Here is a 55874-nt window from a genome sequence, read left to right as displayed (position 1 = left end):
CCGAGGGTGCGGGCGACCATGCCGAAGCCGGCGGAGCTTTTGCCCTTGCCGTTGCCGGTGTTCACGAGGAGGACGCCCTGGTCTTTCTGGGCGTTGGCCATGCGTTCTTCCATGACCTTTTTCTTGCGGGCCATCCGTTGGGCGTGGCGTTCCGGGTCTTTTGCGTTCTCTCGCATCGTTATCGCTCCTGACCTTTGAAAAGTTCCGCAACCAGTTTCGGGGCGGTGGGGAAGTAGCCGTGGAAGTAGCTCGCCGTGAGTGAGCCCTGCTTGAACACGCGCTCCCCTTCGCTGCCGTTTTTCTTGGTCGTTCTCATGGCCGGTTCCCGTCCCGTTTCGAGTTCGGAGTGGTGGAAGGTGTGGCCGCGGAGTTCGCCATTGTCGGTGTTCAGGGACTGGATACCCAGTGCCTTGAGCTTGGGGGCCATGGAGACTTTGCCGGGCATCAGGGCGTAGAGGCTGTGTTCGGTGCCGTCTTCCGGGTCGGTCATGGCTTCGGTGCAGGCCATCAGGCCGCCGCATTCGGCGTAGATGGGTTTTCCGGCCTGGTGATGGGCCTGGATGGCGGCTTTCATGTCGGTGTTTTCGGCCAATGCTCGGCCGTGGAGTTCGGGGTAGCCGCCGGGGAGCCAGAGGGCGTCGGCGTCCGGGAGTTCTTTGTCCGCGAGCGGGGAGAAGAACTTGAGTTGGGCGCCCATGGCTTCGAGGAGTTCGGTGTTGGCCCGGTAGATGAAGGCGAAGGCGGCGTCTTTGGCGATGGCGATGGTGGTGCCTTCGAGGAGCCTTGGCGGTTGTTCGGGTGTTTTTGCTTCCAGGGTGACCTGGGCCGGGAGTTGGTCGAGGCCGGCTTCTTTGAGGACTTCGGCGGCGGCGTCGAGTTGTTGGTCGAGGTCGGTAATTTCGTCGGCCTGGACGATGCCCAGGTGGCGGTCCGGGATGTCGAAAGACTCATTGCGTGGGATGGCGCCGAGGAGGCTGATGTCCTCGGGGAGGCTCTCCTTGCACAGGTGGGCGTGGTAGCCGCTGCCGGTGCGGTTGGCGATGACTTCTTTGACTTCGAGGTCGTCGCGGTATCTTGCGAGGCCGAGGGCGATGGCGCCGAAGGTTTGGCCCATGGCGTTAGCGCCGATGACCGGGAGTGCGGGGATGCCGCAGGCGACGGCCATGTCGGCGGTGCTGGGGTCGCCGTCGAAGAGGCCCATGGAGCCTTCGACCAGGATGAGATCGGCGGTCTGGGCGGCTTCGGCGAGGCGCCAGCGGACTTCGTCCATGCCGGTCATCCAGCCGTGGACCTGGTAGACGGGGTTGCCGGAGGCTCTTTCGAGGACCATGGGGTCGAGGTAGTCCGGGCCGTGCTTGAAAACGCGGACGTTGCGGCCTTCGTTCCTGTGGAGGCGTGCCAGGGCTGCGGTGACCATGGATTTGCCGTGGCCGCTGCCCGGGGCCGTGATCATGGCGGCAGCCGTTGTGCCTGTAATGGTTCGCGAATCTGTCATTTCAGTTCCTGAGCAAAGTGTTTGAATGCATGTTGCCCGAATCCACGTAAGAGGCTTTCTTCATTATCGCTGACGGATATCATCGGCGATTGCCTCAAGATGGTTCGCGTCTTCGGGAAGATTTTCGAAAATGAACGGGTTAAGGAATTGGCGGCCCATGAATTGCGATCGTTCAGCGGGAGACAGGGCCGCCTGGTCGCAGGTGTAGTCCCATTGCTCGCCGATCAAGCGGATCTGGCGTTCCATGATGCTCATCGCTTCATCCCGTGACAGCAGGTATTGGTGGGCCACTTCCAGGCATAAGCCCAGTTGGCTTGCGCGCTCACTGTCGCGGATAAGCATGGCCTGGGAGGCTTCGTTACCAGTACGCGATTGAGGACAGATGTCGTAGGCCGGGGTCAGCTCAAAGGTTTTGCCGTTCCAGAACGCCGCGTGGTTCCGGGCATGATCATCCGTGTTCCCCGTGAGGATATTGAACACCAGCCGTGCGAAGAGCTCACGCAGCATCTGTTCAGGATAGCGGAAACGCAGGCGGATTCGTTCTGCCAGGTCCTCATAACTGGCATAACGGGCCATGAGTTCATCCAGTTCGAGCAGCGTCAGCGCCGAGATAACAGCGTGGCGTTGCCAGCCTCCATTCCCAGAAGGGGTTCGGTCGAACCGCTCGACCAGGAGCACATCCTTACCAGCGGCCTGAGTCAGTGAGACCGGTGCGACGTTCAGCCCGGCATGGGAAGCGAGGCGCATGGCAATGAATTCCGCCTTCACAAGGCTGTACAGATCCGTGGAGGATGAGAACTTGGCAACGAACTTGCGATCACCATCCTCGATCAACGCCTTGGGCCGAGCGCCGCCGATGGACGTGCCGTGAAACAGCGCCCGGTCCAGCTCGGAGTTGAGGGGAAGCCCCTGCTCAACCCGTTCCGCCGAGGCCGCCAATTCCTCAATGGGCGCGTTGTGGGGGCCTCGAGGAATGTACTCAGTGGCCGAGGACTGGAAATCCAGGGCGCCAATCCGGTCAGAACCGGATGCCAGAAGGTAGCCGAGCTCGTTGGGTTCACGCGACAAGCGGTTGATAATGATGCGGCGGCCCCAGGCATCCGGCGCGGCGTCCCGGATGCAGCCCGGCATCATTAACCCTGGCAGTGGTGGCTGGGGGCCACGCTTCAGGGGCAGTTCCGCCGGGAACAGCGCCACGGCATCGCTGCGTTCCAGATAGCTCCGGGCATATGTGAAGACAAGCTGTTCGCCTTCCTGGTCCAGACGACCGGCGACCACCGGTTCTGTTTGGCCTGGAAGCCAGAACCAGACAAACGCAGTCGTTGCCTGCGGGGTCTCAGAAGTCATCGTCAATCGATCTCCTGGGTGGTCTGACCCGTGCCGGGAGCAGGGCCAGCTTGTCTTCGATCTGTTTCAGGGAGCGTTGCCGCTCGTGCGGGTCCTCGCTGAAAAGCGGAACTCCGACGATGTGGGCGACTTCAAGGACGGCACCGATACGACAACCGGGATCCCCTTTTTCGATGCGCTGAACAAGGCCCCTGGAAACGCCGGCACGAGTGGCCACTTCGCCGGCGGTCATGCCCTTCTCCGTTCGATGCAGACGGATCTGGCTGGCGAGGAGTGCCATGGTTTCGCGGGTGGCACGTGAATAGGGGTGTTGTTCAGTCATGTCCTATCTTTATGTGATTTATATATAGATCATTAAACCAGATAAAGGTCTATTTGTGAACCAAAAATCCCACTCACCCGCTGTATGACGGGACAAAGACCGGCGCCCCATCCACCTCCGCCCATGTGAGGGGCTGGCCGTAGAGCTGTTCGAGGGCTTTGGGTTTGAGCATGCTTTCGGCCTCGCCCCAGCAGGCTTCGCCGTCCGGGTACAGGAGCAGGAGGTGGTCGCACCAGCGGGCGGCGAGGTTGAGGTCGTGGAGGCACATCACAACGGTGTGCCCTGCCCTAGCCTGCTCTGAGAGCAGTTCCATTACGGCCACCTGGTGGCGGAGGTCCAGGTGGTTGGTGGGTTCGTCGGCGAGCCAGATGCTGGGGCTCTGGGTCAGGGCTGTGGCCAGGGCGACGCGTTGGCGTTCGCCGCCGGAGAGAGTGCTGACGGAGCGGTCGGCCAGATCGCTGAGTTCCAGGCGTTCCAGGGCTTTTTCGGCCATTTCGAGGTCGTCGCCGCCTTCGAGCTGCCATGGTGAGAGGAACGGGTGGCGGCCGATGAGGGCGGTTTCGAGGACGGTGGCGGGGAAGCCGTCCTGGCGTTCCTGGAAGACGACGCCGAGCTGCCGGGCGATGGTGCTGCGTCGCATCTGGCGCAAGGGGGTGTCGTCGATCCGCACTTCGCCGCTCCTCGGGCGGTTAAGGCCGCCGAGGGTGTGCAGCAGGGTGCTCTTGCCGGCGCCGTTGGGGCCGAGTATGCCCCAGGTCTGGCCGGGTTCCATCCGCAGGCTGAGGGGGCGGCCGTCGGCGCGCTCGGGGATGTCGATGATGAGGTCGCGGGTCTCGAGCACGGCCATCAGCGACTCCGGTAGAGCAGCACGAGGAAGGTCGGCACGCCCAGCAGCGCGGTGATCACACCCACGGGGAGCTGTTCGGGGGCGATGACGATGCGCGCGAGCGTGTCCGCCAGCGTCAGCAGCGCGCCGCCGGCCAGCGCGCAAGCCGGCAGGATGAGGCGCTGGTCGTTACCCAGAACGAGCCGGAGCATGTGCGGCACGACCAGGCCCACGAAGCCGATGCTGCCGGCGGTGGTGACGGCCAGTGCGGTGAGCAGGCTGGCGAGGATGTAGATGGTCCATTCCAGCGGGCGCACGGCCACGCCAAGCGCTGCGGCCTGCAACGGGCCCCGGGCGAGGACGTTAAGGCTGCGGCCCAATGGGATGACCAGCAGGCAGACGAGTGCCAGAAGCACCAGCGCTGGCCATGGGGTCTGCGCGTAGGTGAGATCGCCCATAAGCCAGTAGAGCATGCCGGGGAGTTTGTCCGTGGGGCCGATGGCCAGCATCAGGGTGATGACGGCGCCCCAGCCAGAGGCGACCACGATGCCGGTGAGCAGCAGCCGCGCCGGGGTCCAGCTGCCGGTGCCGTGGGCAAGGCCGAAGACCAGGAAGGTGGACAGCAGCGCACCGCCAAAGGCGGAGCCCGAGAGGACGAAGGTGCCGGCGCCGGTGAGCATGGCGGCCAGAGCGCCCACGGAGGCACCGCCGGAGACGCCCAGCACGTAGGGATCGGCCAGCGGGTTACGGAGCAGGATCTGCATCAGGGCGCCGGCCACGGCGAGCAGGCCGCCGGTGGCAAAACCGGCCAGTGCGCGTGGAGCACGGAGTTCCCAGACCAGGGTCTGGTGGAGGCTGCTGCCCTCCCCTGTTATGACGGCCCAAAGGTCAGCCGGGGGAATCGCGACGCTGCCGATGGCCACGGCCATGAGCAGCGCCAGCAGGCCGGCAACCCCCAACCAGACCAGTGGCAGGAAGGGGCGCCAGGCGGAAACGGCCATGGTGGCGTTGGCCCGGTGCGCGACGGCTTCAGCGGCGTCCACGGGCCGTCTCCAGTTTCTCGCACAGGGTGGCGCCGCCTTCGAGCAGGCGCGGGGTCGGGCGCTGCAACGTGGACGGGTTCACGAAGAAGAGGTTCTCCCGCTCGGTGGCGGTCAGCGAGTCGTACTGTTTCCACTCTTCCAGCCAGTCCCGGTTTTCCTCGCCCATGCCGCCGGCAACCACGGCCTCGGGGTTCCGCTTCAACACGGACTCCCGGTCGATGCGCGGCACCAGCCGGTCGAGCTCCGCATAGACGTTCTTGCCACCGCACAGTTCGATCACTTCATGGATGAAGTGCTCGCCGTTGACGGTCATCAGGGGCTGGTCCCAGACCTGGTAAAACACCGGCACCGGGTCGGCATCGCCGTATTCCTCACGCAGGGACTCGATCCCGGAGCGGAACCGGTCGGCTTCCCTGTGGCCGGTCTTTTCGGTATCCGCCAGGGTCGAGAGGCGTTCGATGGCGCTGGCGATGCTCTCGAAATCCCGGGGCTCGAGGTAGTACAGGGTCAGGTCCAGTTCCTTCAGCCGCTCCGTCTGTTCCTTCGGGTTACCGGTGACCCAGACAATCACCAGGTCCGGCGACAGGCTCAGGATCCGCTCGACATCGAGCCGCTTGAGGCTGCCGATGATGGGCAGTTCCTTCGCGGCTTCGGGGTAGTCGCTGTAGTTGACCACGCCCACCACGTCGTCACCGGCACCGGCGGCGAAGAGCAGCTCGGTGGCACCGGGGGAGAGGCTGATGATGCGTTCGGCGGGCTCGTCCAGGCAGACCTCCCGGCCCTTGTCATCCCTGGCACAGACTTCCGCATGGGCTGCCGGGATGGCAGCCAGCAGGAGAATCGCGCTGGCGATCAGTCGGTGCAGCGTCCGGATCACTGGCTTTTCCCTTTGTCGATCATGATCATGCGGCCGGTTTCCGGGTCCTGGTAGACCTGGCCCATGGGCTGGAAGCCTTCGCCGGACTCACCGGCGCCCTCGGGCAGCTCCGGCATCTCGCGGCCGGCTTCCACGTCCACGCCGCTTTCCTGGGGGTCGTTGGCCCTTTCGGACGCGGCCAGCGCGACCATCAGGCCGACGGCGAATACAAGCATGATATCAGCCAGGTTGGCGAGAGGGCCCATGGGGTCCTCGTCGGTCACGTCGAAGCGGCTGCTGCGGTACTCGGGCACACTCATGCGCCGGCCTCCTCCAGCTTCGCCATGGCGCCGTCGTACCAGCGGCGGCGCATGCGGCCAAGCAGGAAGCCAATGATGCCGGCGAGCAGGCCGAGGACGGTGGTGTTGAAGGCGACGGTCACGGCCTCGGCCAGCACGTCCAGATCACCCCGGCCGAGGGCGGCGAGGCCCGGGCCGAGGGGGATGAGGGTACCCATCAGGCCCATCATGGGGCCGACGCGGGCGATGAGGTCCGCGCGGTCAATGCGGCGCTGGGCGCGGGCGGCGAGGGAACGGGTGTCGCCGCGTTCGATCATGCGGCGCAGGCCGCCGGTGCGTTCGCCGATGGCAAGGCCGGCTTCCCAGAGGGCCAGGGCGATCAGGCCCAGGAGGGCGATGATGACCGGCTCCAGGAGGAAGCTGACCATGGAATCCATGATGTCCAGGGTTGCGGATGTGAACATTGTTGCCTCACTTACCTATTCCGAATAGAGAGCTTTGTCTCCAGATTTCAATCTCGTACCGGAGGGGGCGGGGTGTTCTCCGGGAATCGCTATAAATCCATCCATGGACGCTGCGCGATCGCCATCCCTGGCGATCGAGCTTCCCTACGAACACCCCGCCCCCTCCTCCGGGTATTTACGAGATCCGTCTACCGGCTACTACGCCGCCTCCAAGAAGGACCAGAGCGCCGGCGCCGATAAACCATGGCAGCAGGACCGGGCCGCCTTCGGCGGAAGCCTGTTGCTCGTCGGATTCTTCGGACTTCTTACCCTTTTCCTTTTCCGATTGCTTTTGAGCTTTCTCAGCGGCTTCCTGCTGATTGGCTTTCTGTTTCATTTTGACTTCGCGCATGCTCACCGGTTGGGCCTTGCCGCTTTCCGGGGCTTCCATTCGGGCGGCGTTGAGGACGGCTTTGAAGTTCTTCTTCAGTTCGGCGTCACTCAGCTGTTCGGCCACCCATTGCATGGTGGGATGGTCCGGCCTGGTATGGCCGCTACCAGGGAGGCCGTTCTCGACGACGAGCTGGGCGAATTCCTTGCGCAGCTTTTTGAGGGTCTCCTCATCGGGCTTCCAGAAGCCGCGGTGGGCGGCGACCAGGGTGATGGCCTGCATGTGGGTTTTGACGTGGACGTTGTGGTCTTTCTCAAGGAACTTGTCGAGACCCAGGTTGTGGCGGTCTTCGAAGTAGACCTCGTTTATGTCGTCCCAGACCGCGGATTTGACCACATCCGGGCTTGTGACCTGCCATCCCCAGAGGTTGTCCAGGAAGTCGGCGGACATGGTCCTTGCGCCGGCGTAGCCCTGTTCCATCAGCGGCTTGATCCACTGCGGGTTCAGGTTCTGGCCGCGGAGTTCGCTGAGCAGGGCCTGTTGCAGGGATTCGACCCTGGGGTTCTCCGGGTCGGCGTGCATGAGCACGCGGTTGGTCGGCGCCTCACCGGTTTCGTGTTCCACGGCCATGGAGAGGCCGCCCTGGAAGTCGAAGCCGTCGTCGTTGTCGAGCAGGCCGTAGACGTGACTGGCGCGGCCGAGGTAGGTGCGCCCGACGTTGTCCAGGCGGTCCTTGAAGGCGTCATGCGCCGGGCGGCCGCCCTGCTTGTCGCCACCGAAGGCGTAGCCCATGCGGCGGGTGTAGGCGTCGGCAACCTTGCCGCGATCATCCCAGGCGCCAGAACGGTCGGCCAAACGGTTCACGCCGGCGCCGTAGGAGCCTGGAGCGGTGCCGAAGACGCGCAGCGCCGCATCGGAGCCGGCTTTCTCGGCATCGGCGCCGTTGGCCATCATGGCCTTGGTGTCGGCGACCCAGCGGGCGGCCACGTCGTTCTCGGCCAGGCTTTCACTGCCGGGATCGCGCATGTCCTCGGGCAGCGGTTCCATGGCCGTTTCCAGGGCGCGGTCCAGCTGCGGGTGCTTTTCCATGATAGTTTTGTAGGCCCCGTCCAGCGCCAGGCGCGAGGCCTGGTCGAGCAGTACCAGCTGGTCCTCGTAGAGGTCCCGGAACAGGCCGGAGGTGGTGAAGAGTGCGTCGCGGCGCCGGCTCCGGTCCTCCAGCGGCATGCGCTCAAGGCCTTCCACGATGCCCCGGGAGTTCCACTTGGGCTTGATGCCGAGCATGTCCAGGCCGAAGGCGATCATCACGCCTTCATCACGGACGGTGTCGGACGCCCAGAGAACGATGGCCTCGCTGCCCTCGGCCTTGGGGTCGCCCTTGTTACGGGCGTCCTCGGCCATTTCCGCGCCCAGGGACCAGGCGACGCGGGTCGGGACCAGGTCGCTGGAGAGGGCATGGAAGTTGCGGCCGGTGGGCAGTACCGCCGGGGTACGCACAGGGTCGTTACCCTCGCCCGGTGGGACGAAGCGGCCATCGAGGCCGGCCATGAGGTGGTCCATCTCTTCGCCGGGGGAGGCCTTGAGCTTCTCACGCCACTCGGGCTCGGGTTCCTCGTCGTCGCCGGCCATGGAGCTGAGCATGGTCTCGATGCCTTCCTGCTTCCAGTCACGCCCGAAGACGTGCAGACCCAGGGGCATGAAGCTTTCCTGCATGGTGGTCAGGTAGTGGCCGACCTCGTGGACGAGGAGTTCGTCGTCCACGTCTTCCAGGTGGACTTCTTCCTCGTGCTCGTCGTGGTGGTGTTCGTGAGCGTGTTCTTCGCCCTCGTCGTGGTTATGCTCGTGGGCGTGCTCACCCTCTTCCTGATGTTTCGCCTCATCATGCTCGTGATGGTGCTCCTGCTCCTTGTGAGCCACCTCGTCACCAGCCTCGTGATGATGCTCATGGTCGTGGTGCTCGCCACCCTCGTGGTTATGGTCATGGGCATGCTCACCCCCGCCTTCGGGTTTCTCGGCGCTCTCATGCTCGTGATGGTGTTCTTCGCCTTTCTCGTGCTCACCTTTCTCGTGCTCACCTTCCTCGTGATCACCCTCATCGCCATGCTCACCTTCGTGACCATGATGATGGCCGTGGGCCAGTTCCTTCTCGATGTCCTGGACCATGTCCAGTTCCTTGAGGCGCTTGCGCAGTTCCTTCACGGCACGGTCGCGCGAGGAGGAATCCGGGTCGTTGGAGGATTCCCAGGTTTCGACGAGCTGGCGCAGTTCCAGCAGGTTGTCGTAGAGCTTGGTGGTCTCCAGCGGCGGCGTGAGGTGGCTGATCATCACGCCCATGGCGCGGCGCTTGGCCTGGATGCCCTCGCCTACCCCATCGACGATGTAGGGGTAGAGGAGCGGGAGGTCCTTACCAAGCAGCTCCGGGTAATCGTCCTCGGCCAGGCCGGCGCGGCGCCGGGGCAGGAACTCGCGGGTGGAGTGACGGCCGAGGTAGACGAGCGCGTCCGCGTTGAAGTCCTTGCGCAGCCACTGGTAGAAGCCTACGTACTGGTGCGTGGGCGGGAAGGTGGTATTGGCGTGCAGCAGTTCCTCGCTCACTTCCCAGCCACGCGGCGGCTGCGGGCCGATGAAGACGTTGCCGAAGTGGATGCCGGGGAACAGCATCTCACCCTCGTGGACCATGGAACGGCCCGGCGCCTCACCCCAGCCAGAGAGGCCCGGGATGCCTGTGCGGATCAGGGCATCGCGGATGCTGGTGACCTTCTCGGTCGAGTCCACCTCGTTGCGGAGCACGGCACGCCAGCCGGTCTGGTACTGGTCAAGCAGGTCCAGGGCACGCTGGGTGGCGTCGTGCTCATAGTTGCGCAGCATGTGGCGCAGGTCCTTCACGCCGTTCTTGAGCAAGTCATTGCCGAGCTTGGTGTGGCCGTTGTTGGCGGCGTTTTTCAACTGGGCATGCATGTAGCCCACGGGGCCATGCTGCATCTCCGCCTGGACGGCTTCCGGCAGTTCCTTGAACCGCTCCAGGTAGGTCTCCTTGCTTACGGAGGGAACCTTTCCGGCCAGATCTTCCAGTCCGGACTGCTGGTCCGGCAGGTTTACGCCGCGATCCTGGATTTCATCCAGCAGGGCTTCTGGGGACTCGGGCAGCTTGCCCGTCTTGTAGCCTTCCGCTTTAAGGCGTTGCAGGATCTCGAACAGGGATTCCGGGACGTTGAGCTTGTCCGCGCCGATGTTCTGCCGGCCCGGCGGGTGGTTGTAGTAGACCACGGCGACGCGCTTGTCCGAGTTGTCCTTCTCCTGAAGCGTCACCCAGCGCTCCATGCGGTTCGCGAGGGCGTTGACGCGCTCCTCCACCGGCGTACTCAGCATGAGCTGCACGCCCGTCAGCTCGTCGATGCGCGGCGGCTCCGCCACGGCCAGCACCATGGGCTGGCTGATGCCCTGGAGTTCGGGCATGGCGAGCTGGTAGTGCACGGAATCCCAGGGCAGCCCCTCATCGGAGAGCAGCCACTCGGGCCTGGTCAGCTTGGAGATGCGGATGCCCTTGATGACGGGCACGTCGAGCTCTTCGAACGCCTTGGTGACGGCTTTACGACCATCGCCGCCGCCTACGGTGAAGTACTGGAGACTGACCATGCCGGACAGGGTTGCCGGCTTGATGCGTTCCTCCAGCGTCTTAACGGCCTCGACACTGGCCCCTCCCCAGCGCGCCAGGATGGTGAAGCACTGGATGCCGCGCTGCTCCATCTGTTCGCAGGCGTCGTCGAGCAGGGCCTTGTCGCCCGGGCGATCGCCGGAATCCAGATCTATCAGGGCCACGGCCGGGCCCTCCTTGAGGTTCAGTGCATCCGCGTCGGAATGGGCTTCGCCGTCACGGTAATAGCGGATGGCCTCGCGGGGTTCGGGTTCCGGCACCTTGATGTCATACCCGGCCTGCGACAGCAGCCAGCGGAAAAGCCCATCCATGTGCTCGGGGCTGCGGCCCTGGTAGAAGGCTCGCCCTTTCAGCCACTCGGACTGCTCGGGATAGGCCTCGCGCTGGTCCGCCAGGTGGGCGGAGGGATCCTCGCCGGGCTCGGGGTTGGAGACCATTTCGTTGATGGTCTTGTCCGAGAGCTCATCCATGACCGGCTCACCATCCAGCCGCGAGAGGCGCGTAATCCCGCGCTTGCTGTTCATGGCCATGATGGGCACGTCGGCGCCCGGTCCCTGGTTGCGGACCAGGCGACGAATGCGGCCGTGCTCCTCGCCAAAGACGGCGGCAAGAACCAGCGCATCGGCATCGTCCCAGAGCCTGACTACTTCCTCGTCCGGGAGCTTTTTCAGCTGCTCCGGCGTCCGGAGGACGATCTCGTTCTCCGGAAAGGCTTCAAGATGCCGTTCCGCCCCGGCCGCCATCTCGGCGGAGGAGCGGTCGGAGACGATGCCGACGATGGTAGCGGCGTGCAGTGCGGGTGCCGCCAGCAGCATCAGGGCGGCGAAGCAAAGTCCATATCGCATTATTGCGCTCCGTAACGGATGGTGGCATAGACGGCGCGACCGGCAGTCAGGTAGTCAAACGTCGGCGCAAAGTCCCGACTGGTGGTGCTGTAACGCCGATCAAAGACGTTCTCAACATTCACACTGAGCGAGAGAAGGCGGGTCACATCCATGCCCGCTCGAAGATCGAGTCGCCCAAAGCCCGCAAGGACTTTGTTGTTCTGCGGCTTGTTGTAACGATCGCCCTCGGCGATGAACGATGCACCAAAGTGATAGTTGGCGGGCGTGTAATCGGCATCAACCCGAACGCTTCGCTTCGAGCGCCGTGCCAGGCGGTTACCAGTGGAGCGGTCTTCGGGATCCTGAAAGGTAACAGCGGAGGTCATCTCAAAGTTTGACACCGAAAGACCACCGGAAAGCTCTATACCGTCGATGCGTGCACGTTCGATGTTGTCCGGCTGGGCACTGATCAGGTTATCAACATCCGTCCTGAATAATGCGACGTCCCAGAAGACCGATTCCCGATCCGACCGAAAACCAACTTCAACGGTTCCAGAGGTCTCAGGCTCCAGATCCGGGTTGCCAAAACCCGGGTAGTAGAGGTCATTGAAGGTCGGCGCTCGAAATGCAGTCCCGTAACTGGCTCGCGCGCTGTATACAGGGCTCAGATCGTACCCAAGTGCCACTGCCCCTGTCGCCTCTTCACCAAAGGCCTCGTTGTCGTCCCAGCGGCCACTGAGCTGCAGACTGGCAGCTCCAAATTCGCTCAACAGCTGAGCGAATGCAGCCCTGTTGCTGCGACTGTCTTCCTCATAAGGCTCACTGCTGTCGACATCATCCACGCGATATTCAGTGCCGGCAATCAGTTCATGGTTCCCGAAACTGAACGTATTCTCCCACCGCGCTGTTCGACTCACCGTATCGAAAAAACTGGGACCACTGTTCCTCTCGTTGTCCTGTTCGTCCCGTGCCTCACTGAGTTGTATGGACGTCGTCCAGTTTCGAACGATAGGCGTGCTTGCTTTCACACCCAACGTCCTCACATCAAAATCGGTTTCCCCGCGGAAAAATTCAGTGTTTCCGCTGCTCTGAAGACCTACTACTCCGATGGACGCGCCATTATCAAAACCATGGCTCACGCTGAAGGTTCCCGCTCTATTCCGAAAACCTTTATCTTCACCACCGGTACGCAGGTTGGTGCCGTCCGTGTCGAGGTAGTGGCCCTGTAGACTGTATCGGGTGTCACCGTTCTGGCCGCTAATGCCACCGCTGACCTGCTGGGTGGAAAAGCTACCGCCACCCATCTCGACCCACTGTTGGTCCTGATCGCCACGCGGCATGGTGAACCCCTGTACAACCCCGCCGACGGCATCGGATCCATAAAGGGCTCCCTTGGGACCACGGACAACCTCGATTCGTTGAAGTAACTGGGGTGGTATATATTGCCAGGGCGCACTTCCCGCAGTTGCCGAGCGGATCCGGATGCCATCCAGCAGCAGTATCGTTGACTCACTGCTGGTTCCCCGAGTGAAAACGCTGGTGTTCTTACCAAAACTTCCACTGGAGGTAACATTAATCCCTGGCTGCCCCTGAAGGACATCGCTGAATTCCCGGGGGTTACGCTGCTGGAGATCCTTGGAGTCAATTACCGTCACAGAAGAAAGACTCTCACTGACGGTCTCAACGCCAAGCGTTGAGGTAACAACCAGAGGATTCATGTTAAACGCAGCGACCTGAGTGGTCCGGTCTGTCTCCTGCGCCGTAGCTAAGGACGTAGAAAGGCTGACCGCAGCTGCCAGAGGCAGAAGGGCGTGTCGTTTGTTCACGGTGTAACTCCCTGTAGCCTGCTGCGCTTCCCCGCACAGCATTGCTGGACGCATCGCGGGGGCAGACTCAGGGTGACAGGCGGCGGAAGGTTGAAGAGTGCGCGGCTTGAGCCGCGGGGGAAGATCCGGCCGGCCTGTCGTTGCCCTCCGCAACGCATGGCGTTCCCTTCAGGCCGGTCTACGGGCTGATGAGCGAATGCCCATGGCATCCTCAGCGACCGCCTTCCCATGCTTCTCCGGCACAGTGGCGTGATGGCCGCCTTTGACTCAATCACCGTTGCGGGGGCAGCGCCGGATTCGCTGCTTCACGCAGCTCACCGGCTTCCCGTTTCATCCCTGCCGTGCAGGGACACCTGAAAGCGAAACGAACCGTAGCAAGGCCCCATCAGCAGGTCAACTCGGGCAGAGACAGTAATGATCGGGGTAAGCGCAGGGAAACTACGGATACAGCGGCAATTGGGCGGAACAGCAACTGCCGCTATCATGAAGAGTCCTTCGATAAACCCAACGTATTGCGAGAGGGCATTTGCAGAACACTCAACTCAAAGGTCTCGGCCAGAGACTGAACTGGACCGGCTGGTTCCTGCTCATCAATGGTGCGCTTGCTCTTCTGGTAGGACTGCGCTACCTGCCATGGATCAACATCCCGGATGGGACTACTGGCACCTATGTAACCCTTCTCTACCTGGCACAGTTCCCGCTGCTGGCCCTGGTGGCAGGCCTTCCCCTGCTGGTGATCGGCCTGATTCCCAGCCGGAAGCTGCTGATTACCCTGGGGGCACTCTACGCCACCAGTGCGCTGGGGCTGCTGCTGATCGACACCGTGACCTACGCCCAGTTCCGCTTCCATCTTTCCGGCTTTGTGCTGGATATGGCCCTCAAGGGCGGCACCCAGGTCTTCTCCTTCCCGTGGCAGATGTGGGCCATGGCCGGTGGCACAGCGCTCGGCCTGCTCCTGCTGGAGCTTGTCATCGGGACCCTACTGGCAAGGCGCCGCCCCCGTGGCCGCTGGCTCGCTCTTGGCATTGCCGCCGTCTTCGCCGGTCAGCTGACGGTCCACAGCTGGCATGCCTGGGCCGATGCCAACCACGACAGCCGGATCACCTCCACAAGCCGGGCTGTACCGCTCTATTACGGCGCCACCGCCAAGCGCTTTATGGAAAAGAACGGGCTTGTGGATCCGGAAGCGGTGCAGAAGAGCAGTGCCACAGGCGCGCTTTCAACCAACAATGGCGGTGGGCAGTTGGACTACCCGACACAGCCCCTATCCTGTGAGTCGCCGGCCCAGCGGCCCAATATACTGATCATTGCAATCGACGGAGCCCGTGGTGACATGGTCGATTCACGCTGGATGCCCAATATCGAGGCCTTTGCCGGCAACAGCATCCAGTTCACTAACCATTACGCCAACGGCAATGCCACGAAACCCGGCATCTTCACGCTCTTCTATTCCCTGCCGGGAGGCTACTGGGATGCCTTCACCAGCGAGAAACGCCCGCCTGTCATGATCACCCGCATGCAGGAGCTGGATTACGAGCTGAAGATCCTGGGCTCCGCCCCGCTGATCAGCCCGGCCTTCAACAAGAACGTCTTTGCCTCTGTCGCGGATCTGAGGCTCGAAACCCCTGGCGACAAGCCGTGGGACCGGGATATCCGCATTACCGAGGATTGGCTGGCGTTTACCGAACAGCGCAGCAATTCCGGGAACAGCGACCCCTTCTTCGGATTCCTGTTCTACGACACCCCGCACAACCACCGGGTTCCGGAGGATTACCCGGTAAAATTCAAGCCCTATTGGGACCCCGTGAACAAGCTCGCCCTGGGGCCGGATTTCAACCCGGAGCTGATGCGCAACAACTACAAGTCCACCCTGCACTTCGTGGACAACCAGATTGGGCGTGTACTCTCGGACCTCAGGGAGCGGGAGCTGCTCGCGTCCACCATTGTCATGATCACTGGAGACCATGGCCAGGAGTTCAATGAGTACGGGAAGAACTACTGGGGCCACGGCAGCAACTTCGGCCAGTACCAGCTGCATGTGCCGATGATTGTCCACTGGCCCGGGCGCGGCGACGGAACCATCGATTACCGCACGGAGAACTTCGATGTGGCCCCCACTTTCATGGGGCAGGCCCTGGGATGCGGGGCTACCGATCCGGAGCAATACGCCACCGGCAACGGCCTCTTTCAGCGCCGGCAGCGGGACTGGAGCATCGCACACAGCTACATGGATTACGCCGTACTGCTGGACGACCATCACATCGTCCAGCACGCCTCAGGCCACGTCGAGACCCTGAATAACGACCTTGAGCCGGCACCGGCGTTTACTCCTGAGCCCGCCATCGTGCAGTCCGTGCTCAGGGAAATGTCCCGGTTCTACCGGTAGTCGCCCCGCCCCCCGGAAATTCCGGCCAGGGCCTGCTCAAGGTGCTGCCACTCGGCTTCGGGGCCGGGCAGACCAAAGCGCAGTGCCGGGGGGGAGTCGAACACGCGCACCAGTACCGCCTGTTCCGCCAGGGCATCCGCCACACGGCGGGCATCGTCGTGGGGGCAATACATGAACAAAGGGGTGCCCCCCCGGGGCGCAAGGCCGGCCTCAAGGAGCATTCCGGAAAGACGCTGGCTGTCGGCCCTGAGGCGCTCGGCCGCCGCCTGCTGCCACTCAGTATCCGCCAGCGCCCGCTGCATCAGGTACCGGGCCGGATGACTGACAGCCCAGGGGCCAAGCGTCTCGCCAAGCTGGTCGCAGAGTCCGTTGGGACCAAACACGAGCCCCGCCCTCAGGCCCGCCAGCCCGAAGAACTTGCCCAGTGACCGGTAGACCACCAGCCCGGGTCGCCCTGTCTCCGGAACCAGGCTCTGCTCCGGCTCCGCATCAATAAAGGCTTCATCCACCACGAGCCAGCCACCGTGCCCCGCCAGGCGCTCGTGGCCTGCCAGCAGACGGTTCGCCGTGACCGTTTCGCCCGTGGGGTTGTTGGGATTGATCCAGACCAGGGCGTCCAGTCCGGAAAGGGCTTCATCCGAAGGGAAAGCGCTGAAGGGCACCACCTCATGCCCGGCGGCCCGCCAACCCTCGGCATGTTCCACGTAGGCCGGCTCCGGCACCCCGATGCGCCCGGGGGCGCGTAAACGGGGAAGCGCCTGTATCGCCGCCTGGGTCCCCGCCACGGGAAGGCAGCCCGCGCGCTCCGGTGCGCCGGCCCAGCGCCGGGCAAGTGCCGGCAGGCCGTCGTCGTCTTCCGGGAGGCGCTGCCAGACCTCAACCGGCAGCTCGGGAACAGGCCAGGGACGGGGATTGATGCCAGTGGAGAGATCCAGCCACTGCTCGAGCGGAATTCCCCAATCCCGCGCCGCCTGGTTCAGGCGACCACCGTGTGTTGCCACCACTTACAGCACCCCCCAATCCGGGACGTTCATCAGTACCGTTATGACGGCCGCGGCAAGCATCCAGAGCACGATACTTCGCTGAATCAGCGTGATCGCCGCAGGAATCGTCAGGGCATCGGGGTCTTCTCCATGGCCCAGCAGCGGCCGTTCACGCCAGCCGTCGTGATACGGCGCGCGCCCGCCAAGCTGCACACCCAGCGCGCCCGCGCCGGCTGCCATCACAGGGCCGGCGTTGGGACTTTCCCACGCCCGCGCCTGGGTTTTCCAGCATCTCAGCGCCATCCGCGTCCGGCCCGCGAGCGCGTACCCCAGCGCGGTCAGCCGGGCGGGAATCCAGTTCAGGACATCATCCAGCCGGGCCGCTACACGCCCGAATCGATTGAACCGCTCCGACCGATAGCCCCACATGGCATCCAGTGTATTCACGGCCCGATGCAGCAGCAGCCCTGGAAGGCCGGCCACCAGAAACCAGAAAAGGCTCGCGAAGATCGCGTCCGCACCATTTTCCAGAAGGGATTCCGTCGCGGCGGTAGCGGTACCGGTTTCATCCAGCGCGCGGGTGTCCCGGCTGACCATCATCCCTACCCGCTCACGGGCGGTCTCCGGGTCATAATTCATCAGTGGCTGGTAAACCGCCATGCCATGTTCCGCCAGACTGCTGTAGCCGATACAGAGCCAGAGAAGGATCACGGCCGCGATCAGCCCATAGGGCGACGGCAGCGCCACCGCCACCAGGGCAACGCCGATCACCGGCAGCACCAGCAGGGCCACGGCCAGCCCGCCGGCCAGGATGCCGCCCCGACCGCGGGGATTCAGCGCGGCCTCCACGCGGTCCGCGCACCAGCCCAAGCCGACCAGTGGGTGCCAACGGCGGGGTTCCCCCACCAGAAAATCCAGAACAAGGGCAAGCAGGCAGGTCAGAAGCGCCCACGCCATCACAGGAACTGCCGCACCAGCGCCGCCGCCATGAAACCTGCCCCGATGGCCGGCAGGGAGCGCCCCGTGGCGACCATGATGACCGCCGTGGTCAGCAGCGCCGCCTTGGCACCCAGATCCCCGGCAAAGGCCATGGGCACAACGATGGCGATCAACACGGAGCTTGCCATGGCGTTGATGAAGCTCTCCACCCGGCGGTTGAGCGGCACCCTTTCCATGAGGAAGGCGCCCCCGAAACGGGTGCCCAGAGTTACCAGCGCCATGACAAGGATGATGGCCAGGATGCCAAGGGTCGTAGTTTCAATACCGATCATGCGAGGGCTCCAGCCAGAAGAGACCCACCACACCGCCAGCCAGGGCCCCTACAATCACGTGGGTATGCGGCGGCAGCCACTGCCAGGCGAGGACGGCCGAGACGCCCGCCACTGTCCATGCCAGCAGGATCCGGCGCGATTTCGGGCCGCCCAACGCCATGGTCAGCAGGAAGCACCCCAGCACCATGTCCAGCCCGAAGGCTTCCGGGTTCTGCACGAAACCACCGAAATAGCTTCCGAACAGCGTACCGGCCACCCAGGCCATCCAGAGCACCAGGCCACCGCCAAGAATGGCCTCGAGGTTCTCGCGACCGGCCTGGTACTGCTGGAAGGAGCGGGCCCAGTTGGCATCGGTGAGCACAAGCAGTATGCCGTAACGCCGCGCTGGCGGCAGCTTGCGCAGCACCGGGTAAAGGGCTGCGCCCATCAGGATATGGCGGGAGTTGATGGCTAGCACAATGGCGATCAACGGGATCAGCGAAACCTCCTGCCCCCAGAGCCCCAGCGAGGCGAACTGAGCGGCGCCGGCAAAGACGGTGACGCTCATCAGGCCCGCCTGCCAGGGCGTCAGCCCGGCCTGCCCCGCCGCCAGGCCAAAGGCGATGCCGAAGATCACCACGAACACCGCAATGGGCAGCAGCTGAAGGAACTCGGCTCTGACCTGGTCGGGCTTCAGCCGATAGATGTCGGTAGTCACATCAGAAGCCATGGAGGGGCCCGGGAATTGGATCAAAGGGAAAGGAATTCTATAGCCCAGCCCGCCGCCGGTAAAGGCGGCCACCCTGGCACTTGCGGTTCCTTCGGAGTAAGGTGCACCCATTTCACCAATGCGGTACCAAGCCATGACTGATCCCTTCTGGCAGCAGCCCCTTCCGCACCCTTCCCGCGCCCACCACGACAGGGCCGTGGCGCGCCAGCAGCAGTTGACCAAGCCCCCCGGGTCCCTGGGGCAGCTGGAGGCGCTGGCCTGCCACCTCTGTGCGCAGCAGAACCGCGACCGGCCCGCCGTGGACCGGGTGCACATTGCCGTCTTTGCCGGGGATCACGGCATTGCGGCGGATGGGGTCTCCGCCTTCCCCCAGGAGGTCACGGCGCAGATGGTGGCGAACTTTGCCGCCGGCGGAGCTGCCATCAGCGTACTGGCGCGCCAGCTCGGGGCCACCCTGGAGGTCATCAACATGGGCGTGGCCCACCCACTGCCGGACGACCGGGGGGTCATCAACGAATGGATAGCCCCGGGCACCCGCAATCTCATGCAGGAAACGGCGATGAGCGTGGAGCAGCTGGAGCAGGCCCTGGAGGCCGGTGACCGTGCGGCGGGACGCGCCTCGGAGGCCGGAGCGGAACTGTTCATTGGCGGTGACATGGGCATTGGCAACACCACCAGCGCCTCGGCACTGGCCAGTCTGTTGCTCGGGACCCGGGTGGAGGAACTGGTGGGCCCGGGCACCGGGCTGGATGAGCTGGGCGTGGCCCGCAAGGCCCGCCGCATCCGCGCTGCCCTGCAACGCCACGGCAGCGACACGGATCCCTTCAACGCCCTCGCCTCCCTCGGCGGTTTTGAGATTGCCGCGCTTGCCGGCGCCATGATCGGCTCGGCCCACCGTGGCATCCCGGTCCTGGTGGATGGCTTCATCGTCACCGCCGCCGCCCTGGTGGCCACGCACCTGAGCCCGAACCTGATGCAGTGGCTGCATTTCTCCCACCAGTCCCGGGAGCCGGGCCACCGCACCATGCTCGAGGCCATGGGTGCAACGGCGGTGCTGGACCTGGACATGCGACTGGGTGAAGGCAGCGGTGCCGCCGTGGCCGTTCCAGTGCTACGCTCTGCCTGTGCGCTGCACAATGAAATGGCAACCTTCACGGAGGCGGGAGTAACCGATGGCTGACAGCCCCGAGCGACCGGGCACCTTTTTCGACCTGATCCGGCACGGTGAACCTGAGGGTGGCCGCAAGTACCGGGGCCTGATTGATGACCCCCTGAGTGACCAGGGCTGGCAGCAGATGCAGGCCCAGGTCTTCGAATCGGACCAATGGGATGCGGTGCTGACCTCACCCCTGAAGCGCTGCGCCGATTTCGCCGCGTCCGTGGTTGAAGCCAGGGAGCTCCCCCTCTACGAGGAGCGCGACCTTCAGGAGATGAGCTTTGGCGACTGGGACGGCCACACGCCGGAAGCGATTGCCCGGGAAACTCCGGATGCCCTCAAGGCGTTCTGGCGGGATCCGGTCAACTGCCCGCCCCCTGGCGGCGAAAACATCGCGGCTTTCTACCAGCGGGTGGAAGGCGCCATGTTGCACTGGCGGGAACAGCTTGAAGGCCAGCGCACCCTGCTGGTCTGCCATGGTGGGGTGATCCGCATGATCCTGGCTATGGCCATGGCCACGCCGCTGGAACATGCCATGGGTGCTGTCTCCGTACCCTTTGCCTGCCGCAGCCGGATCCGGATGGACCGGATCACGGAAACCAGCGAATGGCTCAGCTGCCTGATTGCCCACCACCCCGGGAACCCTTGAGCACCTGCGGCAGCCCGGCCACCGACAGCACCACCTGATTGCAACGCTGCGCCAGCGCCTGGTTGAGCCAGCCCAGTTCGTCGCAGAAGCGGCGGGTCAGCGCGTCCATGCCGATCACACCCAGCCCCACCTCATTGCTGACGATCACCAGTGGGCCGGGGTAGCGTTCCAGCTGGTCCAGGAAGGCCTCGCGCTCGCGTTCCAGTGCGCCTTCCTCTTCACCCAGAAGATTGCCAAGCCACAGGCTCATGCAGTCAATCAGCAGGCAGGGCGCCTCTTCCCGGTGTCTTGCCAGGACGCCGCCCAGCGCCACCGGCTCCTCATCCAGCCCCCAGTCATCAGGGCGCCGCTGCTGGTGGCGGGCGATGCGATCGACCATTTCGCCGTCGCCGGCGGTGGCCGTGGCCACGTACACCACAGGCGGGCCGCTGGTGGCCGCCTCGGCTTCGGCCAGGGCGCTCTTGCCTGAGCGGATGCCGCCCAGAATCAGTGTCTGGTTGCTCATCGTCGATTCCGTTTGCGGTGGCCCAGGGGCACCCAGAAGGGCGTCTCTTCCGAGCCGACTTCTTTTAGAGGGACCCCGTAGAGGTGTTCCAGCCGGTCCTCGGTCAGCAGTTCCGCCGTCTTCCCGGCCTCCCAGGTGCCATCAGCGTACAGCATCAGCAGCCGATCCGCGTACTGGCTGGCAAGGTTCACATCGTGCAGCGAGACCATGATCAGCCGCCCGTCGTCCGCATACTCCCGGAAGCGGTCCATCAGGGCCACTTCGTGGCGCACGTCCAGGTGGTTGACCGGCTCATCCAGCAGCAGGGCACCCGGCTCCTGGGCCAGCAGGGTGGCGATCGCCACACGGCGCTGTTCGCCTCCGGAGACCTGGTCCGCCCGCAGCTCGGCGAACGCCAGCAGGCCGGTCTCCTCCAGGGCACGCTCAACCGCCGCGTGATCTTCCCGGCGCAGCGGCCGCCATGGCGGGCGGTGGGCGTAGCGCCCAGCGCTGACCGTCTCGCGCACGGAATAGGGAAAAGCCACATCCTGGTGCTGGAGCAGCAGACCCAGCCGGCGAGCCAGGACCTTGCGCGGCATGCGCCCCAGGTTCACACCATCCACCGCCACCTGCCCGGCGAGCGGCGGTAACAGCCCGGCCAGTGTCGCCATGAGCGTGCTCTTGCCGGAGCCGTTCTCGCCAAGGACTGCCCAGAACTCCCCGGAGCGGGCCTCCAGGGTCACCGCTTCGGTGAGCGCCCGGCCGCGATGCCCGAATGCAAGCTGGTCCAGCTGCAGTGATGCCATCAGCCACCGATCCTTGTTCGCTGCAGCATATAGAGGAACACAGGAATGCCCACAATGGCCGAGAGGATGCCCACCGGGATCGAGGCCGGAAGCAGTGGCAGGCCGGCGATGACATTGAGACCGGTCAGATAGATGCCGCCCACCAGAACCGAGAACGGCAGCAGTATGCGGTGGCGCGCGCCCACGCGGAGCCTGACCAGGTGCGGGACCACCAGACCAACGAAACCGATGGGCCCGGCGAGGGTCACCGCCAGCGCCGTCAGCACCGCCGCCAGCACGTAGCACACCAGGCGCACCCGGTGCACTTCCACGCCCAGCACAGCGGCCTGTTCATCGCCACGCACCAACAGGTCAAGCGCCGGGGCCATGACCCAGCCGGCCACCAGTGCCAGCCCCAGGGCGATCAGTCCCCACCAGGGGGAGATGGAGCGGTTCAGGTCGCCCATCAGCCAGTAGAGCATGTCGTGCACGGAGGCGCTGGATTCCAGTGCCAGCAGGAAGCTGATGACGGTGCTCCAGCCGGCGGCCATCACCACCCCGGTCAGCAGCAGCCGTTCCCGGGGCACCCGGGCATCACCGCCGCCCACCAGAAAGACCACCGCCAGGGAGAAGAGACTCGTCACCAGCGCGAAACCGGAGATCCACCACCCGCCCAGCCCGAGCAGCATGCAGACCAGGCCGGCACTGGCGGCGCCGCCGGATACACCCAGCACATAGGGCTCCGCCAGGGGTGTGCGCAGCAGCACCTGCATGAGCACGCCGGCCATGGCCAGCATGCCCCCAACGGCAAACCCGGTGAGCAGCTCCGCCAGCAGGGCGTTACCCATCGTCCTGGATGGAGAGCTTGTCCACCGAGCTGGACAGTTCGTCAGCGGTGGCGGCGTCGGCCCCGAGCTTGATCATCAGGCGCAGGTCGTTGGCGGAGTCCGCGTGCGCCAGAGCATCCTTGTAGGTGATCCGGCCGTCGGCATAGTGGTGGTACAGCGCCTGGTCGAAGGTCTGCATGCCTGACTCGCCGGATTTGGTCATCAGGTCCTTGAGCTTGTCCACCTCGCCCTTGCGAATCATGTCCTGGGCCAGCGGTGTATTGATCAGCACCTCGATCGCCGCGACCCGGCCGTTGCCGTCGGGCGTGGGGATGAGTTGCTGGGCCACGATGGCCTTGAGATTGAGCGACAGGTCCATCCAGATCTGGTTGTGCACTTCCGGCGAGAAGAAGTTGATGATCCGGTCCAGCGCCTGGTTGGCATTGTTGGCGTGCAGGGTGGCCAGGCAGAGGTGGCCGGTTTCGGCGAAGGTGACGGCGTACTCCATGGTCTTGGCGGTGCGCACCTCACCGATCAGGATCACATCCGGCGCCTGGCGCAGGGTGTTCTTGAGCGCGGTCTCGAACGAGTCGGTATCCACCCCCACCTCGCGCTGGGTCACGATGCACCCGCGGTGCTGGTGGATGAACTCGATCGGGTCCTCCACCGAGACGATGTGCCCCCGGCTGTTCTGGTTGCGGTGCCCGAGCATCGCCGCCAGCGAGGTGGACTTACCGGTGCCGGTGGCGCCCACGAAGATGATCAGGCCTCGCTTGGTCATTGCCAGCTCGCTGATGGTATCGGGCAGACCGAGGTCATCGAGCTGGGGAATCTCGGTCTCGATCCGGCGCAGCACCATGCCGCAGAGGTTGCGCTGGAAGAAGGCACTGACACGGAAGCGCCCGATCCCCCGGGCGCTGAGCGCGTAGTTGCATTCGTTGTTCTCGTCGAATTCCCGCGCCTGTTTGTCCGTCATTGAGCCGTACACCAGCTCACGGGTTTTCTCCGGCGTCAGCGGTTCCTTGGTGACCGGCACGATGCGCCCATTGATCTTGACGCTGGGTGGCACACCGGTGGTGATGAACAGGTCCGAGCCGTTTTTATCGACCACAACCTTGAGCAGTTTCTCGAGTTCCATGACCGTATTCCCCGCCCCTTATCAGAAATTGTCCGGCATCTTGGCCTTGGCCTGGGCCTCCTCGCGGGAGATAGTACCCTTCTGCAGCAGGTTCTTCAGATGCTGGTCCAGGGTCTGCATGCCCAGTTGACCGCCTGTCTGGATGGCGGAGTACATCTGCGCCACCTTGTCTTCGCGGATCAGGTTCCGGATCGCCGAGTTGCCGATCATGATCTCGTGCGCGGCAACCCGGCCGCCACCGTTTTTCTTCAGCAGTGCCTGGGAGACCACCGCCTGCAGGGACTCCGACAGCATCGAGCGTACCATGGCCTTTTCCTCCGCCGGGAAGACGTCCACGACCCGGTCGATGGTCTTGGCGGCGGAGGTGGTGTGCAGGGTGCCGAACACCAGGTGGCCGGTTTCGGCGGCGGTCAGGGCCAGGCGGATGGTCTCGAGGTCCCGCAGCTCGCCAACCAGGATGATGTCGGGGTCTTCCCGCAGCGCGGAGCGCAGTGATTCGTTGAAACCCAGTGTATCCCGGTGCACTTCCCGCTGGTTCATCAGGCATTTCTTGGAGTCGTGCACGAATTCGATGGGGTCCTCGATGGTGAGGATGTGGTCGTACCGGGTCTCGTTGATGTAGTCGATCATCGCGGCCAACGTGGTGGACTTACCGGAGCCGGTGGGGCCGGTCACCAGCACCAGGCCGCGCGGGTTGGAGGAGATGTCCTTGAACACTTGGCCCATGCCGAGGTCTTCCATGGTCAGGACCTTGGAGGGGATGGTCCGGAAGACGGCGCCGGAGCCGCGGTTCTGGTTGAAGACGTTGACACGGAAGCGCGCGACGCCGGGCACCTCGAAGGAGAAGTCGGTCTCGAGGAACTCTTCGTAGTCCTTGCGCTGCTTGTCGTTCATGATGTCGTAGATGAGCCGGTGCACTTCCTTGTGCTCCATGGGCGGCAGGTTGATCCTGCGCACGTCGCCGTCCACCCGGATCATGGGGGGCAGGCCGGCGGAGAGGTGGAGGTCGGATGCGCCCTGTTTGGCGGAGAACGCAAGCAGTTCGGTTATATCCATGTACAGCCTCGGTCGTTCTGGAAGCCTCTGACTCCGTGCCTGCTGGGAGGAGGGGAGTGCTTTGCGGGAATCGCTGTAAATACTTTTCAGCTGCGCTATCGTGCTCCGCTGAAAAGTCCAGGGTTTACATCCGTGTAAACCCGTTTGCGCTCAATCGCGCAAACCCCTCTACGCTGCTCTTCCGCCATCTTTGGCTCCAGAGCTTCCCGGAAAGCACTCCCCTCCTCCCAGCTTCAGACCTTATACACGGCGGTCAGGGCAATCTGAATCTGGTCGTAGCTTGGTTTTTACAGGGGCAGACGTTACTTTATGAGCCGTCACATTCCCCCGGGCAGAGCCAATGATCAGCATAGCAGAGAACCTCGAAAAGGCAGCCACGCGCATCCGTTCCGCGGCCGAGGAGGCTGAAAGGGATCCGGCAGGCGTGCAGCTGCTGGCCGTTTCCAAGACCAAGCCGGCGGAACTGCTCCGGGAGGCCGCCGAGGCGGGGCAGAAGGCATTTGGGGAGAACTACATCCAGGAGGCGCTGGACAAGATTGAGGCGCTTTCGGATCTGCCGGATCTGGAGTGGCATTTCATCGGGCCGCTGCAGTCGAACAAGACGCGCCCGGTGGCGGAGCATTTCAGCTGGGTGCACAGCATTGACCGCGCCAAGGTGGCGCGGCGGCTGAGTGAGCAGCGGCCGGCGGGCATGGCGCCGCTGAATCTTTGTATTCAGGTCAATATCGATGATGAACCGACCAAATCCGGCGTGCGTCCGGAGGAGGTTCCGGGGCTGGCGCAGGAGCTGAGTGGGCTTGAAGGGTGCCGGCTGCGGGGGCTGATGGCGATTCCGGATCCGGCCAATCCGGCGGCGGTGCAGCGTGAGCGGTTCCGCGAGCTGGCTGGTTTGCTGGCTGAGGTAAGGCGCGGCGTGGATAATGGGGCTCTGGACACTCTGTCCATGGGCATGTCCGGCGACCTGGAAGCCGCCATCGCCGAGGGCGCCACCATCGTGCGCCTGGGCACCGCCCTTTTCGGACCCCGCGACTACGAGGCTCAGTAATGCAACAGGACCCGCAGCAACCCGCCATTTCGTTCATAGGCGCCGGCAATATGGCCCGCGCCATCCTGGGTGGCCTGGTCGCCAATGGCTATGATCCCTCGCGCATCTGGGCCAGCGCGCCGGAGGACAAACACCTCCAGAGCCTGCGCAACGACTTCGGCATCTACACCACCACGGATAACCGCCACTGCGCCAGCCAGGCGGACATCCTGATCCTGGCGGTCAAACCCCAGATCATGGCCGAGGCCTGCCAGGATATTGCCAGCGTGGTCCAGAACACCCGCCCGCTCGCCGTCTCCATCGCCGCCGGCCTGGATTCAGAAACCATCAGCAACTGGCTCGGCGGTGATGTGCCCATGGTCCGCTGCATGCCCAACACGCCGTCCCTGGTCGGCAAGGGCGCGACCGCGCTCTATGCGACGGACGGCGTGTCCAAGGAACAGCGCGACACCGTGACGGATATCTTCAGCAGCATCGGGCTGGCCGTCTGGCTCGAGCAGGAAGAAGAGATGCATGCTGTCACCGCTCTCTCCGGCAGCGGCCCGGCCTACTGCTACCTGCTGGTGGAGTCCATGGAAGCGGCGGCCATCGACGCCGGCGTACATCCTGAGACCGCCCGCCAGCTCGCCATCCAGACCATGGCGGGGGCAGCGGAGATGTGCTCCCGGGGCGACGAAGCGCCGGACCAGCTGCGGCGCAACGTCATGTCCCCCGGCGGCACCACGGAACAGGCGGTGGATGCCCTCGAGAAAGGCGGCCTGAGGGACATCGTGAAAAAGGCGTTCAATGCGGCGAAGACGCGTTCGGCGGAGCTGTCGGAGCAGTTGAAAAAAGCTTTATAATCCAAGCCACTTAACACGTTGCCAACGGGGTGGCCGGGAGTTCTGTCCGGGAAACGCTGTAAATACATCCCTGTACGCTGCTCTTCCGCCATCCATGGCTCCAGAGCTTCCCGGACAGAACTCCCGGCCACCCCTTTTCAGACCACGCGAAAGCCTCCGGGCCAGAATTCGCTTTAAGGAGCAGAGATACCCATGGGCACCGAAATCCTGGTTTCATCCCTCCAGATGCTCACCACTTTCTACCTGACGCTGCTGATCCTCCGGTTCCTCTTCCAGCTCTGCCAGGTGGATTTCTTCAACCCCATCAGCCAATTCATCGCCAAAGCCACCAACCCGGTTACCGATCCCGTGCGGAAGATGGTGCCGCCGTTCAAGCGCTTTGACGGCGCGTCGCTGATCGTCGCCATCCTGTTCCAGGCCATCATGTACCTGGTCATCCTCAGCCTTGCCGGCTACGCCTTCCAGCCGCTGGCACTGCTGGTCTGGGGGCTGCTCAAGGTAATCAGTCTTGTACTGACCATCTACTTCTTCGCCATCATCGGCATGATCGTGATCAGCTGGCTGGCGCCCGGCAATCCGCACCCCGGCATCCAGATCATCCACCAGATCACCGAGCCCATCATGGCCCCGTTCCGCAACCTGCTGCCGCCCATGGGCGGGCTGGATCTGTCGCCGATTCTGGTCTTCCTGGTGCTGAACATGGTCCAGGTGGTGATGAGCAACCTGCAGCAGGCCGCGGGCATGCCGTTCTGACGGCCACGTATATTCAAACCGAAACATAAAGGCACAGGGGCATTACATGCCCCTCTTCCAGGGACGTTCTATACTTCCGCAAAATCCCGTGAAACGGATTCCGGAAGCTCAGGGGCCTACGATGGCAGATGCAGTTACCCTCACCGATCAGGTTGAGTCCTACCACAGCTGGAAAAAGGAACTGGTCCGGAACATCACACGCTACCGGCGCTGGCTCCAGTTCAACGAGCTGCTCGAGGAGGACATCGAGCGCCACCTCCAGCGCAGCATCCGCCTGCTGGTGGAGGATGAGCTGACCATCGCCTTCGTGGGTGAGTATTCCCGGGGTAAGACCGAGCTGATCAATGCCCTTTTCCTGACCGGTCACGGTCAGCGGCTGCTGCCCTCGGAAGCCGGGCGCACCACGATGTGTCCCACCGAGCTGTTCTTTGACCGCCACGCGCGCACCAGCTACCTGATGCTGCTGCCCATCGGGACCCGGAACGGGCCCATGTCACTGCAGCAGCTGCGTCATGAACCGGGCGCCTGGGAGACCGTGGCACTTGACCCGAACGACACCGCTGCCATGGCGAACACCCTTGCCCGGGTGGCCGAGACGCGCAGTGTCCCGCGCGCCGAAGCGGCGGATCTGGGCTTCAACGATGCCATGCTGGACGCCTCCTCGGATGACCCCCACCAGGTACTCATTCCCGCCTGGCGCCATGCCATGATCAGCCTGCAGCATCCGGTCCTGGAGCGTGGACTGCGGATTCTGGACACCCCGGGCCTCAACGCCCTGGGTTCGGAGCCGGAGCTGACCGTCTCCATGCTGCCCTCGGCCCAGGCGGTGGTCTTCCTGCTGGCAGCGGATGCCGGCGTCACCGCCAGCGACATGACGATCTGGCGTGAACACATCGACACCCGGGATGCCGACCACCGTGCCGGGCGTTTCGCGATCCTCAACAAGATCGATGTCCTCTGGGATGACCCGTCCGGCAATGACCACACCGGCACTGCCATCAAGCGTGTGCGCGAGACCACTGCCCGTCAGCTCGGGCTCGGCATGGAGGACGTGCTGCCTGTCTCCGCCAAACAGGGCCTTCTGGGGCGAATCCGTGACGACGATGCTCTGCGCCGCAAGAGCGGCCTGGCGCAGCTGGAGGAACTGGTCAGTGAACGCATTCTCGGCCGCCGGGAACAGCTGATCAGCGGCGAGCTGGTCAGCGACCTGCGCTCCATGATCCGCGACAACCAGGCGGATCTGGAAAACCAGCAGGCATCACTGGATGCGGAACTCGAGCTTCTGGAGGCCCAGGGCACCGACCGGCAGGAAATCTCCGAGCTGGCGGAGAAAACCCGGCACGACTATGACTTCTTCAACCGTCGGCTGATCACCCTGAAATCCAGCCGGCGCCTCATGGCGTCCCAGGGCGATATACTGCGACGGATCCTCAACCCCGAGCGGTTTGAGCAGCACGTCGAACGCACCCGCCAGCGCCTTGAGGGCAGCTGGACCACCCCGGGGCTGGCCAGTGCCATGAACGCCCTTTTCGAAGTTCTCGAGAACGACTTCAATAACCTGATGGCGGAAGGCCGCCGCGCCGAAAAGATGGTGGAGTCCATTTACCGTCGTCATACGAACAGCGGGAATGAGCGGCCCCTGGAACCGGTACCGCTGCGCCTGGGCCGGCACCTGATTGCCCTGCGTGACCTGCGCAGCCGAGCGGACCGCTTCCGCCGGGACCCGCGCTCACTGCTGACCCAGCAGAACCGGCTGATCCAGCAGTTCCTGGCCACCATTGTCACTGAGGCCCGCCAGATCATCCACCGCACCATGCAGGACATTGACCGCTGGCCAGGCGAGGCCCTCATGCCCTTGCTGCAGCACACCCAACAGCAGAAACAGCGTCTTGAGACCCAGTTCCGGCGGCTTCGCCATATCGTGGACGACGAGAAGGAACTGAAGGCCGAAGCGGACAAACTGCGACAGCAGCGCGGCACCCTGGAGCAGCAGCTGCGCGTGGCGCGCAAACTGGAGGCAGGTATTGCGCCACCGCCCGGGGCACAGTTGCCTTAGGGCTGACCCCTCGATACACTGCCCGACCTGACCGGAACCGTCCATCACCGAAGGATCCTTTCGCATTCATGGCTGCTGAATCCCAGGCCGCCGACTCGGTGGGCATTGTCGAACCACAGAGGCTGCACTTCCCGGAGCCCATCCGGCTGGAGTCCGGCCATACCCTGCCGGAATTCAATCTGGTATTCGAGACCTATGGCACCCTGAACGCGGATGCCAGCAACGCGGTGCTCATCTGTCACGCCCTGAGCGGCCACCATCACGCCGCCGGCTATCATTCCCGTGAAGACCGCAAACCCGGCTGGTGGGATGCCTGCATCGGCCCCGGCAAACCCATCGACACCAACAAATTCTTCGTGGTGTGCCCCAACAACCTCGGTGGCTGCCACGGCAGCACCGGCCCAGCGTCCGAGAACCCCGACACAGGCCGTCCCTACGGGCCCGATTTCCCGGTGATCACGGTCCGGGACTGGGTCAAGAGCCAGGCCCGGCTGGCCGACCGTCTCGGCATTGACCAATGGGCCGCGGTCATTGGTGGCTCACTTGGCGGCATGCAGGCACTGGACTGGGCCATCCACTACCCGGAGCGGATCCGCCACGCCGTGGTGATCGCCGCCACGCCCAGGCTCACCGCCCAGAACATCGCCTTCAACGAGGTGGCAAGGCGCGCCATCACCTCGGACCCCGAGTTCCATGAGGGGCGCTACCTGGAAAACGACGCCATTCCCCAGCGTGGACTGATGCTCGCGCGCATGGTCGGTCACATCACCTACCTGTCGGACGTTTCCATGGGCGAGAAGTTCGGCCGGGAGCTGCGCGACCACGCCTATCACTTCGGCTTCGACGTTGAATTCCAGGTGGAGAGCTACCTCCAATACCAGGGGGTGCGCTTTTCCGAGACCTTTGATGCCAACACCTACCTGCTGATGACCCGAGCACTGGACTATTTCGACCCGGCCAGGGAGTTCGGCAACGACCTTACCCGTGCCATGGCCGAAGCCCGCTGCCGCTTCCTGGTGCTCTCGTTCAGTTCCGACTGGCGCTTTGCCCCGGAGCACTCCCAGAAACTGGTCAATGCCATGGTCGATGCCCGGCGTGACGTCAGCTACGCGGAGATCGATTCCGACTGGGGCCATGATGCCTTCCTGGTGCCCAATGAGCGCTACGAGAGCCTGTTCCGGGCCTACATGAACCGGGTGGCAAAGGAGCACGGTGATGCGGGCTGACCTCAAGCTGATCGAACCCTGGGTGGCCCCCGGCTCCCGCGTACTCGACCTGGGCTGTGGTGACGGCACCCTGATGGACTACCTGCAGCGCGAAAAGGGTGTTGTCGGTTACGGGCTGGAGATCAACCCGGAGTACATCGAGGAATGCGTGCGCAAGGGCGTGAACGTGATCGAACAGGACCTGGATGAGGACCGGCTGCACAGCTTCCGGGACCAGACCTTCGACACCGTGATCATGACCCAGGCCCTTCAGGCCGTGCGCCGCCCCGACCGCGCCCTGACGGAAATGCTGCGCCTCGGGCGCGAGGGTGTCGTGACCTTCCCCAACTTCGGCTACTGGCGCCTGCGGCTGCACCAGCTCTGGAACGGGCGCATGCCCATGTCCAGCACGCTGCCGCATACATGGTACAATACGCCCAATATTCACCTGTGCACGGTGCGCGATTTCGAGGCCCTGTGCCAGGAGCACCGGATCCGTATCAAGGATCGGACGGTGGTCGACAACGCCCACCGCTCCCGCTGGTACAACCGGCTCTGGCCCAACCTGCTGGGGCAGATTGCGGTCTATCGCGTCACCCGCTGACGGAGGTCATCCATGGTAAAACGTCTCCTGGCCCTTGCCCTGCTGCTTGCCAGCCCGCTCGCTAATGCGCTACCCGACGAGAACCAGGGCATCACCGAGTTCGACAACTACCGGGTTCACTACTCCGTCATCCCGTCGACATTCCTGGAAAAGAAAGTCGCCCGGGAATATGACCTGACCCGCAGCCGTTCCGTTGGCCTTCTCAATGTCGCGGTCCATAAGACCTCCGGGGACGACGCCCCCAAGCCCATCACGGCCCAGGTCAAGGGCACCTTCACCAATGAGGCCCGCCAGACCAAGGAGCTGTCCTTCCGGCGCGTGCAGGAGGGTGATGCCGTCTATTACCTCGCCCAGTTCCAGTACCGCCAGGGCGAACTCCTGATTTTTGAGCTGGAACCCGCGCCCTACGGAGATGCCAAGACACTGCCGGTGCGTTTCTCCCGGGAGCTCTATGATGACGAGTGATCGGCACTGGGTGCTGGCCAGCAACAACGCCGGCAAGATCGCCGAGTTCAACCGGCTGCTCCAGCCCTGGGGCATCGAGGTCAGCGCCCAGAAGGACCTGGGCGTGGACTCGCCCGAGGAGACCGCCACCACCTTCGTGGAGAATGCGCTGATCAAGGCCCGCCATGCGGCGCGCATCAGCGGCCTTCCGGCACTTGCCGATGACTCCGGGCTGGCGGTGGATGCCCTTGGCGGCGCCCCGGGGGTATATTCCGCCCGCTATGCCGGCGAGCCGGCGGATGATGACGCCAACAACCACAAGCTCCTGGACGCCCTGGCGAACGTGCCGGATGCCGAGCGCGGCGCCCACTTCCATTGCGTACTGGTGCTGATGCGTTCCGCCGAGGATCCGATTCCGGTGATCTGCCACGGCCAGTGGCCCGGCCGGATCGCCCGCGAGACGGCCGGGGGTGACGGCTTCGGCTATGACCCGCTGTTCCTCGTGCCTGAAGAGGGCTGCACTGCCGCCGAACTCCCGGCCGAGCACAAGGCCCGGGTCAGTCACCGCGGCCGAGCCATGGCCGAGCTCAGGGAGCGCCTTGGTGACAGCGTCGCCTGAGGCTTTCACCGCACCGCCACTGACGCTCTATGTGCACACGCCCTGGTGCGTGCGCAAGTGCCCGTACTGCGACTTCAACTCCCACACGGCACCGCAAGTGATCCCGGAGGACGACTACCTCGCCGCCCTGCTAGCGGATCTGGATGCGGACCTGACAACGCCGGAGACACGCCCCGTTGAAGCCATCTTCATCGGCGGCGGCACGCCCTCGCTCATGTCACCGTCCTTCTACGAACGGCTATTCGAGGCCCTGGCACAGCGCCTGGACCTGTCCCGGCTGGACGAGATCACGCTGGAGGCCAACCCCGGCACCGTGGAGGAAGCGCGTTTCACCGGCTTTCGCAACGCGGGCATCAACCGCCTCTCGCTCGGGGTCCAGAGCTTCGACCCGGATCACCTGGAGCGCCTGGGCCGGATCCACGGCGGCGACGATGCCTCGCGTGCGGTGAAAGCGGCCCAGGCCGCGGGCTTCGAGCGCATCAACATCGACCTGATGCACGGCCTCCCGGACCAGACACCGGAACAGGCGGTGACCGACCTGGAGACCGCCCTGGCCTTCGACACCGGCCACATTTCCTGGTACCAGCTCACCATCGAGCCCAACACGGTATTCCACTCGCATCCGCCCACCCTGCCGGACGAGGATACGCTGGCCAGCATTCAGGAAGCGGGCGAGGCCTGCCTGACCGGATACGGGCTGCAGCGCTACGAGGTCTCGGCCTGGTCACGCCCCGGCGAGGCGTGCCGGCACAACCTGAACTACTGGCGCTTCGGAGACTACCTGGCCATCGGCGCCGGCGGCCACGGCAAGCTGACCCACCCGGCTTCGGACCGGATACTGCGCTACTGGAAGACCCGCCGCCCGGAGGACTACCTCAACCGCATCGGCAGCCGCACCGCTGGCCGCCAGGAGCTGGAGCACGAGGACCGCCCACTGGAATTCCTCCTGAACACCTTGCGGCTGAGCGCCGGTGTGCCAATCTCTTCCTTCCCGGAACGAACCGGCCTACCCTTGGAACGCATCCATGATCAACTCGCACAGCTCCGCAGGCGTGGGCTGCTCGTGGCGGATGAACAGCGCCTGGCCGTGACCGACCAGGGCCAGCGCTTTCTGAACGACGTGCTGGAGGCCTTCGTGCCATGAAACTCTTCGGCGTGGAACCCCGACCCTGGTCCCACAGGTTGCGCTGGCTGGCCCTGCTCACCGGCGCGGCCCTGGTGGCGGTGATGCTCACCAACCAGTACCTGGCCACCCCCGAGATCCCCCAGCATGTCATGAGCTATGAGCTGGCGGATGAGCCTGATCGCGCCGAGCAGCTGCACCGCCAGTGGCAGCGCAATCACACCCCCCTGCCGGAGCTCACGCTCTGGGTGGATTTCCTGTTCATCGGGCTCTACGCGGTTTTCCTCGTGGCCCTGGCCAACCACTTCCTGTACGACAGGCCGGGGATCCGGGAGCGCAAGGCGGGGCGCCTGGCCAAGACCCTGCTGGTGATTGGTGCCCTTGGGGATGCGGCGGAGAACGCCTTCCTGATCACCGCCATCCACCAGCCCGAAACCGAACTCTGGCCGCCGCTGGCCACCATCGCCACCCTGGTCAAGTTCACCGGGCTGTTGGTGGGCGGTGCCTGCCTGCTGGTGGTCCGGGCGGCGCGGCGCCAGCCGCTGCAGCCCGGGGACTGGCATCACTGACGCTCGAACAGCATGTCGGCCACGCCGTGGCCGCGCGCCTCGCCACGTTTCTCGAACTTGGTCAACGGCCGGTCCGCCGGTCGTGGCACTGTGGTGCCATCCTGTGACAGGTTGCAGTACCCCGGCGCCTCGTTTATCACCTCCAGGATGTGCTCGGCGTAGGGCTCCCAGTCCGTGGCGATGTGCAGGAGACCGCCGGGGCGGATGTAGCGGTGCAGTGTGGCCACGAAATCCGGTTGGATCAGGCGGCGCTTGTGGTGCTTCTTCTTCGGCCAGGGGTCCGGGAACAGAATCAATGCCCGGTCGAGGGCTGCTTCCGGGATGGCTTCAGTGAGCACGTCCAGCGCATCCGCGCGGTAGAGGCGGATATTATCGAGCCCGCGCGCCTCCATTTCCATCAGCAGCGCGCCACAGCCGGGCTTGTGCACCTCCACGCCGATGAAATCCTGCTCCGGAGCCGCCTCGGCCATTTCAGCCAGAGACTGCCCCATGCCAAAGCCGATTTCCAGGTTCAGCGGTGCATGCCGGCCAAACACCCGCTCCCGGTCAACGGGCCCATCCGCCAGACTGAGCCCGTAGTGTGGCCAGAGTCGATCCCAGGCATTCTGCTGCCCGCGGGTCATACGCCCTGCGCGCAGTACAAAGCTGCGCACGGAGCGTTCCTTGCTGCGGGCCAGGTCGTCGCTGGAATCGGTCATGGGGCCTCCGGCTCTGGGATTTGGGCCACGGATTATCCGGATTCGGCGCCGGACTGCAATCGGTAACCCAGGGCCTCCACCAGCTGCGCCTTTTCCACCCGGTCCGCGCCGGCGAGGTCCGCGATGGTCCGGCTCACCCTCAGCACCCGGTGCAACGCCCGGGCAGACAGCCCCAGCCGGCCCATGGCCTGCTCCAGAAGGGTCTCGCCGTCGCTGTCCAGGGCGCAGGCTTGGTGCAGTGCGTCTCCCGCCAGTTCCGCATTCAGTGCACCACGCTGGTGCTGGACCGTACGCAGCCGGCTGACCCGCTCGCGGACCTCGGCACTGCTGGTCTCCCCTTTCTCGGGGCGGAGCAGTGTGCGCCCGTCCTGGACCGGCACCCCCACGTGCATGTCGAAGCGGTCCATCAGAGGCCCTGACAGGCGGCTCTGGTAACGCAGAATCTGCTGTGCCGAGCACCGGCAGGCGATATCCGGGTGCCCTTCATAGCCACAGGGGCACGGGTTCATGGCCGCGACCACCTGGAACCGGGCCGGAAAGGTAACCCGGGTATTCGCCCTGGAGATGACGATCTCGCCGGATTCCATGGGCTCGCGCAGCACCTCCAGTACCTTGCGGTCGAACTCCGGCAGCTCGTCCAGGAAGAGCACCCCCCGGTGGGCCAGCGAGATCTCGCCGGGGCGGGGGCTACTACCGCCACCTACCAGGGCCACAGCCGAGGCGGTGTGGTGGGGCGCCCGGTAGGGCGGCGTACGCCAGCCCCGCGCCTGGCTGAATGACCCCGCCACCGAGTGCACGGAAGCGACCTCCAGAGCCACCTCCCTCGCCAGCGGTGGCAGCAGCCCCGGCAAGCGGCTCGCGAGCATGCTCTTGCCAGTGCCGGGCGGACCGTGGAAAAGCAGATTGTGGCTACCGGCAGCGGCGATCTCCAGGGCCCGTTTTGGAATATGCTGGCCCTGAACGTCTGACAGGTCCGGCGCGGCGCCCTGCCCCAGATCATCCGCATCACGCGGCGCAATGGCTGGCAAACGCTGTTCGCCTTTAAGGTGGGCACAGACGCTGAGCAGATGATCCGCGGCGAAGGTATCTTCCTGACTGGCAAGGGCCGCTTCGTCGGCATTGCCCGCTGGCACCATAATGGTGCGCTCCAGTCCACGGGCGCCCATCACGGCAGGCAGTATGCCCTCCAATGGACGCAGGCTCCCGTCCAGTGCCAGCTCCCCAAGGAACTCCATCCCGGCTACAGCTTCCGGCTCAACCTGTCCGGACGCGGCCAGGATACCCAGGGCGATGGGCAGATCGAAGCGGCTGCCTTCCTTGGGCAGATCGGCGGGGGCCAGGTTGATGGTGATGCGGCGGGCAGGGAAATCGAACCCGCTGTTGAGCAGGGCACTGCGTACCCGGTCCTTGCTCTCGCGCACGCCGGCCTCGGGCATGCCCACGATGGACAGTGACGGCAGGCCGCCGGACAGGTGGGTTTCAACGGTCACGGCTGGGGCATCCACGCCCACCCTTGCCCGTGTGTGGATCACGGCAAAGCTCATGGCAACATCCCTGTTATTGGTGGTGTTGTGCGGTTACTGCTGGTGGTGGCCCACTTGTTCCTCCAGTTCCGCAACACGCTTCTCAAGCGCCTCGACCTTCTCCCGCGTACGGGTCAGGACGGCAGACTGGGCATCAAACTCCTCCCGGGTCACCAGGTCCAGCCGGTCAATCACCGAGGTCACTGCCATGCGCACGTGCTGCTCCACGTCGTCCCGGGCCACCCGGGCCATATCCGGCATGAACTGGTCCAGCTGACCACGCAGTTCGCTGAATAGATCCTGGGGGCTACGGGGCATGGCTCCACTCCTCGATTCATTGATGGGTGGTATGCTAGCACAGCGGCCAGGGCGCTCCCACAGGCCACCATGCGCCCAATATTGGGTCACGCTGGGGACGAATGCGCTACAATGGGGCAATGCAGCCGGGCCGCACCCCGGCGGCATCAGGTAACTTCCTGTTTTACAGTTCGTTTCTGCGTTGGCACAGGGCGTGCAATGGTCCGCACAGAGTCCGCACAACCTGGTGCGGGCCGATTACGCATCCCGATTAAGGCCGCCATACCCAGTTCGGCTGGGCCGGCAACGAAAGGAGAAACCCATGAAACTTGTGACAGCGATTATTAAGCCGTTCAAGCTTGATGACGTGCGCGAAGCCCTGTCCGAGATCGGTGTCCAGGGTGTCACCGTCACGGAAGTCAAAGGCTTCGGCCGGCAGAAAGGCCACACCGAACTCTATCGCGGCGCGGAATACGTCGTGGATTTCCTGCCCAAGGTGAAAGTCGAGATCGCCATCAGCGAAAAGCTGCTGGATCAGGTCATCGAGTCCATCTCGAAGGCCGCCAACACCGGCAAGATCGGTGACGGCAAGATCTTCGTCAGCGAGATGGAACAGGCGATCCGGATCCGGACCGGCGAAACCGGCGATGAAGCCGTCTGACGCCTGACCACCCCAGACGCCATCGCAACATTCCCGAAGTTGAAAAGCCTTGTGCGGAGGGCTTATTCCAATGGAAAACACAGTTAACGAACTGCAGTTTGCACTTGATACCTTTTACTTTCTGATCTGTGGTGCCTTCGTCATGTGGATGGCGGCAGGCTTCACCATGCTTGAATCCGGACTGGTCCGGGCCAAGAACACCACTGAAATCCTGGCCAAGAACGTCGGCCTCTACGCCATCGCCTGCATCATGTACATGGTCTGCGGCTACGCGATCATGTACGGCGGCGGCACCTTCCTGTCCGGCATCATGGATCCCGGCGTCTCCGAAGGCTTCACCTATGAAGCGGTTTCAACCTACGCGCCGGCCTCTGACTTCTTCTTCCAGGTTGTGTTCGTGGCAACCGCCATGTCCATCGTCTCCGGTGCTGTTGCCGAGCGGATGAAGCTCTGGGCGTTCTTCGCCTTTGCTGTTGTCCTGACCGGCTTCATCTATCCGATGGAAGGCGCCTGGACCTGGGGCGGTGCTGAGGTGTTCGGTATGTACAACCTCGCGGACCTTGGATTCAGTGACTTCGCCGGTTCCGGCATCGTGCACATGGCCGGTGCGGCTGCGGCGCTGGCAGGTGTCCTGCTGCTCGGCCCGCGTAAGGGCAAGTACGGCGCCAACGGGGAAATCCGGGCCATTCCGGGTGCCAACCTGCCGCTGGCAACCCTGGGCACCTTCATCCTCTGGATGGGCTGGTTCGGCTTCAACGGTGGTTCCGTGCTGGCAGCAGCCAGTGTTGAATCCGCCAACTCGATCGCCATTGTGTTCCTGAACACCAACACGGCGGCCGCTGGCGGCGCTATAGCAGCCCTGATCGTGGCCCGGCTGATGTTCGGCAAGGCTGACCTGACCATGCTGCTCAACGGGGCACTGGCCGGCCTGGTTGCGATCACCGCCGAGCCCTCCACTCCAACCCCGCTCGCGGCCACCATCTTCGGTGCCCTTGGCGGTGTGCTGGTGGTGTTCTCGATTGTAGCGCTGGACAAGCTGCGTATCGACGATCCGGTGGGTGCCATCTCCGTCCACGGTACCGTGGGTCTTCTGGGCCTGCTGCTGGTGCCGATCACCAATAGCGGTGCCAGCTTCAGCGGCCAGATCATCGGCGCCCTCACCATCTTCGTCTGGGTCTTTGTGGCCAGCCTGGTTGTCTGGGGCATCCTCAAGGCCGTGATGGGCATCCGTGTGAGCGAGGAGCAGGAGTACGAAGGCCTCGACATCGCCGAGTGCGGCATGGAAGCGTACCCCGAGTTCGAAGGCAACGGCTGATCAAACCAGCCGGTCTACAGGGAAGTAACGTGAACGAAAAGGGGCGCCCCGCGGGCGCCCCTTTTTTCATGGTTCCCGCGGCTCAGCCCGAGCGCGGCGATTCGCGCCCAGAACGGAAGCATATCCTCAAGTGTGAAATAGCTGGTCAGCCCCTCGGTGATCACCACAATGGGTTCACCGGGCCGGAAGCACTGCTCAACCACGCTTTCCATGGATTCCGACCCTTCCCGGATCCAGCGTTCCAGCAGGTGGTCCATGATGCGGTGGCGCTGCAGCAGTATGGTGCGCAGGTTGCTGCCACCCAGGGACCGGCTGAGCCATTCCACGGGCAACAGCCCACGGTACAGCCAGGGCCCGCCCCCGGAACCCAGAAATGCCGGTGCCAGGCTGTTGCGCCGCCAGACCTCGCCGGTGTAAAGACCGGTGAAGTTGATGGAGGCGGTGTCGTCGGACTGTCGTCTCATGATTCAGGTGCCTCCCCTTTCCGGATCCCTGAGGCGGCGGTGGCACGCTGCCAGTAGACCAGCATCGCCAGGCCGACACCGGCAACCGGCAGTGACAGCACCAAGCTTCCGGACCAGCCCAGAAGGTGGTAGAGCGCGCCCGCTCCCAGTGCGCCTACAGCGGCCAGACCGGAGACGACGGTATCATTGACGCCCTGAACCCGGTGCGCCCGCTCGGGCGCATGGCACAGGGTCAGGAAGGCGCTGCCGCCCACGTACAGGAAGTTCCAGGCCACACCCAGAAGGATCAGTGACGGCACCACGAAAAACGGCGCCTCCCCCGGCATGCCCGTAAGCGCTGAAAGCACCAGCAGCAGGAACCCCACGCCCAGCACCCGGGTATGGCCAAAACGCTCCAGCAGCCGCCCGGTAAAGAACGACGGCAGGAACATAGCCACCACATGGAGCTGGATGGCCACACCCACCAGCGCATGGCTCCCCGGGCCAGTGTTGAGCGCCAGCGTCGACTGGACCATCAACAGATTCATGACCAGATAGCCGGCCCCCGCACAGTACATAGCCAGGAACGCGCCTACCCCGGCCATGGAGGAAGGCACTGCCGGTGATTCCGCCCGTTCAGCAGTCGGCTTCGCCGATGAAGTGGCAGGCGCATTCAGCCCGGGCACACCCAGCATGACCAGAAAAGTAATGACACCGGCGAGCGAGAAGATCAGGTAGCTGTGGGCAAAAGACTGCCCCTCAAACAGGGCACCCGCCTCCAGGGTCAGCAGCGGCGCCAGGATGCCGGCCAGCACACCCCCTGCCGTAACCAGGGCCACTGCCCGGGCCCGTAACGCCGCCTCAACCCCGTCAGTGGCGGCAAACCGGTAATAATTAGCGTGGGTAATGAAGATACCCAGTAGCACATGACTGAGGATCAGCCCGGCAAAGGAGCCACCGCGGATGGCCAGGTACCCGGTCACCCCGGCCGCCATGGCAAAACAGGCGCCGAGCAGGAACGCGGGCCGCCGGCCCACGGCGCCCATGAGCCGTGAGACCGGATACGCGCACAGGATCACGACCGCGAACTGCAGCCCGTAGGGCAGGGTCGTCATCCAGGGTGTGGGTGCCAGTTCGGCACCCACGATCGCGGCCACGGAGACCGAGGCCACGGCGCAGGTCAGGAACAGTGCCTGACAGATTGCCAGCAAATAAACCCGGAGTCGTTGTCGTGCCAGATCGTCCATGCATCTCTCCCCAGTCGTTCAGCCCACGTGATCCCTGATGGTAATGCGCCGGTTGTGTTTGCTCTTCTTCTCGATCTTTGCCACATGAAGCCCCTTGAGTTCGCCGGTATGACGGACATGGGTGCCGCCGCAGGGCTGCACATCCAGCCCTTCAATCTCCACCAAACGCAGCCGCTGCTCCGTGGTGGGTGGCAGCTTGACCGTGCGCACCTGCTTCAGGGCCTCTGCGATTTCTTCCCCGGTTCGCCAGAAATGGGTAACGCGGCGCTGGTTGGCGATTTCCTCCTGCAGCGTGTGATCGAGTTCTTCCCTATTGAAGACACTCTCGGGCAGGTCAAAGTCCAGCCGGCCGCGCTCCGCATGAATTGAGCAGCCTGTCACCGGCGCGTTGATCAGGCCGCAAAGCACGTGAAGACAGGTATGCATGCGCATGTGGCGATATCGCCGGCTCCAGTCAATCTCAAAGCGGATGGTCTGCCCTTCCCGGGGCATGATTGAGGCGTCCACCTGGTGCACGATCCGGACCTTCCCGGGCATATACTGCGCATCCGAAATACGAAGGCCTTCCCCGGCACCATCTCCCCACCTGAGCCACCCGGTATCCCCGGGTTGTCCGCCGCTCTCGGCATAGAAGAGGGTTCGATCCAGGACGATGCCCCGGGAGGTTACGTCGACCACCTCGGCCTCCCCTTCCGTTGCGTAAGCATCCTCCTCAAACAAACGCTCTGTGGATCTGATGGCACATTCCTGCATGACTTCTCCCTGATCAGTCCTCTGAATTCCTTCGGGCGTTACCATTTAAGCAGGGAGAGATGGAGAGAGTATCTCTCCCTGCGACGGATTTTCATGTTTTCGCTCAGTACGACCACCGGCGTATCAAGAGGTTGTATGGCATTATTTGTATCGATACAATAAATGCAAAATTTTCAATAGATCTTACAATTATAGAGACTATTGACCACAACAATGATGTCAACAACAATATTGTTATCATGACAAAATGGTTTGAACGCTTCGACAGATCCGAGCGCCCCCACCACAAACACATTGCCTCACTTATTGCACAGGGGCTGGCATCGGGCGAACTGCAACCGGGCGACAAGCTGCCCACACACCGCGCCCTGGCAGACGTGCTGGAGGTAACCGTAGGCACGGTCACCCGTGGCTATGCGGAAGCCGAGAAGCGGGGGCTGATCGTGGCGCGCACGGGCAGTGGCACCTTCGTCCGCTCCAGCGAGACGGAGCACGACGCCGAATTCGGCATTCCTCCGGAAAGTGAGGCGCCGGGAGCCATAAACTTCGCGTTGAGCTACTGCATTCCCGCCTACCGGGAACAGGCCCTCGCCGAGTCCCTGCAGTCTCTGGCCCAGGACCCGAAGGCTCTGCACGATGCGGTCTCCTACCAGCCGGAGTTCGGGCTGGAGCGTCACCGGCGCATTCTCACGGAGTGGTTTGAACACTGGGGCCAGAAGCTTGACCCGGAGGAAACCCTGATCACTCTGGGTGGCCTGCACAGCGTGCACATTGCGCTGCAGGCACTGGCACGCCCAGGGGGTACGGTTGCCTCAGCCAGCCTCACCTACCCCGGCATCATTGCCGCAACCCGCCAGCAGGGGCTGCGGCACTGCGCTCTGGAGATGGACGCAGAAGGCATACGGCCGGATTCGTTCGAGGCCCTCTGCCACCAGCAGTGCCCACAGGTTCTCTATTGCACACCCAACCAGAACAACCCCACGACCGCCTGTATGGGGTATGAGCGCCGGCAGGCGCTGCTGCGTATTGCGGCTCGCCATGGCGTCTGGATCCTGGAGGATGACATCCACCTGGTCAGCGCGGACGAGCGGCCACCAAACCTGGTTGAAATGGACCCGGAACGGGTCCTGTACATCAGCGGCTGCTCCAAGGTCATGGCCGGCGGCCTGCGGGTGGGCGTGCTCCGTGGCCCCGCCAGCCTGGTGGGGCGGCTTGGTGACAGTCTTCGCAGCCACTGCTGGATGGCGCCACCGCTGAATGCGGAGATTGCCTGTCGCTGGATCAGCTCGGGCCGTGCCAACGAACTGATGCGCTGGCAGCGTGGGGAGATCGGCCACCGCCAGGCACTGGCCGCCAATATCCTCGCAAATTACACCTACCAGGCACAGCCCTACGGGTTCAATCTGTGGCTCTACCTGCCCGAACCCTGGCGGCCCAACGAGTTCGTTGCCGCCTGCGAGCGGGAAAGCGTGTTGATCCGAAGCGGTGAGCCTTTTGCTGTGGGCCGTTCTCCCGTACCTCCCGCCGTTCGGCTCTGCCTTTCCGCAGAAGCCCACCGGGAGACAGTTGAAAAGGGTCTCAGGACCGTAGAGGCCCTGCTTAAGGAGCAGCCTCCTGCGGCTCCAAACACAATTTGAGCATCACCCTTCACCGCCGACGGGGTGATCCTCGCCGATGATGTCCTGCAGGAAGGGCGGCGTGGCCAGCGCCCCGCGGTGCACATCGGCACTGTAGTAGCGGGTCGGGAACGGCCGCGTGCCGGCATCCGCCTCCCGGAAGTGCTCCAGCGGCGTCACCTTGCCGGCGATGGTGCAGCTCCACCAGCCCGTGGGGTAGACCGGCTGCGGAAAAACCAGCGTCTTGCTGTGATGATAGCCGGCGGCCTTCATGTCCTCATGCGCCTTACGGATGATCGACTTCGGCCGCTCCATCAGGGGCGACTCGGTCTGCTGCACCATCAGGCCGTTCTCGCCCAGCGCCATGTAGCAGTCGCGGTAGAAATCCTTCGTGAACAGACCCTCGGCCGGCCCAACCGGATCCGTACTGTCGATGATGATGACATCGAAATAGCCCGGATCCGTGTCCTGGATCCACTTGATGCCGTCACCGAAGAAGAAGTTGGCACGCGGGTCCTCGTTCGCCTCGCACAGCTCCGGGAACCATTTTTCGGAAAGTTCCGTCACACGCTGATCGATCTCCGCCTGCCAGACTTCCTCCACGCCGTCATGGCGCAGCACCTCGCGCAGCGTGCCGCAGTCGCCACCGCCAATGATGGCCACCCGTTTCGGGTTGCGGTGCGTGAACAAAACCGGGTGCGCCATCATCTCGTGGTACAGGAAGTTATCCCGGGTGGAGAGCATGACGCAGCCATCGATCGCCATGAGATAGCCGAAGGTCTCGGTCTCGTAGATGCTGATGGTCTGGTAGGGCGACTGCTCCTCGTGCACCTTCCCCTTGATCCGGAATGAGAAGGCGATGGACTCCTCCGCGTAGACCTCGGTGAACCAGTTGTCGTCGAGTCCGCTCATGGTTCTCTCCTGCGCCTGGGTAAAGGGATCATTGTACGACCCGCCGGCACTGGACAGAAGTCTGTTCCATAGACGCCCGCGGCCTTACAATCCCCGGAAAGCCATCTGCCCGGAGCCTGCATGCACAGCGACCCCCCTGGCCGCACCTGGAACATCGACCGCTGGAGCGAGGGCTATGTGTCAGTCGGCGCCGGGGGTGAGCTGCGCATCAACCCCGACACCCAAAGCCCAGGGCTATCGCTGGCCGGGGTGGTGGCACAGGTGCAGCGCCAGGGCGCCCGCCTGCCGGTTCTGATCCGCTTCAGTGACATTCTCCATCACCGCGTGAACCGCCTTTGCCGGGCCTTCAACGATCCCATCCGGCATCTTGGCTACGAGGGGGGCTACACCGCCGTCTACCCCATCAAGGTCAACCAGCAGCGCCGCGTGGTGGAGGAGATCATCCGCAGCGAACCGGCCGGCGGGCAGGGCCAGATCGGCCTGGAGGCCGGCAGCAAGCCGGAGCTTTTCGCAGTGCTGGCACTGGCGCCGCCCAATGCCCGCATTATCTGCAACGGCTACAAGGACCGCGAGACCATCCGCCTGGCGCTGATGGGGCAACGCCTCGGCCACCGTGTTTACATCGTGGTGGAGAAGGCCTCCGAGCTCCCCCTGATCCTGGACGAGTCCCGCCGCCTGGGCGTCCGGCCCCTCATCGGGATTCGCGCCCGGCTGGCCACAATCGGTGAAGGTAACTGGCAGAACACCGGCGGCGAGAAATCCAAGTTCGGGCTCTCCGCGCAGCAGGTCCTGACGGTGGTGGAGCAGCTGCATGAGGCCGATGCCCTGGACTGCCTGCAACTGCTGCACTTCCACCTGGGCTCCCAGATCGCCAACATCCGGGACATCCAGACCGGCCTGCGCGAGGCGGCGCGCTTCCACCATACCCTGCGCGAGGCCGGCGCGCCCCTGAATACCGTGGATGTGGGCGGCGGCCTGGGCGTGGACTACGAGGGCACCCGTTCGCGCAGCGCCTGCTCCATGAACTACAGCATGGAAGAGTACGCCCGTCAGGTGGTGCAGACCTTCCACGAATCCTGTACCCGCAACAATCTGCCCCACCCGCACCTGATCACCGAATCCGGCCGGGCCATGACCGCCCACCACGCGGTACTGGTGACCAACATCATCGACCGGGAGGCGCCCGAAACGGCCAGCCCGGAACCGGTCCCCGGGACCGCCCCGGCACCACTGCGCAGCCTCTGGGCGGACTACCAGGCGCTCAGCGGCGACGGCCCCGAACGCTCCGCCGTCGAGATCCATCATGATGCGGCGCAGGCCATGGCGGACGTGCAGACCGAATTCGCCCACGGCCTGATGTCACTGCAACAGCGCGCCCAGGCGGAACAGCTCCAGCGGCAGGTGGCCATGCGGCTTCGCACCCGGCTCAACCCCGGCAACCGCGTACACCGCGACCTGCTTGATGAACTCAACGAACAGTGCGCGGAACGGCTGTTCATGAACCTCTCGATCTTCCAGTCGCTGCCGGACATCTGGGGCATTGACCAGATCTTCCCCATCCTGCCACTGCAGGGGCTGGACCGGCCGACCACCCGGCGGGCCGTGCTGCGCGACATGACCTGCGACTCCGATGGCCGCATTGACCACTACGTGGATGGCGACGGCATTGAGACCACCCTGCCCCTGCCCGATGCCACGGATGTGGATCAGCTTGCCTTCTTCATGACCGGCGCCTACCAGGAGATCCTGGGGGACATGCACAACCTGTTCGGCGATACGGACGCCGCCGATGTCAGCCTCGACGCCGAAGGCAACGCCCAGGTCAGACACCTGGCCCATGGCGAGACCCTGGCCAGTGTGCTGCGCCAGGTTAACCACGACCCCGAGGGCCTGTTCCGCCGGCTCGAATCCCGGATCGAGACCGCCGGGCTGGCGGAGGACGAGCGCCTGCGGCTGCTTGAACAGATCCGTCAGGGACTGGAAAGCTACACCTATCTCACCGGAGACTGATCCATCCGCGTAGCGCCCGCGTAACCCTGTTCAGGTTTGATTTCCCAACATGGCGACGGGCACCTACAATGGAACTCATAAGAAGCAGCCAGACGGCAGCAACCAAGAGTCGCAACGTGACCACAGCCCCGGACAGCTCGCGCGCCGAGCGCAGCAAGGACCACTGGAGCCAGCTCCTGGAACGGGTCGCCAGCCATCAGGACAGGGCGGCGTTCCACCAGCTGTTTGAGCACTTCGGTCCGCAGATCAAATACTATGCGATTTCCAATGGCATAGCCCATCAGGCGGAGGAGCTCGTCCAGGAGGTCATGATCTCCATCTGGCGGCGGGCCTCCACCTATGACTGGCGCAAGGCGGCTGCCTCCACCTGGATCTTCACCATTGCCCGGAACCAGCGTATCGATATGCTGCGCAAGATCCAGCGCGGCAGCGCCGAGATGGCCATCGAGACGGAAGACCTGTGGCAGATCCCGGGTGACGATGAGAAGGATCCGGTGCCGTCCCTGCACCGTATAATTGCTGAACGGCGCATCCGTGACTCCTTCGAACACCTGCCACAGGAACAGCTGACCGTGCTCAAACAGGTCTATCTCGAACACAAGTCGCACCAGGCCGTGGCCGAGGATCTGGGTATTCCGCTCGGAACCGTCAAGAGCCGTGTCCGTCTGGCACTGGGCAAACTGAAAGTGATTCTTCAGGATCAGGATCTATGAGTACCCATCATCCCGATGAAGTCCTTCTGATGGAGTACAGTGCGGGCACGCTCTCCGAGCCCATGGCCCTGTGCATGCGTATGCATCTGGACCGGTGCTCCCACTGTCGCGGCCAGCTGGACATGCTGAACAGCCTGGGCGCGATCATGCTCGACCACAGCAAACAGGCGAGCCGGGTCTCCGACGACCTGTTCGACAACATTGTCGCGCAGATTGACAGTGAGCCGGCATCCCGCGAGGCGACGGTGGAGAAGCCCTCCAACGACTCCCCGCTTGAACGGCTGCTCGGCAGTGATCTGAACGAGCTGCCCTGGAAGCGCCAGCTGGCCGATGTCAGCGTCTATGACCTGAGCGACCGGTTTCCCGGTGAGGAGCGCGTAACCCTGCAGAAGCTGTGCGCTGGCGGACGAGCCCCCTCTCACAGCCACCACGGCTCTGAGGCCACACTGGTTCTGACCGGTGCCTTTGCCGATGCCAATGGTGTGTTCAGCAAAGGGGATTTCGTGATCCTGGACCACCACCATGACCACCAGCCGGTAGCCCTGCATGGTGAGGACTGCATCACCCTCTCGGTGATGGATGCCCCCGTTAAGCTCACCGGCCGGCTGACACGGCTGCTCAACCCCTTCATCCGCTAGCTGCTGGGCTGATGGATACGCTGGTTGCCGGAATCAGTGGTGGTATTGGCCTGGCGCTGGCGGCCCATGAGCTGCGGCGCAATCCCGACACCCATGTGGTCGGGCTGAGCCGGAACGCTTCCAGAAGCCAGGATGCCTGCGCTCTGGCTGAAGCCTTCCCCGGGCGGCTCAGCCTGGTGGATGGCGACGTGGGTAACAGGGAGGCTCTGAAGGCCGCTCTCGCCGGCCATCTGCCCGCGGATGCCCGGATCACCCGTGTTCTCTATGCCGTTGGCGTGCTCCATGGCGAAGGGCTGTTTCCGGAAAAGCGGCTGGAGGACGTGGATCCGGAGGCCATGCTCCAGAGCTACCGGGTCAACACACTGGGATTCCTCAACACCGTCCAGGCGCTGATTCCATGGCTGCGCCACCGCGATCCCAAGCTGATCGCCGCTGTCTCCGCCAAGGTCGGTTCCATCGGCGATAACAGCTACGGTGGCTGGTACGGCTACCGCTGCAGCAAAGCCGCCCTGAATATGGCAGTGCGCAATCTCGCCATTGAAACCCAGCGCCGGCTCCGGCCCGCAACTGTCGTGGCCCTGCACCCGGGCACCACGGAAACCGCCCTCACCGCTCCTTTCCAACAGTCTTTGGCCCACCTCAGGGTGCACAGCCCCGCTGACACCGCCGCCAACCTGTGGACGGTTCTGGATGGCCTGAGTCCGGAAGACAGTGGTCGCTTCCTGAGCTGGGACGGCTCCGAACTCCCCTGGTAGCCCTGAACCAACAACCCGCCTCATCCGTAAATACTGATACATCCTGAATCTCCATTCACCTCACCATAGCGAGGCGTTTCATGGCCTACGATGCACCGGTTACCGATTACCGTTTCCTTCTCTACAACGTTCTCGGCGCCGACCGCCTGTGCGAACTCGAGCCCTATGCCGAGGCAACCCCGGACCTGATCAATGCCATCCTGGAGGAAGGCGGCCGCTTCATGCGGGATATCATGGAGCCTACCAACGTACCGGGCGACCGCGAGGGCTGCCAGTTCAACCCCGAGGACGCCAGTGTCACCACCCCCTCCGGCTTCCAGGAGGCCTACCGCCAGTTCTCCGAGGGCGGCTGGACGTCGCTGGACGCGCCGGTCGACTACGGTGGCCAGGGGCTGCCTCACATTCTCAAATTCATCGTGGATGAAATGGTCTGCGCCACCAACCTGTCCCTGGGCATGTACCCAGGGCTGACCCATGGGGCCATCAGCACCCTGCATGAACACGGCTCCCAGGAACTGAAGGACACTTACCTGGAGAAGCTGATCTCCGGGGAGTGGACCGGCACCATGTGCCTGACCGAGCCCCAGTGCGGCACGGATCTGGGCCTGATCCGCACCAAGGCCCAGCCGGATGCCGACGGCAGCTACCGGGTCAGCGGTACCAAGATCTGGATTACCGGGGGCGAACATGACCTGACGGACAACATCATGCACCTGGTCCTGGCCAAGCTGCCGGATGCACCTGCCGGTACCAAGGGCATCTCCCTGTTCGTGGTTCCCAAGGTGATTCCTGAGACCGGTGAGCGCAACAGCATCTTCTGCGGCGGCCTCGAGCACAAGATGGGCATCAAGGGCTCCGCCACCTGCGTCATGAACATGGACGAGGCCCGGGGCTGGCTGGTGGGTGAGCCCCATGACGGTATGCGCCAGATGTTCACTATGATGAACGAGGCCCGCCTGATGGTGGGCATGCAGGGGCTGGGGCTGGCCGAGGCCGCCTACCAGGTAAGCCTCGGGTTTGCGAAAGAGCGCCTGCAGAGCCGCTCCCTGTCCGGCCCGAAGAACCCGGATGGCCCGGCGGATCCGGTCATTGTGCATCCGGACGTGCGCCGGATGCTCATGCGCCAGAAGGTACTCAATGAAGGCATGCGCGCCATGGCCCTGTACGCCGGACACCAGCTGGATCTGTCCAAGGCCCACCCGGACCCTGAAACCCGCCAGACAGCGGATGACATCGTCCAGATCATGACGCCCGTAGTGAAAGCCTTCCTGACGGATGAGGGCTACGCCAATGCCAACACCGGCCTGCAGGTGCTGGGCGGCTCCGGCTTCACCCAGGACTGGCCCATTGAACAGTACGTGCGTGATGGCCGCATTGCCCGCATCTACGAGGGCACCAACGGCATCCAGGCCATGGACCTGGTTGGACGCAAGCTCAGCCTGCACAAGGGCCGCCTGGTGCAGAGCCTGTTCGCGGACATGACCGGCTACCTGAAACAGAATCCGGACTGCGCTCACCGGGGTCAGCTGAAAGCTGCGCTGGCAACTCTTGAGGAAGCCGTCAGCTGGCTGAACAACAACGCGCGCCAGGATCCGGAACAGGCTGGTGCCGCGGCTACGCCCTTCCTGCGGCTCACGGGTCTGACCGTGATCGCGTGGATGTGGACCCGCATGGCCGATGCCGCCGGTGAGGCGCTGGCCAATGGCGAGGGCAACCAGGCCTTCAATGAGGCCAAACAGGTCTCAGCGCGTTTCTTCTTCGACAAGCTCCTTCCGGAGAAAGACGCCCTGCTGGCGGACATTACGGACGGCAAAGAAAGTCTCATGGCCCTGGAAGACGACCAGTGGGCCCTGTAACCACTCATGGCATACCAGACGCCGGGCCCAGTGCCCGGCGTTTTTGTATCCGGCTCACGCCTGGCGTAAACTCCGGCCATGAAACGACTACGCCACCTGACACCGCTTATGGCCCTCCTGGCCGGGCTCCAGGCAGCCCCAGGCTTGGCACATCCCCACGAGGAAGCCAACGACGCCTCAGAGACAGGCTCCGATCCCGCACCACGCAAACGGATGCTGGGCGAGTCCAGCATTCTGCAGCCACACCGGCGCAACTACCTGCTGCCTGCCACCTGGGTCAGCTCCCCCAACCAAGTGCCGACCACACCGACCTATACGCCGGAGCCACATGGTGAAGAAGTTGAGAAGGAAGAGGTCAAATTCCAGCTCAGCTTCCGGATACCGCTTCTGACCGGTGTCTTTGACGGGCCCAATCGTCTGTGGTTCGGCTACACCCAGCTGGCATTCTGGCAGCTTTACAACACCGATGAATCCTCGCCCTTCCGGGAGATCAACTTTGAACCCGAAATCTTCATGACCCACGACCTGGGCTGGGAGATTGGTCCGGGCAAACTCGAAATGCTCATAGTCGGTTTCAACCATGAGTCCAATGGCCGTGAGGAGCCTTTCTCGCGCAGCTGGAACAGGGTTAAGGCAGGCATGGTCTACAGCACCGACAACTGGACGTTCGCCCTGGAACCCTGGTATCGGATCAAGCCCTCGCGGTCGGAGGATGACAACCCGGACATTGACCGGTATCTCGGGTATGGCCAGCTCAACGCGGTCTACAACCCGGCCGGCACCCATGCTCTGGGCATCTCTGTAATGAACAACCTGCATGACGAGAACAACCGGACCTCCGTAGAGGTCAACTGGTCCTTCCCGGTAAGCAATTCCATCAAGGCCCATATCCAGTACTACAACGGATACGGCGAGTCCCTGATCGACTACAACGAGCGCACCCACCGCATTGGGCTGGGCGTCTCCCTGAACGACTGGCTCTGAACAACAGCGGAATCGGAAAGGAATGGGCAGGCGGACGCCTGCCCATGGAAGGGGCTGCCGGCCAGCCGAGGAGCCTGACCGGTAACCGGCGGCATCACAATGCGCGGGCAAACCCGCTCTTCCCTGAACCCGCGCCTTGATGCTGGTTACACTTTACCCACGGCAATCGATGATGGAAAATGATTATTTCTATTCGATCCGTGAGTTACGCTCATGATTCAGCGTCATCATCTTGAAATCCTCATGGCCCTGCACGAAAAGGGCACCCTGGGTGAAGCCGCCAGCCACCTGTGCCTGACGCAGTCGGCCCTCTCTCATGCCATGCACAAGTTGGAGGAGCAGAGCGGGGCCCGGCTGTGGTCCAAACAGGGCCGGCGCCTGCAGCTGACCCAGGCCGGCAACTACCTGCTCGAACTGGGCCAGCAGCTGCTGCCCCGCCTGCAGGAGGCGGACGCCACCCTGCGCGCCTTCGGTGAAGGACGGCGCGGGCGCCTGCGTATCGGCATGGAATGCCATCCCTGCTACGAGTGGCTTCTGACGGTTGTCCAGCCCTATCTGCGACGTTGGCCGGACGTGGACCTGGACGTGATCCAGAAGTTCCGCTTCAACGGCCTGGAGGCACTGACCCAGCACCGCATCGACATTCTGATCACCAGTGATCCTGTATTCAGTGAAGCGCTCTGCCACACACCGGTGTTTGACTATGAGTTGATGCTGGTTGCCGCCTCAGAAAACCCCCTGGCCGGCGGCGGCACCGTCACCCCGGACCGGCTCAGCCAGGCCCGGCTTATCCATTTCCCGGTGGCCCGGGAACGGCTGGACGTGTTCACGCACTTCCTCTCGCCTGCCGGGCTGGAACCGGTCCACCAGCAGGAGGTGGAAGCCATGGAGATCATGCTTCAGCTGGTGGCGGCCAACCGGGGTGTCTGCACCCTTCCGGACTGGCTGGCTGAGCGCTATCGCGACAGCCACCCCATTGCCACACGGCGCCTGGGTGAGGAAGGGGTCCACAAGACCCTGTATCTGGTCTACCGCCAGGCAGACGCCAGCATTGATTACCTGGCCGACTTCGTCGGTTACGGGCGGTAACCAGAGAGCAACACGGTATCCCTGAGCCCCCACTACACTGAGCGGGAAAGGGATGCTGATTATGAGCCGCACACTGATTCGGTTACTACTTTTCGGGCTCCTGCTGCTGGCAGGGTTCGCGTCCGCCACGACTGCCCAGTGGTCCGGGAGCGAACAGAACCTCGCACTGGAGGGCCATACCCAGTCGTGGGTCGACACCAGTGGCGACGCCAGCCTCGACGAGGTCCGCAGCCTGCCATCCGGCGCATGGAACCAGGAACAGCCACCCTCCATCAGTCACGGCTATGTGGATGAGCCCTACTGGTTCCGGAGCCGGATCCATAACCCCACGGATGCCGCACTCAGCCCCTATCTTGAAATCGGTTACCCGGCCCTGCACCACATTGATCTGCATGTGATCAGCGATGGCGAGACCGTGCAGACGCAGACCATGGGCAATCAACTGCCGTTCTGGGAGCGCCCCCTCGAACACCGTAATTTTGTGGCACCGCTGGAACTCGGCCCGAAGGAAACGCTGACCGTGTTCATGCGGGTGGATACAGGCAGTTCCATGCAGGTCCCGCTGACCCTCTGGAAGCCGGAAGCTTTCCTTGCCTATGAACAGTCCGATCTCTTGTTCCAGGGCGTCTACTTCGGTATTGCCGTGGCCATGATCTTCTACCACATCTTCGTCTATATCGCGGTACGCGAACGGGCCTTTCTCTACTACATCGGTTACATCTCCGCCATGCCCCTGTTCCTGGCTACGCTTGGCGGGCTCGCCTACCAGTTCCTCTGGCCCGGCGCGACCTGGTGGAACAACCAGCTGATGATGATCTTCCTGATGTGCGTGGTGGTGTTCGGCTCCCTGTTCACCGTCCGCTTCCTGTCCATCAATACCGACAACCACCCCTTCCTGCTGCGCGCCATCTGGAACCTGAATGCCGCCGCCACACTCATCATCCTGGCGGCGCTCTATATACCCTTCAGCACCATCGTCCTGGGGAGCATCGGCGTCGCCTTCGTGGCCTGCTGCCTGATGCTGCTGGTTGGTATTGTGCGGCTCATGGCAGGAGTCAGGGCGGCGCGTTACTACACAGTGGCCTGGTTTGCCATGCTTACCGGGGGCATCATCCTGGCCCTGAGCAAATTCGCCCTGGTGCCCAACAATGTGTTCACCCAGAACGCGGTCCAGGTGGGCTCGGCCCTCGGGGTCATCCTGCTTTCGTTCGCCATTGCCGATCGCCTGAACAAGGAGAAGCAGGCAGCCCTGGAAGCCCAGAACCAGGCCCTGTACGAGGAGCGCAATGCCCGTATGGCCCAGGCGGAGACGCTGCGGGTCCAGGAAGAGGCCAATACCCGTCTTGAGCACCGGGTGCATGAGCGTACCCAGGCCCTGGAAGCCGCCAACGCCAAGCTTCTGGAGTTCAGCACCACGGATGCGCTCACTGGCCTGCGCAACCGTGGCTACTTCGAGGAGGTCTTCCCGAACTACTGCGTGGAAGCCTTCCGTTACCGGCAGCCGCTGTCCGTTATGGTCCTGGACATTGACCACTTCAAGGCCTTCAATGACCGTTACGGGCATCTGGTGGGTGACGACTGCCTGCGGGTGGTGGCGGAGTGCATTGCCAGCCTGGTGACGCGCCCTGAGGATATAGTGGCCCGTTATGGTGGCGAGGAGTTCGCGGTAGTACTTCCGGATACCGGTGTTGAGGGGGCTCGCTGTGTGGCCGAACGGATCCGCCAGCACGTGGCCGAAACCCCCTTCCCGATCTCACAGGAAACCATCCACCTGACGCTGAGCATCGGTGTCAGCGGCCGGGTTCCCGAGGTGGCCAATATCAGCCAGAGCCTGTTCCAGGATGCCGACCAGGCCCTCTACGCCGCCAAGCACTCCGGGCGCAACCGGGTCATGGTCGACAGCGGCGGGGAACTGGCCTGAATACGCTAGGAACCCGCCAACCTCGCGTCCAGATCCGGCGCCAGTATCTCGGCCATGGCGCCCATGAACTGGCGGTGCAGAAAGCGCTCCGTCTCCTTCTGGATGGCCCTCTGCTGCTCCGGATACTCGATGTAATCCATGCCCCGGAAAAGCATGAACCGGACCACGGTCCGGGCGATGTCCAGCACTGTGGTCCGGTCCACCTGGGGCACCAGTTGCCGCTCGGTCACGTCATCGGCCATCTCCGTGGCCGCCTCCTCCAGCTGCCGCGCCAGGGCCTGCCGGAGCACCAGTGAGGGTCCGTGCAACTCCCGGACCGCGACCATGACCACCGCCGGGTTGACGCGGAAGTACTCGTATACGAAATAGACCGAATCGTGGGCCGCCTGATCCGAAGTGGCCGCCGCTGTGCGCAGGCGCCGGACCTGGCGCTTGACCTCGGAGGCGATGCACTCGAGCACGAACAGACCGAAGTCATCGAGATCCGAGAAGTGGCGGTAGAAGGTGTTGGGATTGAGGCCGGCCTCACGGGCCAGCTCCCGGATGCCCAGCGAACTGATGCTGCGACTGCTGGTGACCAGGCGCAAGGATGCCTGGAGCAGTTTCATCTTCCCTTCCGGGATGGACTGGGTTCCGGGTCCGATCATCGGCCTCTTTCCACTGGTTCACTCGGGTTCGCGGGCCTTAGAATACGCGCTCATGCAGCCCATTCAGACAGGCCAGCCCTATCATGCCCACGACCTACGATGTCATCATCATCGGCGCCGGCGCCGCCGGGCTCATGTGCGCCGCCACCGCCGGCTATCGTGGCCGCAGCGTGCTGGTGATCGAACACGCCCGCCGCCCCGGGCGCAAGATCCTGATGTCCGGAGGGGGACGGTGCAATTTTACCAACCTCAACAGCACCCCGGCGAACTTTCTGTCGGACAACCCCGGATTCTGCATTTCCGCCCTTAAGCGCTATACCCCGGAACACTTCCTTGAGCTGGTCGAACGCCATGGCATCGAACACGAGGAAAAGGCCGCTGGCCAGCTGTTCTGCCAGGACTCAAGCAAGGAGATTGTGGATCTTCTCATGACCGAGGCCGAGTGGGCGGGCGTCGATGTGATGACCCGCACGACGGTGGAGACCGTCAGTCCCCAGGATGGCGGCTACACCCTGAACACCAGCGCCGGGGACTTCCACTCGGAGGCCCTGGTCGTGGCCTGCGGCGGGCTTTCGATTCCCACCATGGGGGCCACTGGTTTCGGCTATGAGCTGGCACGCCAGTTCGGGCTCGATATCATTCCCACCCGCGCCGGTCTGGTTCCGTTCACACTGACGCCGGAACTGAAGCAACAACTGGCGCCCCTAGCCGGCATCAGCTGCCCGGTCGCGGTCCGTTGTAACGGGGAGCGGTTCCAGGAGCCCATGCTGGTGACGCACAAGGGGCTGAGTGGCCCGGCCATGCTGCAGATCTCAAGCTTCTGGGAACCCGGCGACGCCCTGACCATCGACCTGCTTCCGGACCGGGATGCGGACCAGTGGCTGGCGGACCAACGCCGCGATCACCCCAATCGAGGCATCGCGCGCGCCTTGGGCGGTGAACTGCCCAAGCGCTTCGCCCAGGCCTTCACGGAGCTCCAGGGATGGCAGGCCCCACTCCAGCATTTCAGCAGGGTGGACCTGACGCAGGCGGCGCAGACCCTGAATGGCTGGCAGCTGACACCGGCGGGCACTGAGGGCTACCGGACCGCCGAGGTTACTCTGGGCGGCGTGGATACCCGCTCGCTGTCCTCTAAGACCATGGAAGTCCACGACCAGCCCGGGCTTTTCTTCATCGGCGAGGTGGTGGACGTCACCGGCCACCTCGGCGGGCATAATTTCCAGTGGGCCTGGGCCTCCGGCGTCGCCGCCGGCCAGGCGGTCTAGGAGCAGCGTATGATCATCCTTGTTCTCGTCACCATTCTCTGGGCCTTTTCCTTCAGCCTGATCGGCGTCTATCTCGCCGGGAACGTGGACAACGACTTCGCCGTGCTGACCCGTGTGCTGTGCGGCGCGTTGGTGTTCCTGCCGCTTCTGCGCTGGCGCGGCGTTCCAGGCGGCTTCCGGCTGGGGATGATGCTGGTCGGCGCCAGCCAGTTCGGCATCACCTACCTACTGCTGTACCGCTCATTCGCCTTCCTGACGGTGCCGGAGGTGTTGCTGTTCACGGTCTTCACGCCCATCTACATCACGCTTATGGATGACGCCCTCCACCGCCGGTTTGCCCCGGTAGCCCTTATGGCTGCCGCACTGGCCACACTGGGGGCGGCGATCATCCGCTACGATGGCCTCAGTGAGTCCTACATAACCGGCTTTGTCATGCTGCAGGGGGCCAACCTCGCCTTCGCTGCCGGGCAGGTGGGCTATCGCCGCCTCTATGAGCGCTA

54 protein-coding genes and 1 riboswitch (2 of these 55 cut by a window edge) are annotated in these 55874 nt (G+C 63.8%); of the genes, 26 read left to right on the top strand and 28 right to left on the bottom strand.

Features of this window, described 5'->3' with window-relative positions; all coding sequences use genetic code 11:
* From cobO to H4I92_RS09035, 11 genes are all read right to left on the bottom strand, one after another.
* On the bottom strand, positions 1 to 176 hold the 5' end (the start) of the coding sequence (gene cobO, locus H4I92_RS09085; protein WP_077530279.1) for a cob(I)yrinic acid a,c-diamide adenosyltransferase. It extends 436 nt beyond the left edge of the window; only the first 176 of its 612 coding nucleotides appear in the window; the start codon lies at positions 174 to 176; its stop codon lies off the left edge, out of view.
* 2 nt (positions 177 to 178) lie between these two features.
* Positions 179 to 1495, bottom strand: coding sequence for a cobyrinic acid a,c-diamide synthase CobB (locus H4I92_RS09080; RefSeq protein ID WP_077530278.1), 1317 nt, complete (start codon positions 1493 to 1495; stop codon positions 179 to 181).
* A 63-nt stretch (positions 1496 to 1558) separates the two neighbouring features.
* Entirely contained in the window at positions 1559 to 2842 is a 1284-nt protein-coding gene (locus tag H4I92_RS09075; RefSeq protein ID WP_077530277.1) for a type II toxin-antitoxin system HipA family toxin, read from the bottom strand.
* On the bottom strand, positions 2832 to 3164 hold the full coding sequence (locus H4I92_RS09070; RefSeq protein ID WP_077530276.1) for a helix-turn-helix transcriptional regulator: 333 nt from the start codon (positions 3162 to 3164) through the stop codon (positions 2832 to 2834). Before H4I92_RS09070 ends, H4I92_RS09075 begins: the two co-directional genes overlap by 11 nt.
* Before the next feature lie 73 nt (positions 3165 to 3237).
* Entirely contained in the window at positions 3238 to 4011 is a 774-nt protein-coding gene (locus tag H4I92_RS09065; RefSeq protein ID WP_077530275.1) for an ABC transporter ATP-binding protein, read from the bottom strand.
* A complete protein-coding gene (locus H4I92_RS09060; protein ID WP_077531720.1) occupies positions 4011 to 4991 on the bottom strand; it encodes a FecCD family ABC transporter permease in 981 nt (326 codons plus the stop codon). The genes H4I92_RS09065 and H4I92_RS09060 overlap by 1 nt, the downstream gene beginning before the upstream one ends.
* Positions 4992 to 5019: 28 nt before the next feature.
* On the bottom strand, positions 5020 to 5910 hold the full coding sequence (locus tag H4I92_RS09055; protein ID WP_077530274.1) for a helical backbone metal receptor: 891 nt from the start codon (positions 5908 to 5910) through the stop codon (positions 5020 to 5022).
* Positions 5907 to 6209 carry a DUF2149 domain-containing protein gene (locus H4I92_RS09050; RefSeq protein ID WP_077530273.1) on the bottom strand — a complete coding sequence of 101 codons (303 nt, stop codon included), beginning with the start codon at positions 6207 to 6209 and terminating at the stop codon, positions 5907 to 5909. The genes H4I92_RS09055 and H4I92_RS09050 overlap by 4 nt, the downstream gene beginning before the upstream one ends.
* Positions 6206 to 6652, bottom strand: a complete 447-nt coding sequence (locus H4I92_RS09045) for a MotA/TolQ/ExbB proton channel family protein (protein ID WP_077530272.1) — start codon at positions 6650 to 6652, stop codon at positions 6206 to 6208. The genes H4I92_RS09050 and H4I92_RS09045 overlap by 4 nt, the downstream gene beginning before the upstream one ends.
* Positions 6653 to 6827: 175 nt before the next feature.
* On the bottom strand, positions 6828 to 11522 hold the full coding sequence (locus tag H4I92_RS09040; RefSeq protein ID WP_077530271.1) for a cobaltochelatase subunit CobN: 4695 nt from the start codon (positions 11520 to 11522) through the stop codon (positions 6828 to 6830).
* Positions 11522 to 13327 (bottom strand): TonB-dependent receptor domain-containing protein, encoded by a 1806-nt coding sequence (locus H4I92_RS09035; RefSeq protein WP_245800868.1) that lies wholly within the window; start codon positions 13325 to 13327, stop codon positions 11522 to 11524. Before H4I92_RS09035 ends, H4I92_RS09040 begins: the two co-directional genes overlap by 1 nt.
* Positions 13328 to 13481: 154 nt before the next feature.
* Positions 13482 to 13699, bottom strand: a riboswitch (cobalamin riboswitch).
* 154 nt (positions 13700 to 13853) lie between these two features.
* Between H4I92_RS09035 and H4I92_RS09030 the strand changes: the two genes are divergently transcribed.
* A complete protein-coding gene (locus tag H4I92_RS09030) occupies positions 13854 to 15713 on the top strand; it encodes a DUF3413 domain-containing protein (RefSeq protein WP_077530269.1) in 1860 nt (619 codons plus the stop codon).
* Here the strand turns inward: H4I92_RS09030 and cobD are convergent.
* Genes cobD through H4I92_RS09010 form a run of 4 tightly spaced genes read right to left on the bottom strand, consistent with a single transcriptional unit; the run spans position 15704 to position 18676 of the window.
* Complete coding sequence (gene cobD / locus H4I92_RS09025; RefSeq protein WP_077530268.1) at positions 15704 to 16717, bottom strand: threonine-phosphate decarboxylase CobD; 1014 nt, start codon at positions 16715 to 16717, stop codon at positions 15704 to 15706. The two genes, H4I92_RS09030 and cobD, sit on opposite strands and share 10 nt — an antisense overlap.
* The gene (gene cbiB, locus H4I92_RS09020) at positions 16718 to 17653 is read right to left on the bottom strand and encodes an adenosylcobinamide-phosphate synthase CbiB (RefSeq protein WP_077530267.1); all 936 of its coding nucleotides are present in this window, start codon (positions 17651 to 17653) and stop codon (positions 16718 to 16720) included. It lies immediately after the preceding gene.
* Positions 17653 to 17967 (bottom strand): AzlD family protein, encoded by a 315-nt coding sequence (locus H4I92_RS09015; protein ID WP_218668187.1) that lies wholly within the window; start codon positions 17965 to 17967, stop codon positions 17653 to 17655. Before H4I92_RS09015 ends, cbiB begins: the two co-directional genes overlap by 1 nt.
* Positions 17954 to 18676 carry an AzlC family ABC transporter permease gene (locus tag H4I92_RS09010; protein ID WP_077531718.1) on the bottom strand — a complete coding sequence of 241 codons (723 nt, stop codon included), beginning with the start codon at positions 18674 to 18676 and terminating at the stop codon, positions 17954 to 17956. Before H4I92_RS09010 ends, H4I92_RS09015 begins: the two co-directional genes overlap by 14 nt.
* Before the next feature lie 133 nt (positions 18677 to 18809).
* Here H4I92_RS09010 and cobT point away from each other — a divergent pair, with 133 nt between their 5' ends.
* Together cobT and H4I92_RS09000 are read left to right on the top strand one after the other, a co-directional pair.
* A complete protein-coding gene (gene cobT / locus H4I92_RS09005; RefSeq protein WP_077530266.1) occupies positions 18810 to 19856 on the top strand; it encodes a nicotinate-nucleotide--dimethylbenzimidazole phosphoribosyltransferase in 1047 nt (348 codons plus the stop codon).
* Entirely contained in the window at positions 19849 to 20481 is a 633-nt protein-coding gene (locus tag H4I92_RS09000) for a histidine phosphatase family protein (RefSeq protein ID WP_077530265.1), read from the top strand. The genes cobT and H4I92_RS09000 overlap by 8 nt, the downstream gene beginning before the upstream one ends.
* Here the strand turns inward: H4I92_RS09000 and cobU are convergent.
* Genes cobU through H4I92_RS08975 form a run of 5 tightly spaced genes read right to left on the bottom strand, consistent with a single transcriptional unit; the run spans position 20444 to position 24771 of the window.
* Positions 20444 to 20986, bottom strand: a complete 543-nt coding sequence (cobU, locus tag H4I92_RS08995; RefSeq protein ID WP_077530264.1) for a bifunctional adenosylcobinamide kinase/adenosylcobinamide-phosphate guanylyltransferase — start codon at positions 20984 to 20986, stop codon at positions 20444 to 20446. The two genes, H4I92_RS09000 and cobU, sit on opposite strands and share 38 nt — an antisense overlap.
* Positions 20983 to 21771, bottom strand: a complete 789-nt coding sequence (locus H4I92_RS08990) for an ABC transporter ATP-binding protein (protein WP_077530263.1) — start codon at positions 21769 to 21771, stop codon at positions 20983 to 20985. The genes cobU and H4I92_RS08990 overlap by 4 nt, the downstream gene beginning before the upstream one ends.
* The gene (locus H4I92_RS08985) at positions 21771 to 22598 is read right to left on the bottom strand and encodes a FecCD family ABC transporter permease (RefSeq protein WP_077530262.1); all 828 of its coding nucleotides are present in this window, start codon (positions 22596 to 22598) and stop codon (positions 21771 to 21773) included. The genes H4I92_RS08990 and H4I92_RS08985 overlap by 1 nt, the downstream gene beginning before the upstream one ends.
* Entirely contained in the window at positions 22591 to 23715 is a 1125-nt protein-coding gene (locus H4I92_RS08980) for a PilT/PilU family type 4a pilus ATPase (protein WP_077530261.1), read from the bottom strand. Before H4I92_RS08980 ends, H4I92_RS08985 begins: the two co-directional genes overlap by 8 nt.
* 21 nt (positions 23716 to 23736) lie before the next feature.
* On the bottom strand, positions 23737 to 24771 hold the full coding sequence (locus tag H4I92_RS08975; RefSeq protein ID WP_077530260.1) for a type IV pilus twitching motility protein PilT: 1035 nt from the start codon (positions 24769 to 24771) through the stop codon (positions 23737 to 23739).
* Between the two features lie 340 nt (positions 24772 to 25111).
* On the opposite strand from H4I92_RS08975, the gene H4I92_RS08970 reads away from it, so the two are divergent.
* The 10 genes from H4I92_RS08970 (at position 25112) to H4I92_RS08925 (ending at position 34031) form a co-directional block, all read left to right on the top strand.
* On the top strand, positions 25112 to 25816 hold the full coding sequence (locus H4I92_RS08970) for a YggS family pyridoxal phosphate-dependent enzyme (RefSeq protein ID WP_077530259.1): 705 nt from the start codon (positions 25112 to 25114) through the stop codon (positions 25814 to 25816).
* The gene (gene proC / locus H4I92_RS08965; RefSeq protein WP_077530258.1) at positions 25816 to 26658 is read left to right on the top strand and encodes a pyrroline-5-carboxylate reductase; all 843 of its coding nucleotides are present in this window, start codon (positions 25816 to 25818) and stop codon (positions 26656 to 26658) included. Before H4I92_RS08970 ends, proC begins: the two co-directional genes overlap by 1 nt.
* A gap of 192 nt (positions 26659 to 26850) precedes the next feature.
* Entirely contained in the window at positions 26851 to 27411 is a 561-nt protein-coding gene (locus H4I92_RS08960; RefSeq protein ID WP_077530257.1) for a YggT family protein, read from the top strand.
* 121 nt (positions 27412 to 27532) lie between these two features.
* Positions 27533 to 29467, top strand: a complete 1935-nt coding sequence (locus H4I92_RS08955; protein WP_179105670.1) for a dynamin family protein — start codon at positions 27533 to 27535, stop codon at positions 29465 to 29467.
* 68 nt (positions 29468 to 29535) lie between these two features.
* Positions 29536 to 30693: a homoserine O-succinyltransferase MetX gene (metX, locus tag H4I92_RS08950; RefSeq protein ID WP_077530255.1), complete on the top strand. Its 1158-nt coding sequence runs from the start codon at positions 29536 to 29538 to the stop codon at positions 30691 to 30693.
* Positions 30683 to 31276 (top strand): methionine biosynthesis protein MetW, encoded by a 594-nt coding sequence (gene metW / locus H4I92_RS08945; protein ID WP_077530254.1) that lies wholly within the window; start codon positions 30683 to 30685, stop codon positions 31274 to 31276. The genes metX and metW overlap by 11 nt, the downstream gene beginning before the upstream one ends.
* A gap of 12 nt (positions 31277 to 31288) precedes the next feature.
* A complete protein-coding gene (locus H4I92_RS08940) occupies positions 31289 to 31741 on the top strand; it encodes a DUF4426 domain-containing protein (RefSeq protein WP_077530253.1) in 453 nt (150 codons plus the stop codon).
* The gene (gene rdgB / locus H4I92_RS08935; protein WP_218668267.1) at positions 31731 to 32339 is read left to right on the top strand and encodes an RdgB/HAM1 family non-canonical purine NTP pyrophosphatase; all 609 of its coding nucleotides are present in this window, start codon (positions 31731 to 31733) and stop codon (positions 32337 to 32339) included. The genes H4I92_RS08940 and rdgB overlap by 11 nt, the downstream gene beginning before the upstream one ends.
* On the top strand, positions 32323 to 33483 hold the full coding sequence (hemW, locus tag H4I92_RS08930) for a radical SAM family heme chaperone HemW (protein ID WP_245800867.1): 1161 nt from the start codon (positions 32323 to 32325) through the stop codon (positions 33481 to 33483). Before rdgB ends, hemW begins: the two co-directional genes overlap by 17 nt.
* Positions 33480 to 34031 carry a hypothetical protein gene (locus H4I92_RS08925; protein ID WP_077530251.1) on the top strand — a complete coding sequence of 184 codons (552 nt, stop codon included), beginning with the start codon at positions 33480 to 33482 and terminating at the stop codon, positions 34029 to 34031. The genes hemW and H4I92_RS08925 overlap by 4 nt, the downstream gene beginning before the upstream one ends.
* Here the strand turns inward: H4I92_RS08925 and trmB are convergent.
* The 3 genes from trmB to H4I92_RS08910 are packed head-to-tail and all read right to left on the bottom strand — an operon-like array spanning position 34025 to position 36570.
* Positions 34025 to 34729 (bottom strand): tRNA (guanosine(46)-N7)-methyltransferase TrmB, encoded by a 705-nt coding sequence (gene trmB, locus H4I92_RS08920; RefSeq protein WP_077530250.1) that lies wholly within the window; start codon positions 34727 to 34729, stop codon positions 34025 to 34027. The genes H4I92_RS08925 and trmB overlap by 7 nt on opposite strands.
* 32 nt (positions 34730 to 34761) lie before the next feature.
* Positions 34762 to 36273, bottom strand: coding sequence for a YifB family Mg chelatase-like AAA ATPase (locus H4I92_RS08915; RefSeq protein ID WP_077530249.1), 1512 nt, complete (start codon positions 36271 to 36273; stop codon positions 34762 to 34764).
* Between the two features lie 33 nt (positions 36274 to 36306).
* Positions 36307 to 36570 carry an accessory factor UbiK family protein gene (locus H4I92_RS08910; protein ID WP_077530248.1) on the bottom strand — a complete coding sequence of 88 codons (264 nt, stop codon included), beginning with the start codon at positions 36568 to 36570 and terminating at the stop codon, positions 36307 to 36309.
* A gap of 301 nt (positions 36571 to 36871) precedes the next feature.
* Here H4I92_RS08910 and glnK point away from each other — a divergent pair, with 301 nt between their 5' ends.
* Both glnK and H4I92_RS08900 read left to right on the top strand, forming a co-directional pair.
* Positions 36872 to 37210: a P-II family nitrogen regulator gene (gene glnK, locus H4I92_RS08905; protein WP_077530247.1), complete on the top strand. Its 339-nt coding sequence runs from the start codon at positions 36872 to 36874 to the stop codon at positions 37208 to 37210.
* Positions 37211 to 37280: 70 nt separating this feature from the next.
* Complete coding sequence (locus H4I92_RS08900; RefSeq protein WP_077530246.1) at positions 37281 to 38525, top strand: ammonium transporter; 1245 nt, start codon at positions 37281 to 37283, stop codon at positions 38523 to 38525.
* Positions 38526 to 38539: 14 nt separating this feature from the next.
* On the opposite strand, the gene H4I92_RS08895 is transcribed toward H4I92_RS08900, so the two are convergent.
* The 3 genes from H4I92_RS08895 to H4I92_RS08885 are packed head-to-tail and all read right to left on the bottom strand — an operon-like array spanning position 38540 to position 40968.
* A complete protein-coding gene (locus H4I92_RS08895; RefSeq protein ID WP_077530245.1) occupies positions 38540 to 38989 on the bottom strand; it encodes a hypothetical protein in 450 nt (149 codons plus the stop codon).
* Positions 38986 to 40215 carry an MFS transporter gene (locus tag H4I92_RS08890; protein WP_077530244.1) on the bottom strand — a complete coding sequence of 410 codons (1230 nt, stop codon included), beginning with the start codon at positions 40213 to 40215 and terminating at the stop codon, positions 38986 to 38988. The genes H4I92_RS08895 and H4I92_RS08890 overlap by 4 nt, the downstream gene beginning before the upstream one ends.
* 18 nt (positions 40216 to 40233) lie before the next feature.
* Positions 40234 to 40968, bottom strand: coding sequence for an alanyl-tRNA editing protein (locus H4I92_RS08885; RefSeq protein ID WP_179105669.1), 735 nt, complete (start codon positions 40966 to 40968; stop codon positions 40234 to 40236).
* 239 nt (positions 40969 to 41207) lie between these two features.
* On the opposite strand from H4I92_RS08885, the gene H4I92_RS08880 reads away from it, so the two are divergent.
* Positions 41208 to 42605, top strand: a complete 1398-nt coding sequence (locus H4I92_RS08880) for an aminotransferase-like domain-containing protein (protein ID WP_179105668.1) — start codon at positions 41208 to 41210, stop codon at positions 42603 to 42605.
* A gap of 3 nt (positions 42606 to 42608) precedes the next feature.
* Here H4I92_RS08880 and speE read toward each other — a convergent pair whose 3' ends face one another.
* The gene (speE, locus tag H4I92_RS08875; protein WP_077530241.1) at positions 42609 to 43496 is read right to left on the bottom strand and encodes a polyamine aminopropyltransferase; all 888 of its coding nucleotides are present in this window, start codon (positions 43494 to 43496) and stop codon (positions 42609 to 42611) included.
* A gap of 120 nt (positions 43497 to 43616) precedes the next feature.
* Here speE and speA point away from each other — a divergent pair, with 120 nt between their 5' ends.
* From speA to H4I92_RS08835, 8 genes are all read left to right on the top strand, one after another.
* Positions 43617 to 45506 (top strand): biosynthetic arginine decarboxylase, encoded by a 1890-nt coding sequence (gene speA, locus H4I92_RS08870; protein ID WP_077530240.1) that lies wholly within the window; start codon positions 43617 to 43619, stop codon positions 45504 to 45506.
* 116 nt (positions 45507 to 45622) lie between these two features.
* Positions 45623 to 46219 (top strand): sigma-70 family RNA polymerase sigma factor, encoded by a 597-nt coding sequence (locus H4I92_RS08865; protein WP_218668186.1) that lies wholly within the window; start codon positions 45623 to 45625, stop codon positions 46217 to 46219.
* Positions 46216 to 46857, top strand: a complete 642-nt coding sequence (locus tag H4I92_RS08860) for a ChrR family anti-sigma-E factor (protein WP_077530238.1) — start codon at positions 46216 to 46218, stop codon at positions 46855 to 46857. Before H4I92_RS08865 ends, H4I92_RS08860 begins: the two co-directional genes overlap by 4 nt.
* Positions 46858 to 46868: 11 nt before the next feature.
* Positions 46869 to 47612 (top strand): SDR family NAD(P)-dependent oxidoreductase, encoded by a 744-nt coding sequence (locus tag H4I92_RS08855; RefSeq protein ID WP_077530237.1) that lies wholly within the window; start codon positions 46869 to 46871, stop codon positions 47610 to 47612.
* Between the two features lie 80 nt (positions 47613 to 47692).
* Positions 47693 to 49468, top strand: coding sequence for an acyl-CoA dehydrogenase C-terminal domain-containing protein (locus H4I92_RS08850; RefSeq protein ID WP_077530236.1), 1776 nt, complete (start codon positions 47693 to 47695; stop codon positions 49466 to 49468).
* Positions 49469 to 49546: 78 nt separating this feature from the next.
* Positions 49547 to 50452: a phospholipase A gene (locus tag H4I92_RS08845; RefSeq protein WP_077530235.1), complete on the top strand. Its 906-nt coding sequence runs from the start codon at positions 49547 to 49549 to the stop codon at positions 50450 to 50452.
* A 213-nt stretch (positions 50453 to 50665) separates the two neighbouring features.
* The gene (locus H4I92_RS08840) at positions 50666 to 51541 is read left to right on the top strand and encodes a LysR family transcriptional regulator (RefSeq protein WP_077530234.1); all 876 of its coding nucleotides are present in this window, start codon (positions 50666 to 50668) and stop codon (positions 51539 to 51541) included.
* Between the two features lie 61 nt (positions 51542 to 51602).
* Positions 51603 to 53462, top strand: coding sequence for a sensor domain-containing diguanylate cyclase (locus H4I92_RS08835; protein ID WP_077531717.1), 1860 nt, complete (start codon positions 51603 to 51605; stop codon positions 53460 to 53462).
* 5 nt (positions 53463 to 53467) lie between these two features.
* On the opposite strand, the gene H4I92_RS08830 is transcribed toward H4I92_RS08835, so the two are convergent.
* Entirely contained in the window at positions 53468 to 54109 is a 642-nt protein-coding gene (locus H4I92_RS08830) for a TetR family transcriptional regulator (protein WP_077530233.1), read from the bottom strand.
* Between the two features lie 83 nt (positions 54110 to 54192).
* On the opposite strand from H4I92_RS08830, the gene H4I92_RS08825 reads away from it, so the two are divergent.
* On the top strand, positions 54193 to 55374 hold the full coding sequence (locus H4I92_RS08825) for a BaiN/RdsA family NAD(P)/FAD-dependent oxidoreductase (RefSeq protein ID WP_077530232.1): 1182 nt from the start codon (positions 54193 to 54195) through the stop codon (positions 55372 to 55374).
* Positions 55375 to 55383: 9 nt separating this feature from the next.
* A protein-coding gene (locus H4I92_RS08820; protein ID WP_077530231.1) for an EamA family transporter crosses the window boundary here: on the top strand, positions 55384 to 55874 show its 5' portion. 379 nt of this gene lie beyond the right edge of the window; 491 of the gene's 870 nt are visible here — the first part of the coding sequence; it begins with the start codon at positions 55384 to 55386; the stop codon falls past the right edge of the window.

Origin of the sequence: Vreelandella halophila, assembly GCF_019903425.1 — a bacterium.
Taxonomy (GTDB): domain Bacteria; phylum Pseudomonadota; class Gammaproteobacteria; order Pseudomonadales; family Oleiphilaceae; genus Halospina; species Halospina halophila.
Note: the sequence above shows the minus strand (reverse complement) of the source record. Positions and strands in the feature narration are given on the sequence as shown.

What these genes read in the sequence shown, in the direction of transcription:
- H4I92_RS09080 (WP_077530278.1), bottom strand. Translation starts at nt 1,495, where the DNA reads ATGACAGATTCGCGAACCATTACAGGCACAACGGCTGCCGCCATGATC.
- H4I92_RS09075 (WP_077530277.1), bottom strand. Translation starts at nt 2,842, where the DNA reads ATGACTTCTGAGACCCCGCAGGCAACGACTGCGTTTGTCTGGTTCTGG.
- H4I92_RS09070 (WP_077530276.1), bottom strand. Translation starts at nt 3,164, where the DNA reads ATGACTGAACAACACCCCTATTCACGTGCCACCCGCGAAACCATGGCA.
- H4I92_RS09065 (WP_077530275.1), bottom strand. Translation starts at nt 4,011, where the DNA reads ATGGCCGTGCTCGAGACCCGCGACCTCATCATCGACATCCCCGAGCGC.
- H4I92_RS09060 (WP_077531720.1), bottom strand. Translation starts at nt 4,991, where the DNA reads ATGGCCGTTTCCGCCTGGCGCCCCTTCCTGCCACTGGTCTGGTTGGGG.
- H4I92_RS09050 (WP_077530273.1), bottom strand. Translation starts at nt 6,209, where the DNA reads ATGAGTGTGCCCGAGTACCGCAGCAGCCGCTTCGACGTGACCGACGAG.
- H4I92_RS09045 (WP_077530272.1), bottom strand. Translation starts at nt 6,652, where the DNA reads ATGTTCACATCCGCAACCCTGGACATCATGGATTCCATGGTCAGCTTC.
- H4I92_RS09040 (WP_077530271.1), bottom strand. Translation starts at nt 11,522, where the DNA reads ATGCGATATGGACTTTGCTTCGCCGCCCTGATGCTGCTGGCGGCACCC.
- cbiB (WP_077530267.1), bottom strand. Translation starts at nt 17,653, where the DNA reads ATGGCGTGGGCGCTTCTGACCTGCCTGCTTGCCCTTGTTCTGGATTTT.
- H4I92_RS09015 (WP_218668187.1), bottom strand. Translation starts at nt 17,967, where the DNA reads ATGATCGGTATTGAAACTACGACCCTTGGCATCCTGGCCATCATCCTT.
- H4I92_RS09010 (WP_077531718.1), bottom strand. Translation starts at nt 18,676, where the DNA reads ATGGCTTCTGATGTGACTACCGACATCTATCGGCTGAAGCCCGACCAG.
- cobT (WP_077530266.1), top strand. Translation starts at nt 18,810, where the DNA reads ATGACTGATCCCTTCTGGCAGCAGCCCCTTCCGCACCCTTCCCGCGCC.
- H4I92_RS09000 (WP_077530265.1), top strand. Translation starts at nt 19,849, where the DNA reads ATGGCTGACAGCCCCGAGCGACCGGGCACCTTTTTCGACCTGATCCGG.
- cobU (WP_077530264.1), bottom strand. Translation starts at nt 20,986, where the DNA reads ATGAGCAACCAGACACTGATTCTGGGCGGCATCCGCTCAGGCAAGAGC.
- H4I92_RS08990 (WP_077530263.1), bottom strand. Translation starts at nt 21,771, where the DNA reads ATGGCATCACTGCAGCTGGACCAGCTTGCATTCGGGCATCGCGGCCGG.
- H4I92_RS08985 (WP_077530262.1), bottom strand. Translation starts at nt 22,598, where the DNA reads ATGGGTAACGCCCTGCTGGCGGAGCTGCTCACCGGGTTTGCCGTTGGG.
- H4I92_RS08980 (WP_077530261.1), bottom strand. Translation starts at nt 23,715, where the DNA reads ATGGAACTCGAGAAACTGCTCAAGGTTGTGGTCGATAAAAACGGCTCG.
- H4I92_RS08975 (WP_077530260.1), bottom strand. Translation starts at nt 24,771, where the DNA reads ATGGATATAACCGAACTGCTTGCGTTCTCCGCCAAACAGGGCGCATCC.
- H4I92_RS08970 (WP_077530259.1), top strand. Translation starts at nt 25,112, where the DNA reads ATGATCAGCATAGCAGAGAACCTCGAAAAGGCAGCCACGCGCATCCGT.
- proC (WP_077530258.1), top strand. Translation starts at nt 25,816, where the DNA reads ATGCAACAGGACCCGCAGCAACCCGCCATTTCGTTCATAGGCGCCGGC.
- H4I92_RS08960 (WP_077530257.1), top strand. Translation starts at nt 26,851, where the DNA reads ATGGGCACCGAAATCCTGGTTTCATCCCTCCAGATGCTCACCACTTTC.
- H4I92_RS08955 (WP_179105670.1), top strand. Translation starts at nt 27,533, where the DNA reads ATGGCAGATGCAGTTACCCTCACCGATCAGGTTGAGTCCTACCACAGC.
- metX (WP_077530255.1), top strand. Translation starts at nt 29,536, where the DNA reads ATGGCTGCTGAATCCCAGGCCGCCGACTCGGTGGGCATTGTCGAACCA.
- metW (WP_077530254.1), top strand. Translation starts at nt 30,683, where the DNA reads ATGCGGGCTGACCTCAAGCTGATCGAACCCTGGGTGGCCCCCGGCTCC.
- H4I92_RS08940 (WP_077530253.1), top strand. Translation starts at nt 31,289, where the DNA reads ATGGTAAAACGTCTCCTGGCCCTTGCCCTGCTGCTTGCCAGCCCGCTC.
- rdgB (WP_218668267.1), top strand. Translation starts at nt 31,731, where the DNA reads ATGACGAGTGATCGGCACTGGGTGCTGGCCAGCAACAACGCCGGCAAG.
- H4I92_RS08925 (WP_077530251.1), top strand. Translation starts at nt 33,480, where the DNA reads ATGAAACTCTTCGGCGTGGAACCCCGACCCTGGTCCCACAGGTTGCGC.
- trmB (WP_077530250.1), bottom strand. Translation starts at nt 34,729, where the DNA reads ATGACCGATTCCAGCGACGACCTGGCCCGCAGCAAGGAACGCTCCGTG.
- H4I92_RS08915 (WP_077530249.1), bottom strand. Translation starts at nt 36,273, where the DNA reads ATGAGCTTTGCCGTGATCCACACACGGGCAAGGGTGGGCGTGGATGCC.
- H4I92_RS08910 (WP_077530248.1), bottom strand. Translation starts at nt 36,570, where the DNA reads ATGCCCCGTAGCCCCCAGGATCTATTCAGCGAACTGCGTGGTCAGCTG.
- glnK (WP_077530247.1), top strand. Translation starts at nt 36,872, where the DNA reads ATGAAACTTGTGACAGCGATTATTAAGCCGTTCAAGCTTGATGACGTG.
- H4I92_RS08900 (WP_077530246.1), top strand. Translation starts at nt 37,281, where the DNA reads ATGGAAAACACAGTTAACGAACTGCAGTTTGCACTTGATACCTTTTAC.
- H4I92_RS08895 (WP_077530245.1), bottom strand. Translation starts at nt 38,989, where the DNA reads ATGAGACGACAGTCCGACGACACCGCCTCCATCAACTTCACCGGTCTT.
- H4I92_RS08890 (WP_077530244.1), bottom strand. Translation starts at nt 40,215, where the DNA reads ATGGACGATCTGGCACGACAACGACTCCGGGTTTATTTGCTGGCAATC.
- H4I92_RS08885 (WP_179105669.1), bottom strand. Translation starts at nt 40,968, where the DNA reads ATGCAGGAATGTGCCATCAGATCCACAGAGCGTTTGTTTGAGGAGGAT.
- H4I92_RS08880 (WP_179105668.1), top strand. Translation starts at nt 41,208, where the DNA reads ATGACAAAATGGTTTGAACGCTTCGACAGATCCGAGCGCCCCCACCAC.
- speE (WP_077530241.1), bottom strand. Translation starts at nt 43,496, where the DNA reads ATGAGCGGACTCGACGACAACTGGTTCACCGAGGTCTACGCGGAGGAG.
- speA (WP_077530240.1), top strand. Translation starts at nt 43,617, where the DNA reads ATGCACAGCGACCCCCCTGGCCGCACCTGGAACATCGACCGCTGGAGC.
- H4I92_RS08860 (WP_077530238.1), top strand. Translation starts at nt 46,216, where the DNA reads ATGAGTACCCATCATCCCGATGAAGTCCTTCTGATGGAGTACAGTGCG.
- H4I92_RS08855 (WP_077530237.1), top strand. Translation starts at nt 46,869, where the DNA reads ATGGATACGCTGGTTGCCGGAATCAGTGGTGGTATTGGCCTGGCGCTG.
- H4I92_RS08850 (WP_077530236.1), top strand. Translation starts at nt 47,693, where the DNA reads ATGGCCTACGATGCACCGGTTACCGATTACCGTTTCCTTCTCTACAAC.
- H4I92_RS08845 (WP_077530235.1), top strand. Translation starts at nt 49,547, where the DNA reads ATGAAACGACTACGCCACCTGACACCGCTTATGGCCCTCCTGGCCGGG.
- H4I92_RS08840 (WP_077530234.1), top strand. Translation starts at nt 50,666, where the DNA reads ATGATTCAGCGTCATCATCTTGAAATCCTCATGGCCCTGCACGAAAAG.
- H4I92_RS08835 (WP_077531717.1), top strand. Translation starts at nt 51,603, where the DNA reads ATGAGCCGCACACTGATTCGGTTACTACTTTTCGGGCTCCTGCTGCTG.
- H4I92_RS08830 (WP_077530233.1), bottom strand. Translation starts at nt 54,109, where the DNA reads ATGATCGGACCCGGAACCCAGTCCATCCCGGAAGGGAAGATGAAACTG.
- H4I92_RS08825 (WP_077530232.1), top strand. Translation starts at nt 54,193, where the DNA reads ATGCCCACGACCTACGATGTCATCATCATCGGCGCCGGCGCCGCCGGG.